Origin of the sequence: Shewanella zhuhaiensis (genome assembly GCF_022484835.1) — a bacterium.
GTDB lineage: Bacteria > Pseudomonadota > Gammaproteobacteria > Enterobacterales > Shewanellaceae > Shewanella > Shewanella khirikhana.
The window spans coordinates 806,215-863,885 of record NZ_JAKUDL010000001.1; the positions used below are offsets into that span (position 1 = coordinate 806,215).

General features: G+C 54.5%; 47 protein-coding genes (2 of these 47 only partly in view). 24 read left to right on the forward strand and 23 right to left on the reverse strand.

The window, feature by feature from the left end; translation table 11 throughout:
* Positions 1–114: the end of a purine-nucleoside phosphorylase gene (gene deoD / locus MJ923_RS03500; RefSeq protein ID WP_126166104.1), read on the forward strand. 597 nt of this gene lie to the left of the window's left edge; only the last 114 of its 711 coding nucleotides appear in the window; its start codon lies off the left edge, out of view; its stop codon occupies positions 112–114.
* A 100-nt stretch (positions 115–214) separates the two neighbouring features.
* On the opposite strand, the gene MJ923_RS03505 is transcribed toward deoD, so the two are convergent.
* On the reverse strand, positions 215–943 hold the full coding sequence (locus MJ923_RS03505; protein WP_240589913.1) for an AhpA/YtjB family protein: 729 nt from the start codon (positions 941–943) through the stop codon (positions 215–217).
* 77 nt (positions 944–1,020) lie between these two features.
* On the opposite strand from MJ923_RS03505, the gene serB reads away from it, so the two are divergent.
* Both serB and MJ923_RS03515 read left to right on the forward strand, forming a co-directional pair.
* The gene (gene serB, locus MJ923_RS03510) at positions 1,021–1,971 is read left to right on the forward strand and encodes a phosphoserine phosphatase SerB (RefSeq protein ID WP_240589914.1); all 951 of its coding nucleotides are present in this window, start codon (positions 1,021–1,023) and stop codon (positions 1,969–1,971) included.
* Positions 1,972–2,085: 114 nt separating this feature from the next.
* Complete coding sequence (locus tag MJ923_RS03515; protein ID WP_240589915.1) at positions 2,086–3,060, forward strand: alpha/beta fold hydrolase; 975 nt, start codon at positions 2,086–2,088, stop codon at positions 3,058–3,060.
* On the opposite strand, the gene MJ923_RS03520 is transcribed toward MJ923_RS03515, so the two are convergent.
* A complete protein-coding gene (locus MJ923_RS03520) occupies positions 3,043–5,433 on the reverse strand; it encodes a PilZ domain-containing protein (protein WP_240589916.1) in 2,391 nt (796 codons plus the stop codon). The two genes, MJ923_RS03515 and MJ923_RS03520, sit on opposite strands and share 18 nt — an antisense overlap.
* 104 nt (positions 5,434–5,537) lie before the next feature.
* Here MJ923_RS03520 and radA point away from each other — a divergent pair, with 104 nt between their 5' ends.
* On the forward strand, positions 5,538–6,902 hold the full coding sequence (gene radA, locus MJ923_RS03525) for a DNA repair protein RadA (protein WP_240589917.1): 1,365 nt from the start codon (positions 5,538–5,540) through the stop codon (positions 6,900–6,902).
* 52 nt (positions 6,903–6,954) lie between these two features.
* Here the strand turns inward: radA and MJ923_RS03530 are convergent, their stop codons facing one another.
* Positions 6,955–7,326, reverse strand: coding sequence for a PilZ domain-containing protein (locus MJ923_RS03530; protein WP_240589918.1), 372 nt, complete (start codon positions 7,324–7,326; stop codon positions 6,955–6,957).
* Positions 7,327–7,530: 204 nt separating this feature from the next.
* Between MJ923_RS03530 and torR the strand changes: the two genes are divergently transcribed.
* The gene (gene torR, locus MJ923_RS03535) at positions 7,531–8,241 is read left to right on the forward strand and encodes a two-component system response regulator TorR (protein ID WP_126166111.1); all 711 of its coding nucleotides are present in this window, start codon (positions 7,531–7,533) and stop codon (positions 8,239–8,241) included.
* Here the strand turns inward: torR and torT are convergent.
* Positions 8,231–9,268, reverse strand: a complete 1,038-nt coding sequence (gene torT, locus MJ923_RS03540; RefSeq protein ID WP_240589919.1) for a TMAO reductase system periplasmic protein TorT — start codon at positions 9,266–9,268, stop codon at positions 8,231–8,233. The genes torR and torT overlap by 11 nt on opposite strands.
* 55 nt (positions 9,269–9,323) lie before the next feature.
* Between torT and torS the strand changes: the two genes are divergently transcribed.
* Positions 9,324–12,245: a TMAO reductase system sensor histidine kinase/response regulator TorS gene (gene torS / locus MJ923_RS03545; RefSeq protein WP_240589920.1), complete on the forward strand. Its 2,922-nt coding sequence runs from the start codon at positions 9,324–9,326 to the stop codon at positions 12,243–12,245.
* Positions 12,246–12,378: 133 nt separating this feature from the next.
* Here the strand turns inward: torS and torD are convergent, their stop codons facing one another.
* From torD to MJ923_RS03595, 10 genes are all read right to left on the reverse strand, one after another.
* Complete coding sequence (gene torD / locus MJ923_RS03550; protein WP_240589921.1) at positions 12,379–13,065, reverse strand: molecular chaperone TorD; 687 nt, start codon at positions 13,063–13,065, stop codon at positions 12,379–12,381.
* Positions 13,065–15,551 carry a trimethylamine-N-oxide reductase TorA gene (torA, locus tag MJ923_RS03555; protein ID WP_240589922.1) on the reverse strand — a complete coding sequence of 829 codons (2,487 nt, stop codon included), beginning with the start codon at positions 15,549–15,551 and terminating at the stop codon, positions 13,065–13,067. Before torA ends, torD begins: the two co-directional genes overlap by 1 nt.
* Before the next feature lie 14 nt (positions 15,552–15,565).
* Complete coding sequence (torC, locus tag MJ923_RS03560; RefSeq protein WP_240589923.1) at positions 15,566–16,741, reverse strand: pentaheme c-type cytochrome TorC; 1,176 nt, start codon at positions 16,739–16,741, stop codon at positions 15,566–15,568.
* Between the two features lie 18 nt (positions 16,742–16,759).
* Entirely contained in the window at positions 16,760–16,924 is a 165-nt protein-coding gene (locus tag MJ923_RS03565) for a periplasmic nitrate reductase, NapE protein (protein WP_220077526.1), read from the reverse strand.
* 111 nt (positions 16,925–17,035) lie between these two features.
* A complete protein-coding gene (locus MJ923_RS03570; protein WP_126166117.1) occupies positions 17,036–17,458 on the reverse strand; it encodes a CBS domain-containing protein in 423 nt (140 codons plus the stop codon).
* A 60-nt stretch (positions 17,459–17,518) separates the two neighbouring features.
* On the reverse strand, positions 17,519–19,279 hold the full coding sequence (gene olsF, locus MJ923_RS03575) for a bifunctional ornithine lipid synthase OlsF (RefSeq protein WP_240589924.1): 1,761 nt from the start codon (positions 19,277–19,279) through the stop codon (positions 17,519–17,521).
* Between the two features lie 13 nt (positions 19,280–19,292).
* On the reverse strand, positions 19,293–20,381 hold the full coding sequence (locus MJ923_RS03580) for a UDP-2,3-diacylglucosamine diphosphatase (protein ID WP_240589925.1): 1,089 nt from the start codon (positions 20,379–20,381) through the stop codon (positions 19,293–19,295).
* A gap of 188 nt (positions 20,382–20,569) precedes the next feature.
* Positions 20,570–24,280, reverse strand: coding sequence for a two-component regulator propeller domain-containing protein (locus MJ923_RS03585; RefSeq protein ID WP_240589926.1), 3,711 nt, complete (start codon positions 24,278–24,280; stop codon positions 20,570–20,572).
* A gap of 110 nt (positions 24,281–24,390) precedes the next feature.
* Complete coding sequence (locus MJ923_RS03590) at positions 24,391–25,749, reverse strand: YjiH family protein (protein WP_240589927.1); 1,359 nt, start codon at positions 25,747–25,749, stop codon at positions 24,391–24,393.
* Between the two features lie 559 nt (positions 25,750–26,308).
* On the reverse strand, positions 26,309–27,853 hold the full coding sequence (locus MJ923_RS03595) for a methyl-accepting chemotaxis protein (protein WP_240589928.1): 1,545 nt from the start codon (positions 27,851–27,853) through the stop codon (positions 26,309–26,311).
* Positions 27,854–28,240: 387 nt separating this feature from the next.
* Here MJ923_RS03595 and MJ923_RS03600 point away from each other — a divergent pair, with 387 nt between their 5' ends.
* Positions 28,241–28,915, forward strand: coding sequence for a DUF998 domain-containing protein (locus MJ923_RS03600; RefSeq protein WP_240589929.1), 675 nt, complete (start codon positions 28,241–28,243; stop codon positions 28,913–28,915).
* A gap of 62 nt (positions 28,916–28,977) precedes the next feature.
* Here MJ923_RS03600 and MJ923_RS03605 read toward each other — a convergent pair whose 3' ends face one another.
* Together MJ923_RS03605 and ubiU are read right to left on the reverse strand one after the other, a co-directional pair.
* Positions 28,978–29,823: a U32 family peptidase gene (locus MJ923_RS03605; RefSeq protein ID WP_240589930.1), complete on the reverse strand. Its 846-nt coding sequence runs from the start codon at positions 29,821–29,823 to the stop codon at positions 28,978–28,980.
* Between the two features lie 24 nt (positions 29,824–29,847).
* On the reverse strand, positions 29,848–30,849 hold the full coding sequence (gene ubiU, locus MJ923_RS03610; RefSeq protein WP_240589931.1) for a ubiquinone anaerobic biosynthesis protein UbiU: 1,002 nt from the start codon (positions 30,847–30,849) through the stop codon (positions 29,848–29,850).
* Positions 30,850–31,012: 163 nt separating this feature from the next.
* Between ubiU and ubiT the strand changes: the two genes are divergently transcribed.
* From ubiT to MJ923_RS03625, 3 genes are all read left to right on the forward strand, one after another.
* Positions 31,013–31,582 (forward strand): ubiquinone anaerobic biosynthesis accessory factor UbiT, encoded by a 570-nt coding sequence (gene ubiT, locus MJ923_RS03615; protein ID WP_420854407.1) that lies wholly within the window; start codon positions 31,013–31,015, stop codon positions 31,580–31,582.
* Between the two features lie 275 nt (positions 31,583–31,857).
* Entirely contained in the window at positions 31,858–32,922 is a 1,065-nt protein-coding gene (locus tag MJ923_RS03620) for an HlyD family secretion protein (protein WP_240589932.1), read from the forward strand.
* 71 nt (positions 32,923–32,993) lie between these two features.
* Entirely contained in the window at positions 32,994–34,103 is a 1,110-nt protein-coding gene (locus MJ923_RS03625; protein WP_240589933.1) for a DUF2955 domain-containing protein, read from the forward strand.
* A gap of 106 nt (positions 34,104–34,209) precedes the next feature.
* On the opposite strand, the gene MJ923_RS03630 is transcribed toward MJ923_RS03625, so the two are convergent.
* A complete protein-coding gene (locus MJ923_RS03630; protein WP_011759118.1) occupies positions 34,210–34,461 on the reverse strand; it encodes a YfhL family 4Fe-4S dicluster ferredoxin in 252 nt (83 codons plus the stop codon).
* 446 nt (positions 34,462–34,907) lie between these two features.
* Here MJ923_RS03630 and MJ923_RS03635 point away from each other — a divergent pair, with 446 nt between their 5' ends.
* The 9 genes from MJ923_RS03635 (at position 34,908) to MJ923_RS03680 (ending at position 43,081) form a co-directional block, all read left to right on the forward strand.
* Entirely contained in the window at positions 34,908–35,318 is a 411-nt protein-coding gene (locus MJ923_RS03635) for a hypothetical protein (protein ID WP_240589934.1), read from the forward strand.
* Positions 35,319–36,353: 1,035 nt separating this feature from the next.
* Positions 36,354–36,935 (forward strand): hypothetical protein, encoded by a 582-nt coding sequence (locus MJ923_RS03640; RefSeq protein ID WP_240589935.1) that lies wholly within the window; start codon positions 36,354–36,356, stop codon positions 36,933–36,935.
* A gap of 140 nt (positions 36,936–37,075) precedes the next feature.
* Positions 37,076–38,086, forward strand: a complete 1,011-nt coding sequence (locus MJ923_RS03650; protein WP_240589936.1) for a DUF2971 domain-containing protein — start codon at positions 37,076–37,078, stop codon at positions 38,084–38,086.
* Between the two features lie 219 nt (positions 38,087–38,305).
* Positions 38,306–39,088: a nuclease-related domain-containing protein gene (locus MJ923_RS03655; protein ID WP_240589937.1), complete on the forward strand. Its 783-nt coding sequence runs from the start codon at positions 38,306–38,308 to the stop codon at positions 39,086–39,088.
* Positions 39,089–39,473: 385 nt separating this feature from the next.
* Positions 39,474–39,956: a hypothetical protein gene (locus tag MJ923_RS03660; RefSeq protein WP_240589938.1), complete on the forward strand. Its 483-nt coding sequence runs from the start codon at positions 39,474–39,476 to the stop codon at positions 39,954–39,956.
* A gap of 678 nt (positions 39,957–40,634) precedes the next feature.
* Positions 40,635–41,180 (forward strand): DUF805 domain-containing protein, encoded by a 546-nt coding sequence (locus tag MJ923_RS03665; protein ID WP_240589939.1) that lies wholly within the window; start codon positions 40,635–40,637, stop codon positions 41,178–41,180.
* A 116-nt stretch (positions 41,181–41,296) separates the two neighbouring features.
* A complete protein-coding gene (locus MJ923_RS03670) occupies positions 41,297–41,698 on the forward strand; it encodes a hypothetical protein (protein ID WP_240589940.1) in 402 nt (133 codons plus the stop codon).
* A gap of 52 nt (positions 41,699–41,750) precedes the next feature.
* Positions 41,751–42,254, forward strand: coding sequence for an opioid growth factor receptor-related protein (locus tag MJ923_RS03675; protein ID WP_240589941.1), 504 nt, complete (start codon positions 41,751–41,753; stop codon positions 42,252–42,254).
* A gap of 176 nt (positions 42,255–42,430) precedes the next feature.
* Positions 42,431–43,081: an ankyrin repeat domain-containing protein gene (locus MJ923_RS03680; RefSeq protein WP_240589942.1), complete on the forward strand. Its 651-nt coding sequence runs from the start codon at positions 42,431–42,433 to the stop codon at positions 43,079–43,081.
* Positions 43,082–43,199: 118 nt separating this feature from the next.
* Here MJ923_RS03680 and MJ923_RS03685 read toward each other — a convergent pair whose 3' ends face one another.
* Positions 43,200–44,825, reverse strand: a complete 1,626-nt coding sequence (locus MJ923_RS03685; protein WP_240589943.1) for an endonuclease — start codon at positions 44,823–44,825, stop codon at positions 43,200–43,202.
* A gap of 808 nt (positions 44,826–45,633) precedes the next feature.
* Here MJ923_RS03685 and MJ923_RS03690 point away from each other — a divergent pair.
* Positions 45,634–45,876: a hypothetical protein gene (locus tag MJ923_RS03690; protein WP_240589944.1), complete on the forward strand. Its 243-nt coding sequence runs from the start codon at positions 45,634–45,636 to the stop codon at positions 45,874–45,876.
* Between the two features lie 115 nt (positions 45,877–45,991).
* Here MJ923_RS03690 and trhP read toward each other — a convergent pair whose 3' ends face one another.
* Positions 45,992–47,389, reverse strand: coding sequence for a prephenate-dependent tRNA uridine(34) hydroxylase TrhP (trhP, locus tag MJ923_RS03695; RefSeq protein WP_126166137.1), 1,398 nt, complete (start codon positions 47,387–47,389; stop codon positions 45,992–45,994).
* A gap of 227 nt (positions 47,390–47,616) precedes the next feature.
* Here trhP and MJ923_RS03700 point away from each other — a divergent pair, with 227 nt between their 5' ends.
* Both MJ923_RS03700 and MJ923_RS03705 read left to right on the forward strand, forming a co-directional pair.
* Positions 47,617–48,459, forward strand: a complete 843-nt coding sequence (locus MJ923_RS03700) for an HDOD domain-containing protein (RefSeq protein WP_126166138.1) — start codon at positions 47,617–47,619, stop codon at positions 48,457–48,459.
* A gap of 92 nt (positions 48,460–48,551) precedes the next feature.
* Positions 48,552–50,036, forward strand: coding sequence for a putative bifunctional diguanylate cyclase/phosphodiesterase (locus MJ923_RS03705; RefSeq protein WP_240589945.1), 1,485 nt, complete (start codon positions 48,552–48,554; stop codon positions 50,034–50,036).
* A gap of 96 nt (positions 50,037–50,132) precedes the next feature.
* Here MJ923_RS03705 and MJ923_RS03710 read toward each other — a convergent pair whose 3' ends face one another.
* Positions 50,133–50,552 (reverse strand): thioesterase family protein, encoded by a 420-nt coding sequence (locus MJ923_RS03710; protein ID WP_240589946.1) that lies wholly within the window; start codon positions 50,550–50,552, stop codon positions 50,133–50,135.
* A gap of 64 nt (positions 50,553–50,616) precedes the next feature.
* Positions 50,617–51,387, reverse strand: a complete 771-nt coding sequence (locus MJ923_RS03715) for a substrate-binding periplasmic protein (RefSeq protein WP_240589947.1) — start codon at positions 51,385–51,387, stop codon at positions 50,617–50,619.
* A 493-nt stretch (positions 51,388–51,880) separates the two neighbouring features.
* On the opposite strand from MJ923_RS03715, the gene MJ923_RS03720 reads away from it, so the two are divergent.
* Both MJ923_RS03720 and MJ923_RS03725 read left to right on the forward strand, forming a co-directional pair.
* A complete protein-coding gene (locus MJ923_RS03720; RefSeq protein WP_240589948.1) occupies positions 51,881–55,453 on the forward strand; it encodes a pilus assembly protein in 3,573 nt (1,190 codons plus the stop codon).
* The gene (locus tag MJ923_RS03725) at positions 55,443–55,757 is read left to right on the forward strand and encodes a TapY2 family type IVa secretion system protein (protein ID WP_240589949.1); all 315 of its coding nucleotides are present in this window, start codon (positions 55,443–55,445) and stop codon (positions 55,755–55,757) included. Before MJ923_RS03720 ends, MJ923_RS03725 begins: the two co-directional genes overlap by 11 nt.
* Positions 55,758–55,776: 19 nt before the next feature.
* Here the strand turns inward: MJ923_RS03725 and MJ923_RS03730 are convergent, their stop codons facing one another.
* On the reverse strand, positions 55,777–56,508 hold the full coding sequence (locus tag MJ923_RS03730) for a substrate-binding periplasmic protein (RefSeq protein WP_240590244.1): 732 nt from the start codon (positions 56,506–56,508) through the stop codon (positions 55,777–55,779).
* A 71-nt stretch (positions 56,509–56,579) separates the two neighbouring features.
* Positions 56,580–57,671, reverse strand: partial view of a metallophosphoesterase gene (locus MJ923_RS03735; protein ID WP_240589950.1) — the 3' portion only. 54 nt of this gene lie beyond the right edge of the window; the window shows 1,092 of its 1,146 coding nt (coding positions 55–1,146); its start codon lies beyond the right edge, outside the window — the gene reads right to left on this strand; the stop codon is at positions 56,580–56,582.

The window sequence follows — 57,671 nt, forward strand, 5'->3', positions numbered from 1 at the left end:
GTGGTAACCGTATCTGATCACATCCGTACCGGTGAAAAGACTACCTCTGATGAGCGTCAGACCACCTTCAACGACATGATCATCATGACTCTGGATGCAGCTATCAATCTGTAATCCGGTACGCTGCGGCGGTTAAGCCGTGGTATTGAAAAAGGCTCCCTGGGGAGCCTTTTCTATTTTATGCACCCACAAGCGGTGCTAAGCCTGAGCCGGTTTATCCCTTTGCCTGCCGCGCGCTATCTTCATCCGCCGCGACATTATCCTGCTTATTATCAGACTCTGCACTTTTCTGCTGCGGTGAATCTTGCGCTGGCAGTTCGCCTGTCATGGTGGCCAGATGGCGCTTGGCCCGGAACTTACGGCGGTCAAAATGGGCTCGTTTGAAAGACATGGCGCGGGACAGCAACATGCCGATTAAGCCTGCTACCAGCAGCATGATTTGCTGCTGCTCCATATTGAGCTTGTGAACCTCTTCGATTTCCGCCAAAAACAATTTGGGATCGAGCCGCACTTCCACGTAACCCAGATTCTTATCGTCCTGAATAACAGGTTCCACAAAGGGTGGGTAGGGAGCAAGCAGGGCTTTAAGCTCGTCAGATTCAGGCTCCAGCCACTCTTCGGTCACGCTTTGGGCGAACGACAGCCGGGTACCTTGCTCGCCATAAATCGCGGCCGACATCACCTTGGGATCTTCCACCAAAGCAGTCGCCAGCCACTGCAATTGTTCATCGTTCTGCAGCAGCAACGCCGGTGCGGCGCCATAGGCCGTTTGCTGCACCAACAATCTGGCCATCTTTTCCGTTTGGGACTTCAGAAGCTGCTGGCCTTGTAGTAGGCTTGACTGCCATAACTGAACAAGGCCGGCAAGCAGCGCCAATGCGATGGCAATCTGCAGCAGTCGGCTGATTTTTTGGCTTTTCTTTAGCCCTTTAAGATACAACACCTTGACCCTTGTAGATGACCCTTTGCGCTAATCATAAAGGATATGGCTCAAAGCGGATAGCCGGAGAAACCAAACCCATGGAAAACACCCAAGCGAGCCTGCTGACTTCCCGCCTGCAAACCCTGGCCAGCAACAGCGAAGGCCGGATTGCACTGTATCAGGAGGCAGACCATACCGCCGGGCGGTGTGTGCGTTTGGTATGGCAGGATGCCGCACTAACCGACTCTGTGCTTGCCGCGATTGGCGGAAACTGTGTTTCCGTATGCACCCTCGAGCGCCAGAACGCGCTGTTTGGGCTAGAAATTATCGGTGACGACACAGATAAACTCACCGCGGTGTTTGCCGATATGCAGGGCGTTGAAAGCTTTGTGCTGCCACAGGCTTTGGCACGCCTCAATGTGCCTGGGCTGCTGGTAATGGATATGGATTCCACCGCCATCAAAATCGAGTGTATCGATGAGCTTGCTGCCATGGCAGGTGTGGGTGAAGCCGTGGCAGAAGTCACTGAGCGCGCCATGCAGGGCGAGCTTGATTTCGAGCAAAGCCTGCGTCAGCGGGTCGCTAAACTTGCCGGTGCCGATGCCGGAATTATCGATGATCTTTGTGCCCGACTGCCATTGATGGAAGGTCTGAGTGAGATGCTGACCGAGCTTAAGTCCCACGGTTGGCGTCTCGCCGTGGCTTCCGGCGGCTTTACCCCCTTTGTTGGCCATCTTAAACAGACTCTTGGGCTGGATGCTGCCTTTGCCAATGAGCTGGTGATTGTCGATGACAAGCTTGCGGGCGAGGTGACAGGCACTGTGGTTGATGCCAACTTCAAGGCCGATGTGGTCAGTCGCCTCAGTGCCGAATACGGTATTGGCGATGGGCAGCGCCTCGCCATTGGCGATGGTGCCAATGACATTCCCATGGTGCAGCGGGCCGATTTTGGTATTGCCTTCCATGCCAAACCCAAGTTGGCCGCCGCGGCCGATGCGGCCATCAAGGCGCTGGATTTACGGGTGCTGCCGTTCCTGCTCCGGGCCTGATGCCGTTGCCCGCGGCTTTTATAGTCGTGGGGTTTGAGTAATTACTCTTGAGTTTTGTCTGTGCTCTGGTTTAGCCTGATTGAATATTGGCCCAGGCACAGACCTTCTCACATCATGACAGAGCCCCAGATTACCCCTTCACCCAAGCCATTGCCGCAACAGGATATTGTGCAGCAATCGCTGTTTATTCCCTATCACGGTGGCCAGCTGCATCTGCGCCATATAGCGCCGGCTCAGGCTAATCCTTCGCGTTCTCCCGTGCTGATGCTGCACGGCGCCATGTCCAATGGCAGGGTGTTTTACAGCGACTCCGGCAGAGGCTTTGCCTGCTTTCTTGCCCGCAGCGGCTTTGAGGTTTACGTGCTCGATACGGCGGGTCGGGGCCTCAGTAGTCCCAAGCTGGCAAAGGGCGTTGATCCGGGGCAGGGGAAGGTGATCCGCGAGCAATTGCCACTGACGCAGCAGTTTATTTCAGAGCGTCATCCCGGCGCGCCGGGCGTGCACTGGTGTGGCCATTCCTGGGGCGGCGTACTGATGGCAAGCAGTCTGGTGCGCTATCCACAACTGGCAGCCGGAGTGCGGTCGCTGCTTACCTTTGGCAGCAAGCGCACTATCCGGGTCAGATCCTTTAAAAAATGGGCCATGGTGGACATGTTCTGGAATCGTCTGGCACCGGCCATCGCCAAGCATAAGGGCTTTCTGCCCGCCGATGCGCTGAAGTTGGGGATGGACAATGAAGGCCAGGCGTCACTGAATGAGAGCATCGATTGGGTGCGCGGCGCGTGGATAGATCATGATGACGGTTTTGACTATTCAAAGGCTGCCAAGGCCCATGGGATCCCCCCTGCCTGGTTTATTGCCGGAGCCCGGGATACTGTGCTTGGTAACCCCAGTGATGTAAAAGACATGATGGCCGAGTGCTGCGCGGCCGATGCGCGCTTTACCTTACTGTCGCGGGCCAACGGTTACCGGCATGACTACGACCATGCCGGAATGCTGACCCATATGGATGCCCCTTCAGACCATTTTGGCGCCGTGGCGGACTGGCTGCTGGGGTTTGATGTGGAAGGGTTACGGGGCGCTGTCTGAGCACAGCGATGGATATCTCAGGACCACTTCGTCGCTGACATCCAGCAGTTCACCCACGCCGACAATACGCCACAGCTGCTCTTCGAGGGCTTTGGCCTTGTGCTGCGCATGCACATGAATGTATTCCAGTTCACGGCGAATGGCGCTGTTATCGGGCTTTCCTGCCACGCCTCGGTACAGGCGCAGCGCCATAAACTTACCCAACTGATTGCTTTGCCTGATAAACGCCAGTTGCGCGTCTGTGTCACCCACCTCGGTGACCGGCACGCATTTCAGTAAAATGCCGCCTCGGGACTGACGGATCACCTGCACAAAGAGTTCAGTTGAGGTCATTTCATCGTTGGGGCGCATACCACGCATTGGCTCAAGAATGTCGCGCTTGAGTGCACCCTGGGCCAGCAGTGGCGCCAGGTTATAGCTGTGGGCCTCCTGGCTCAGGGCGGCAAACATATCGCTGATATCATTGCCCTGAACGCCGATCCCCAAGTGGCTGACCACCAGATTGCGGGCGGTCTTCTCGACAAAGAAGGGCACACCGTAGAGCCGCCTCATCACCAAATTCTTCATGCCGTCGGCAAGATCTTTGATTTCGCTGTTGTTCTCGCTTAAGTGCTCGAGCTTTTCCCGATTGTGCACTATGAGCTTATTCAGAAACTCAACCCCGGCATGAACTTCGTGGCCGACGATGGCGGCAAGGTGCAGCACCATACCCTCTTTGCGGTTGCGTACCAGCCGGTAGGCCAGACCATCGAGGCGGGTTTTGCCTGCGATGGATTGCAGCTTGGGCAACGACAGGGTAACCGGTTTGCCTTCTTCCAGTGCGGCTGGGTTATCCAGAATGACCTGCAGGCCACGGCTGGAAATGTCGTGGCTGATGCCTTCGACCTTGTGGCCGCCCTGCTGGATCTGCACCAAGGTCTTGAAGGCGTATCTGGCTTCGCGGCGCCGTTCGCTGAATTCCAGCGACACAGGCTTGATACCGCTTTGGGGCAGTTTCTTTTGTCCGTATACCTTAAGCGCATTGGCGTTGGCATTGTTGTACCAGCTGCGATACTGGCTTCTGGCCTCTTCCTGAGTTAAGTCCATTAATTGCAGTACATGGCTGAAGCCGCTCAGCTGCTGCTCGGTCAGGGCCGAGTAGTTTTCGGCATCCCCCGGGATCACCGAACACTTGTAGCGTTTGCCGTGATCAATGACTTCCATGCCAAGACGGAATACCCGCCAGCTTGGCTTACTGGCACCAAAACCCAAAAACAGCTCCCGCTCATTGCGGTGCTTCAGTTCGGCCAGGGTGGCGGAATAAAAATAGAGCTTGCCGTTGGCGTTGTGGGTGAAGGTAAACAGCATCCGGTGGTCGGCATCGTCCGGGTGCCTGAGCGCCATGGCCAGGCGGCCTGCGGTAAGCATCCCCTCGAGTTGATTGACGTCGTTCTCATCGAGGAAGTAATGCAAAATTCCCTGATTATCGGGGCTTAGCAGCATGTGGCTTAGTTTTGGCCGCTCGCCGCGTGAGTCGACAAACAGCGGCAGGTGCGGGAAGTGGGGCAGATAGTGACGTTCAAACCCCAGACCCGTTGCCGTCACCAGCACGTCGTTGATGTCTACCTTGTAACGGAACTTATAGCCGCGAATGAGGTTGGTGAGCATCTCGGTGAGGCCGTCGGAGCCGCCCACGCGCTTAAGCCGCATCCAGGTAAACTCACCGTTGCCCTCGGCATTGACGATTTGATATTCCACCCCGCGCTGCAGATCTTCGTAATAGAATTCCTGACTGAGTTCAGTGAGCTTTACCTTGAGCGGCAAATCCAGTGAAAACGGGTGCCGTGCGGGCAGACGAATTCGCGCGCCTCCCACCGAGAGATCGGCGGTGATCCCGGCCACTTCCTCTCTTCCGGGCTGAGATACCAGAATCTTCATGGCGTAGTTCATCCGCTCTTCGGTGCGGCTGAAGTAATTACCGAGCACCACGCCGGGCACACTGAATGGCTGGCTCTCGCTGTCGCTTGTCTGGTTGGGGGTTTCTCTGGCCTTCAGTCGGCGGCGCCTGTGGGCATCCATCACCTCTTCATACACACCCATGGTGTACTTGCCCTGATACAGGGCGAGGGACTGTTCGAAGGCATTTTTGGCCGGTTCATCGAGGAAATGGGTTTGTTTGCCTATGATAATTTCTTCACAGGGCAGTTCAGATTTGTCGCGTAAGTCGATGACTCGGGTGCAGTCGGCGCCGAGGCGGCTCAGCTCCATTTTCAGCAAAAAGCGGGTGGAATTGGATTCCCCCTCGGTGAGATGCTCAAACACCTGGGAAAAGTTCGGTTCCATCATCAGGGGCTTAAGCTGTTCTATCAGTGCTGAATGTTCGGTCAGGCTCATGGAGTTTTGTCTTTTTGCCGTGCCAACGGAGAAAGGAATTGCTAGTCTATTGTCGGCCGTTTTTCTGGGAGCTTTACCCAATTTTATACGAAATTTAGAGAGTTATGGCAAAGAATAAAACCGCATATGTGTGTAACGAGTGTGGCCAGGACTTCCCTCGCTGGCAGGGGCAGTGCAGCGCCTGCATGGAGTGGAACACTATTACCGAGGTGCGTCTGGGGGCTGCGACCCCGGCCCGTGGCGGTCGTTTCAGTGGTTACGCCGGTGCCGGGGCATCCGAGGTAAAAACGCTGGATCAGATTGATCTCAATGAGTTGCCGCGGATCCCGAGCTCTTTTAAAGAATTTGACCGGGTGCTCGGTGGCGGCATAGTGCCTGGCAGCGCCATTCTGATTGGCGGGCATCCGGGGGCGGGTAAGAGTACGCTGCTGTTGCAGACCCTGTGCCAGTTGGCGGAAGTCATGCCCGCGCTCTATGTCACAGGTGAAGAGTCCTTGCAGCAGGTGGCCATGCGCGCCCATCGCCTGGGGCTACCCACCTCACGGCTTAAAATGCTCTCTGAAACCAGCGTCGAAACCCTTTGCGATATCGCCCTTAAAGAACAACCCAAATTGATGGTGGTGGATTCGATTCAGGTGATGCACATGAGTGATGTGCAATCATCTCCGGGCAGTGTGGCCCAGGTGCGCGAGTCGGCATCGTTTCTCACCCGCTTTGCCAAACAGCACGGCATTGCGGTGATCATGGTTGGCCACGTGACCAAAGATGGCAGCCTCGCAGGTCCCAAGGTGCTCGAGCACTGCATCGACTGCTCGGTGATGTTTGAAGGCGACTCCGACAGCCGCTATCGCACCCTGCGCTCCCATAAAAACCGTTTCGGCGCCATTAACGAGCTTGGGGTGTTTGCCATGACCGAGCGGGGGCTCAAAGAAGTGGCCAACCCGTCGGCCATTTTCCTCTCCCGCGGCGAAGAAGCGTCCAGCGGCTCGCTGGTGATGGTGGTCTGGGAAGGTACCCGGCCGCTGCTGGTGGAATTGCAGGTGCTGGTTGACAACTCGGCCCTGTCGAACCCCCGCAGGGTTGCGGTGGGGATGGATGCCAACCGTCTGGCCATGTTACTGGCGGTCATGCATCGCCATGGCGGCCTGCAGATGTCGGATCAGGACGTATTCGTAAACGTGGTGGGCGGGGTGAAGGTGTCTGAAACCAGTGCCGACTTGACCTTGCTGCTGGCGATGGTGTCGAGCTTTCGCGGCGAAGTGCTGGCGCGGGATCTGGTGGTATTTGGTGAAGTGGGTCTGTCCGGTGAAATCCGCCCCGTGCCCAATGGGCAGGAGCGCTTGATTGAGGCGGCCAAGCACGGTTTTCGCCGCGCCATAGTGCCCAGAGCCAATGTGCCGAAAAAGCCGCCCGAAGGCATGGAAATTATCGGTGTGGGTAAGCTTACTGAGGCCCTGGCAGCGCTGTAAGCGCAGTGCTTACAGGCAAGTCTGCACCTGCGGGGCAAAAAGAAAGGGGACCTCAGTCCCCTTTTTCATGTGATTCGATAAAGTTTTCCAGCTCCCGGTTCAGCAAAGAGGCATCACCGAGGTTAAGCTCCACCATGCGCCGCAAATGGCTGATGCTCTCCACATCAATATGCTGGCAGGTCAGGCCTATCATTCCCGGTTTCTGATGGGCTATCAGCGCCTGCATCTGCACTTCTACATCCGAGTCGGGCAAGGTGAACGACAGCAGCAGGCTGTCACTGGCGGGGGCGAAGGCCGCTGGGGCTTCCAGCAGGGCGCCATTCAGGCTTAAGTCAAGAATACGGGTTTCCCATTGCATTCCATCACCGGACAAGGTGGCTTTGGTGTCAAACAGTATTCGCGAGAACTTGCGCCTCTCGTCCATAGTGGGTCCTTTCTACTGGCCGGGTAAACTTCCATAAGCATAAGTCATGCGGCTGCGGCTGTAAAAGAGTGCAACCGATTTTTCCGTATGTTATCCGCGATTTCGGGGCCAAGGTTGCTGTGCTGATCCCAGTTCTGCCCGGCAGATATGAAATATGAAAAAATATGAATATACTGATGCAGTCAAAGTTCCCGGAGGTATCCCATGGCTTACACAGTCTTGGTCGTCGATGATGAAGCGGTCATTCGCACCCGTCTGAAAGGCTATTTCAGCAAGGAAGGCTATCGGGTGCTGGAAGCGGCCAATGGCGATGACATGTGGCAGCAACTGGCGCTGACCCATGTGGACCTTATCATGCTGGATATCAATCTGCCCGGAACCGACGGTCTGTCGCTGACCCGGGAGCTGAGAAGTCGCTCTGAGGTGGGCATTATTCTGGTAAGTGGCCGCGATGAAGCTGTCGACAGAATAGTTGGTCTTGAGATGGGCGCCGACGACTACGTCACCAAACCTTTTGAACTGCGCGAACTGCTGGTGCGGGTAAAAAACCTGCTTTGGCGTATCTCTCTGGTAGCCAAGGCAAAACAGCAGGCAATGGCCGCCATGGACGAGGGTGATGACAGAATCGAGTTCGACGATTACGTGCTTGAACTTGGCAGCCGCAAGTTGTCCCGGGGTGAGGAGATAATTAAGCTCACCAAGGCGGAATTTGAATTGCTGGTGGCGTTTGCGCTGCACCCAAGGCAGGTGCTGTCGCGGGAGCGTTTAATGCAGCAAACCAGTCATCGCAGCGAAGATGCCAATGACCGCACCATAGATGTGATTATCCGTCGCCTGCGTGGCAAGCTGAATCCAGAGCTGTTTGTGACCGTCCACGGTGAAGGCTACCTGTTTGCCGCCAGCGTCAGGGATTGAACCGATAAACGGGGTAAAACTCGGCTGGCGGCAGTGAGTCCGCCAGCGCCGGCGCATCGCTGTTGTCCGGGGTTCTGACCACAATAGCCGGCCCTACATCGCCAAAAGCATCATCACCCTGCAGCTGCCTTACCGCCAAATCCACAGCAACCATGCCCTGTAATACCACCTTGTCGTCACAGGCCACCGCGATTTTGCCGCGCTGCAGCGCGCGGGCGATGGCGGGGGAAAAATAACTCGAGCCCAACACAATCGGATGGGACGGAGGCGTCTGGCCAAATTGATTCACCGCCACCTCAATGGCCACAGCGCTGCCCACAATGGCGTCGGGACGGCTGGCTTCAAGCAACTGCTGCAACTGCTCCCGCTGCAGATGACGGTTGTTGTCGGCATGGCGAATAGCACCAATGCTGAGCTTGCTGCCACTAAGGCTTTCGCTGATGCCCTGCTCAACCAGATCGGTGCCGCCAACAGACTCAGGCCCGGCGAGCAGCGCCAGGCTGGCGTTGGATGTAAACCGACTTTTAATGACATTTCCGATAAGGCTGCCCATTTGATACCAATTCACCCCAATGTGGGTGCCTACTCTGGCATCATCCAGCTTGTTCACCAGCGCCAGCACCGGCTTATTCAGCTCCCCCGGCAAACTTTTAAGCAAATGAGGGCTAACCGCGCCCAGCAGCACCGCATCAAACTCGCCGCTTAAACACTGGTCCAGCTGGGTCAGCTGGCGGTCGTGATTGGGATAGCCGCCGGCTTCGAACATCTCAAAACTGACGCCGAGTTTTTTTGCCTGAGTGGCAAGGCCATAGTTAATGCCAATCCAGTAGGCATCCTTTAAATGCGGTACCAGCACACACAGCTTCCATGGCTTTTGGGCGCTGCCAAGGGGCGTCAGACGCAGTGGCTTGGTTCGCTGCTCTATGGCGTTAAAGGGCGTTCGCTGCTCAAGCTGCCATGGGGCGGCCTCGGCGGTGGAAATTCCCAGCGCTATCAAGAGTAAAAGGATCCTGGGGCTTATGTTCACGGCAAGAGTTCCGTAAGATGGTCACAGCCGAAGTGTATCAGCTATAGGTGAGCCTGTGACCCCTCCTTCATTGTCCTTCTCCAGTCTGTCCGGACGCCTTATCCTGGCCTTTGTGCTGCTGGCCGCGTTGCTGCTGTTGCTGGTGAGTTTGGGTTCGGTGAGCCTGTACTGGGTCAAACAGGCCGACCACATGCTCTACGAGCGTTCTTTGCCCGCTTCCGATGCCGCCCGCGAGCTGGTGCAGTCAGCCTCAGCACTCACTGAAAACACCCAACTGCTCGCCCGGGTCAGTGAAGAAAATCAGCGGGAGTTTATTGGCCGTAAGCTGTCCATTGAGACGGCCAATCTGCTGAGCGCCGCCGAGAAGCTCAGAAGCCTGGGGGTCGATACTGCCAATACCCTGGGGCGGGACTCGGGCGATATCGTCTCGGGTCTGGCTGAGCTTGGTAATCGGGTAGGACGTAAGCTGGCGCTTTTGAATATGCTGAGCGAGCAGGCCAACAGTCTGGCCATTGCCAGCGCCCATGCCCGAGAACTGGTTCAGGCCGAGCTGGCGGTGGTGGATGCGGCTATTCTGGCGAAACTCAGTCAGGCGTATCCGCAGCAGGCCGGGCAGGGGCGCAGCGCCCGTTTACTCGATGACATCATAGAAACAGAGCTTGATATTCAAAGCCAGTTGCAGCGCGCTCTGTCACTTATCAACCGCATTGCGCTGGTGGCCGAGCTTGCCGATGAAGGCACAGACTCGGGGCTGCCCCTTGGCGATATTCTTGGAGAGGGAGCTGGGGATAGCACAGCTGATGGCGCGCTGGAAAGCGGTCTTTGGCCACTCAAGCGTGTTAGCCAGCTGGTGCGTGACCCTGGGCGTCAGGCCTCACTCGAACAAGAAACCCGGCGTTTGCTGGGGGTGGGGGAGATGCTGAAACTCAGAGCAGAGTTTCTTACCGCCAGCCGCTCGGCCAATTCATTGCAGCAACTGCTGCAGGATAAGCTGTTTGGTCTGAGCCAGCGCCTCGACCGGGCGCTGCAAACCCAGGGTGCCAAGGCGCTTGAGGCCCGCACCGATTATCTGCGCCAGTTATCCTGGGCGGGTGTGGGGCTGTGGGGCACCGGCTTTGCCATGTTGTTGCTTATTCTGCTGGTGTCGTACCGGGTGATTTACAAAGGCATTGCGGTGCGCCTCGGCGAAGCCACTGCCGCCATGCACAGTCTGGCGCGGGGCAATACCGATATCAGTCTCGACCCCCTCGGCGATGATGAGTTGACCGCCATGGCGGAGGCCATCGAGGCCTTTAAGGCCAAAACCATTCGCAATCAGGAGCTGTCTGACGAGCTCAAAGAAAGTGCCCGCGAGCTTGCCAGCCATAAGGCTGCGCTGGAAGTGAAGGTGATAGAGCGGACCGCCGAGCTTGCCAGTGCCCGGGAGGCTGCGGAAAACGCAAGTCAGGCCAAGAGCCGCTTCCTTGCCACCATGAGCCATGAAATTCGCACGCCGCTCAATGGGTTAATGGGCACCCTGGAGCTTCTTGATAAGGATAAAAGCCTCACCGAGCCCCAGCATCAGTTACTGGGGCTGTCACGCTACAGCGCCGTGCTCTTGCAGACTTTGTTATCAGACATTCTCGATTTTTCAAGGCTCGAAAAAGGCCAGCTCAAGTCACAACCCGCCCCTGTGGACTTGCCACGGCTGCTGGATGAAGTGATGAGTCTGATGCTGGCCGGTGCCAGCCTTGCCGGGCTCAGGCTTGAACTGCTGGCGCCCGATGTGCCGCAATACGTGAGCCTCGATGGCCCCAAACTCAGGCAGGTGCTGCTCAATCTGCTGGGCAATGCCATCAAATTTACTGAGCATGGCGCTGTGGTATTGCAGGTAAGTGTTGAGGGCCAACGACTTGTTTTCAGCGTGACCGACACCGGCGTGGGTATGGACGAGGCGACCCGGCGGCGACTCTTTATTCCCTATGAGACTGGCGATGTGCAGGGCAGGGCCCGTGGCACCGGCCTTGGACTTGCCATCAGTCGCGAGCTGGTGAGCCTGATGTCCGCAGCGGACCAGGAGCCTGGCAGCGGCAATGAGGGTGGCATTCGGGTTGAAAGTGAGCTGGGTGTTGGCAGTCGTTTCAGTTTCAGTCTGCCTTTGGTTCACAGCGCAGCCCCGGCCGAGGCGGTGGTTCAGTCCTTTGAGGCGGCATCGCCCAGGCGGATACTGCTGGTTGAAGATAACAAGGTGAATGCGCTGGTGGCTCGTGGCTATCTCGCTACCCTGGGCCATGAGGTGTCTTGGGCACGGGATTTGGCTGAGGCGCGGCTGCTGCTGGCCACAGAGCCATTCGATGCCCTGATGCTGGATATGCAGCTTCCGGACGGTGATGGTCGCAGCCTGTTGCCATCGCTGCCAGAGGGTATCTCGGTCGCGGCCTTTACCGCGCAGGTCGATATTGATGCGGTGGCGGACTATCAGCAGGCGGGCATAGAAACTGTGCTTGCCAAGCCGCTTAATTTGGCGGCTCTGGGGCAGTGGCTGGGAGATGCCTCTCAGACGCAAGCGTCACTGTCACAAATGAAACAGACACAAGTGCCACCCATCAGCCCGGCGCAAAGCGTTACCAGCGGCCCAGAGCCTTCACGCTTCGATTTGTTAAATACCGAACAGCTTGAGCTCGATTTGGATATTCTCGGCCGTGAGACCCTTGATGAGATGGCGCAGCAGTTTAGCTCCTCCAGCAAGGCGCAGTTTGCGGCCTTTGAACGGGGCGTGGCTTTGCATGAGCGCCAAACACGTCTGCATGCGCTAAAAGGCGCCAGTGCCAGCATGGGGTTGGCGACACTGGCACAGACAGCGGCTGAGCTGGAAAAGGCGCTGCAGCGCAGCGAGATAACACAAACCCAGTGGCAAGAAAAACGCCTGCCAGAACTCAAAGCGCTGTGGCAGTCGTCGTTGCAGGCGTTGGCCGATTGGCTTAATGCAATCGATTGATTAAGCTCAATGAATGATTAAGCCCAATGATTGAACCAGCCCGGCTTCTGGGCTGGTTCAATGGTCGGCGACTGGCTAAGTGATCTGCGGCAGACCAGCGACAGACCAGCGCGACAGAACAGAGAAATGCGGTTCAGCCACGCAAAATCTCAGCATCGAGCTTTGCCCAGGCAAGGGTAAAGTCGCCAAGGGCACCGTAGAGCGGGCTTTCAAGCTTAAGCTTACCAAGCCTTGCATTGAACTCAGGCAGCCAGCTTAAAATGGCGCTTTCAAGAAACGCCCGCTGACTCTCAACACTTGCCGATGTGCACAGGTGGGCCATCAGCGCGAGAATAACCGCCAGATGATCGCTGGGCTCACGAAACTCCGTTGCCAGCCCAAGGCCCGCCGAGCGCAGGTAATCACTCATCAGCTGATGTTTTTCACCATACAGACCTTTGGCCTGAGCCTTGTCTTCGTCCTGCTCATCCCCAATATCCTCACCCAGGTACAGGCTCGCGTAGGGCGCGGCGCAGTGCTCGGCATTTTGCAAAAAGGTGCTGCAAAAGTCGGCAGCAAGCTCCAGACGGGCATTGTCGCTATGAGCTAGGCTGGCTTCAATCAGCGCATTCTGGATTTGCGCCGCAGCAACCTCAAGCTCAGCTTCCTGAGTGAATGCCTGCCAAAAGTCGGCCGCGGCGGCAAGCTCGGCAATGCGCTCAGTGCTTAGCTCTTTGGCAAAGAGTGAGCTCAGGAGCTGCCATACCGAGGCGCGCACGGCATTCATTTCGTTAACGGCCATAACGTCTGTTTCAGCCATTGGGGAATGAGATCTGGTCATTACAGTGTTACCTCCACAGGGCCTGTGAATGAGCTGACTTGGGGCAGTTTGCCCTCAAACTTCTCAAAGTCCACCAGACAGGTGTAGGCCGCACAGGCCTGCGCCAGTTTGGAGGTGCCAATGTCCATGGTCAGGGTGTTTGGGTCACCAAAAGAGCAAAGGGCGCCGATTTCGCTGCCGCCTTCTTTGCTGCCATCCTTGCCCACAGGGCCATACCAGGCGCCTTCGTGGATACGGATAACGCCTTTGGGGAAGCGTTTGGAAATCACAGCGCCGGCGAGCAGTTGGCCGCGGTCATTGAATACCCGCACTATATCACCGTCTTTTACGCCACGGGCCCTGGCATCCTCGGGGCTGATATACACAGGCTCGCGACCCTTAACTGTGTAAGTGGCGCGGTACTCTTCGCTTTCGCACATCTGTGAGTGCAGGCGTTTGTCCGGGTGACAGGATTGCAGCCACAGCGGGTGCTTGTCGCTGCCGGGGCCACCGTGGCTGCGCTCCTTTTTCTCCATCCACATGGGGTGGCCGGGGCAGTCATCGTAGTTAAAGGCGGCAATCTTGCGGCTGAAAATCTCAATCAGGCCCGATGGGGTGCCAAGCGGGTTGATTTCCGGGTCGGCGCGGAAATCCGCGTGACGGGTCCACTCTTCACCTTCACCAAAGTGCACATAACCCTCTTTCCAGAAGGTGGCGAAATCCGGCATTGGGTACTTGGCCTTGTTGGCCTCACGGCACTCGTTGTACAGGTGCTCAATCCACTGCATTTCGTTCATGCCGCGGGTGTATTCCTGCTCGCGGCCGAGGATGGCGGCGAAGCGAGTGAAAATTTCAAAGTCGGACAGACTGTCGAACAGCGGCTCCACCATCTTGTGCATCGCCAGAATGCCGCGGCTCGCGTAGCTGCCGTAGACGTCGATATCGTTGCGCTCAAGCGTGGTGCAGGCGGGCAGCACTATATCGCTGAAGCGGGCGGTGGCGGTCCAGTTCACATCTATGGTGACCACGGCTTCCAGTTTCTGGAACGCCTGCTTCATGCGGTTTCTGTCCTGATGGTGGTTCCAGGGGTTGTTGCCCGAGAACACCATCATCTTGATATCGGGGTAAGTCACCCGGCTGCCGTTGGCGTCGATGGTTTTGCCGGGCTCAAGGATGGCATCCACCCAGCGCGCCACCGGAATGGTGCTGCTGGCGCCTTTGAAGTCGTTGCTGTCAAACAGCGGCTTTTTGCCTTCATCGAGGTTACGGGGGAAGGCGCCGGGGGCTGCCGCCGAGGTGGCAGGCACGCCGATGCTGGAGTAGTGGTGACCATAGCTGATGCCACCGCCCGGCAGACCAATCTGACCTATCATGGTGGCCAGCACCGCCGCCATCCAGTATGGCTGCTCGCCATGCTGCTGGCGCTGGATACACCAGCCCATCATGATTTGGGTGCGGTCTTTCACCATCACCCTGGCGAGGTCGCGAATGGTTGCCGCGCTTACGCCGCAAATGGCTTCGGCCCACTCAGGCGTCTTGGGAGTGTTGTCGGTTTTGCCAAGCAGATAAGGCAAAAAGTCCTCAAATCCCAGGCTGTAGCTCTTCACAAACTCGGCGTCGTACAGCTTTTGCTGATACAGCTCGTAAGCGATGGCGAGCATCATGGCCACGTCGGTCTGGGGGTTGATATATAGCCGCTCGCAGCCAAGGTAAGCCTGAGTCTTGGTTTCCACCGGATCGATGCTGATAACCCGAATTTCCCCTTTGGCGACTTTTTCTTTCAGCTCAGCAAGATAGCCAAAGGACTCGTGGGTCTCGGCGTTCCAGCCCACCTGCAGGTTTTTCACCGGATCGTTTGACCACAAAATCAGGGTCTTGGTGTTTTTAAGGATAAGCGGCCAGGAAGTGCCCTGGGCATACACCTCGGTGGAGCCCAGCACATAGGGCAGAATAGTCTGACCTGCGCCGGTGGAGTAGTCTCCGATTTTCTTCACGAAGTTACCATGCATGCTTACCGCGCGCTGCATATGGCTGGTGGACGAGTGCAGCTGGCCGGTGGCGCGCCAGCCGGTTTGACCGGCATGCAGGCCGCTCGGGCCGTATTTGGTCTGGATTTCGTCCAGCGACGCTTTGAAAAGCTCAAGTGCTTCATCCCAGGTCACCCGCACAAAGCGGAAGTCGCCCCGCTCGGCGGTATTGCTCTTGTGGCCGTTCTTGTAAAAGTCGAGCCTGACCATGGGATAGCGAATACGGGAAGGGTTGTACACCAAGCCCTTGATGCCGTTAATCATATCCGTTGGATACTTGTCCAGCTCGAAGGGTTTAACCTCGGCAATCACGCCGTTTTTACGGCGAATTTTAAAGGCGCCGAAGTGACTGCCGGTGGTAAGCCACTCGTCACGGCCGCGGGGCGCGGCCAGTGCGTTCAATGGGCTCAGCAGGCTGGTGGAGCCTATGGCCATACAGGAGGCTGACATCAGGCCTTTTAAAAAATCACGTCTTTTCATCTGACTGTCTCCCCTTAGTGGGCATCTTTGTTAAAGGTGGCTGAGTGTTCCTGCAGGTACTTCTGTACCAGCGCCTGGGTGTCCTGATCCATGTTGACGAAGGCCAACATGCCCTGGAACATGCCCGGCCAGGTGTTGGCATCGAAGTGTGCTTCTTCCGGCTGGGTGTGGCACACGCTGCAACTGCTGCTGTAGGTCGACTTGGCGTAGCTCCACAGCGGGGCTATGTCGCCAAGCAGGTAGTCGGCGTCGGTCCAGATATCGGCTTCAACACGTTCCCACATCAGGCCTGTCATGGGGTCCTGCTTTTCTTCAAAGGTGCGGATGAGGTTAGGCGTTTTGGCACTGTCCAGCGACAGCTGGGCCGAGAGGATATTCACCCCAAAGTCGAAGTAAATCACCCGGCCTGCGCCCACGCGCTTGCGCCAGCCTTCAATCGCCACTTTTACGCGCTTGCCGCTGGTTTCCAGTACCTTGACCTTGGTGGCCACGTTCAGGGTGCCCGCTTCTTCGGCGCTGGTGGCATCAAGATACAAAGGCTTGGTCAGGGCGCTGAAGTAGCTCTCGCCCACACTTGGGGTTACGCCGCTGCCCACTTCGGCAATCAGCTCAGGCGCACGGGCGGTGCCCATATCAGGCAGCTTGTGGGCAATACCCTTGTGACAATCGATACAGGACTGGTCGATTTCAGCGGCGCGTTTCATTTGCTTTTGCGCCAGTGGTGACATGGTGTCCCACTTCATCGACTTGTAATCGTGACAGTTTTTACAGGCAAGGCTGTTGTCTCTGTCGAAACGTTTCCACTCGCGGCTGGCCATCTCAAGACGCTTGGCCTCAAACTTTTCGTCGGTGTTGACGGTCTGGAACAACCAGCCCCACACATCGTGGGAGGCTTCCATCTTGCGGGCGATTTTACGGCTCCAGTCGTGGGGCACGTGGCAGTCGGGGCAGGTTGCACGCACGCCAGAGTGATTTGACCAATGCACAGTTTGCTGCAGCTCCTGATACGGCTTGCTTTCCATGCTGTGGCAGCTGATACAAAACTCTTCGGTATTGGTGGCTTCCAGCGCGGTGTTAAAGCCGCCCCAGAACACTATGCCCATGATGAAGGCGCTGATGGCAATAAAGCCCAGACTCAGGGTGAGTGCGGGCTTACCGAGGGTTTGCCATAAAGAAGTGAACCATTTCATATGCAATATCCTCGAAAATCAGTGGGGCGCAACGCCGGTGACGGCCTGGTAAATCCAGAGCGCCAAACCGTAGAGGCTGATAAAGGTGACGGTAAGTGCCGGAAAAAGCAGAAAAACAATAAAGCCTAAGCCCTTAAGCTCCCGGCTTCTGCTCTCCTTGGGGGATTGAGTGGGGTGTGACATGGACGCATCTCCGTTTCTTTGATGCGTCCACTATAAAAAAAGGTTGTGAATGGCCTTGCGGGCGGGCGTGAATGGCTTTTGATAAATTATGTAAAAATATGAACAGAAGCCTCAGGGGCGGCGGCCAAGGTGGCTGTAGGCCCTGAGCAAATCTTTCCAGGTGATAATACCGACCAGCTTGCCGTCTTCCAGTACCGGCAGTGAGCCAATGCTGTATTCGAGCATCAATAAACTGGCGTCATCCAATGACTTGTGCGGCGCTATGGTCACAGGATCGCGGGTCATCACCTGATGCACCCGCTTTTGCAGGGTTTCCTGATCGCGATTGGTCTCACCGATGGCGCCTATGTGCGGACTGATGGCGCGCAGCAGATCCCGCTCCGATAGCATGCCGCTGAGGCTGCCGTCTTCATCCACCACCGGCAGGTGATGAAAACTCGCCTGATCAAAGATTTCCTTTGCCAGCACCAGGCGGTCGTCCATTTCGATGGTCACCAAGCGGGTGATCATGATATCGGCGATATTCAGTTCCATAACCCATTCCTGAGAAATCCCGTTTCTCTAGGTATATCAGACTCCTTGCGCATGCGCGAGTCAGACTTGGGTAGTTTGCAACCTGTCAGGCTCCTGCTGCCCCTGCCGATGAACCCCAATATATCGCTCATGCTTCTTCGGCTTCAGCCTGGTTAAATCTACCCGCACCAGTCCGTCGATACAGTGATTAAAGTCGGGGTCGACACCGAAATCGGCGAAGCTCACGCCGCCTTCGCTGCACAGGTCACTGTACTGCTTGTACAGGGTTGGTACTGCCACTCCCATGCCCGACAGCGTGTGCTTAAGGCGCTTGAAAGCCTCATCTTCGCTGAGCCCCTGATAGAGACTATCCAGGGTTTCACGTCGTTCCCGCGAGATACGAAACGGCTGTTTGGCACGGGCCATGGGCTCGGCGGCGCCATAAAAGTGCTGATAGAAGTGCACCAGCATCTCCCTTGCCGCCAGCGGCATCTGGCCACTTATCGACACAGGGCCAAACAGGTAGCGATACTGCGGGTTGCGGGCAATAAAGGCACCGATGCCAAACCAGAGATAATCCAGGCTGCGCTTGCCCCAGTATTTGGGCTGCACAAAGCTGCGGCCAAGTTCCAGGCCCTGGGCAAAGCTGGGGGAAAAGGCGTCGGTGTAATCAAACAGGCTTTGGCTGTAAAGGCTTTGCGGTCCGTTGGCCTGATGCAATGAGGCGGCGCAGGCGAAGCGGTAAGCGCCTACTATCTCCAGCGCTCCGCCATCCCAGAGCACCAGATGAAAATAGTGGCTGTCGAAGGCATCGATATCGCGGCGCTTGCCGGTGCCTTCGCCAACGGCTCTGAATGCCACTTCCCGCAGACGGCCAATCTCGCGCATGATGGGGCTGGCCCCTTTGTGGCGGTAGAGGTAAATGCCTTTGCCATCGGCGGTTTCACCAAGACGCTCGCATTCATCCAGCGACGCTTTCAGCTCGGCGCGGCACTCGGGTCTGGCGATGGGGCTTTGGGTGCGAAACAGCGGTGGGCGGTTTTTACCGATGCGGTACAAATGGTTTTTCAGCAGGCCCACCATGGTGGTGCGGTCAAAGTCGTTGGCTCTCAGGGTATCGAGCGCAATCAGCTCACCAATGCGGATAGGCATAGTTCGCTGCTTCTGCCGGAACATTTCTTTGACCAGCAGCAACGTAGAAAGCGGCTTGTAAATCATAGAGGTACCGTAGAAGGTGGCGGAGTTGCGCGCATCGGCGAACATCGGCAGCAGCGGTGCATCGCAGGCCTGGGCTATTTTCAGAAAACCGGACTGCCAGCGGGTGTCGCGCACCCCATTGGGACGCAGACGCGACACTTCCCCGGCGGGGAATATCAGCAGTGCGCCTTCGTTTTGCAAATGACGGTGAATGGCTTCCAAATGCTGTTTGGGCGTGCCGCCACCCATGTTGCGTACCGGCAGCAAAATCGGGTGCAGCGGTTCTATGGCCATCAGGATTTCATTGGCCACGACCTTGATATCCGGGCGGATTTCACCAATGAGCTTGATCATCGCCAGCGCATCCAAAGAGCCGATGGGATGGTTGGCAAAAATCACTACCCGGCCTTCGCGGGGGATATTGTCGATATCGGCATCGGGCACGCTGAAGCTGAAATTCAGCGCTTCCAGGACGGCACCGGCAAAGTCGACGCCGCGCAGAAAGCCAAATTCCGAGGCGATACGGTTACATTCTTCTTCATGGAGCAGGTATTTGAGGGCGGCGCTGACCGAACGCTTAAGCCAGGTTTTGCCCGAGAGTTGGGGCAGGTGGCTGTCTATCAGATTATCGACGGTAAATATCATGGCTGTTCCCGTATCAGGCGACCCGGCGGCGGGCCTTGGTGGCGAGCAAGATTTCCTGTTCCAGCTCCAGGCGATGGGCACCGTGGTTCCACCGCAGCAGCTGGAAATTGCCCTGGGGCGTTTCGGCGATAAGGGTGGTGTTTTCGACCCAGTCACCTGTGTTGGCGTAAATGCGCTGGCTGCTTTCATCCAGTGCGGGCTGGTGAATATGACCGCACACCACCATGTTGCAGCCTTCGGCGGCGCCGTAACGCAGTGCGGCATCGCGGTATTTGCCAATGGCTGCCTGGGCTTTGCTCACCCGCGATTTGATGTAACCGGCCAGTGACCAATAAGGCAGTCCAAGGCGTTTACGGGCGCTGTGCAGGGCGCGGTTAAGCCACAGCAGCAGGTCATACAGGTTGTCGCCCAGCCGGGCATGGAAGCGGCCGATGGCGATGTCGGCATCAAATTGATCGCCATGGATTACCCGCACTTTGAGCCCCTGACGACTCAGGTGGTCGTGGAACGCACTGATGCGAATACCGCGGAACAGGCCGCCCTCAAAGCGGCGGAACCACTCATCGTGGTTGCCGGGAACATAAACTATTTCCACGCCCTGCTCGGCCAGCGCCAATAGCAATTCCAGCACTTTTTTATGGCTTTCAGGCCAGTAGCTGCGCCGTTTCAGCGCCCAGAGGTCCACAATATCGCCCGCCAGTACCAGCTTGTCGTAATGGTAGGACGACAGCAGGCTCAGCAGCGCTTCGGCTTTGCAGTCCGGGGTGCCAAGGTGCACATCGGAAATCCACAGGCAGTGGAAGCTGCCAAGGGCGCCGCCGTGACGTTTGCCTGGGGATTCTTGTGTTGGCGATCTGGGTGTTGATGATGCGGGCGTTGATAATAGTGGCGTAGCGGATGAATCGTTGGCGCTGAGCTTGGGGCTGATGTTGTCGTTGCTACTGATCTTGATGCCGCTGCTGATATTGTTACCAGTAGTTGGGGCAATTTTAGTGTCAGTATTAGGGTTACTTTTAGCGTTACTGTCAGTATTACAGCTGTCAGTAGTGCAGGAAGAAGTGGCGGACTGGGCCGCCGTCAATGATGGCGTGTTGGTGTCCATAGCGACTCCGGGCGTTTGCAATAGCTGCAGTCTAGGACGAGGGAATGACGCTGACATGACGGCCAAATGACGCGGATATGACAATTATCGCCTGGTGCTTTGGAAGGTTAGGGGGGACTTGGCGATGCAGCGCAGATGAGTTTTAGCGGGTGGCGTCTGCCGAGTTTCAGCAATGGCGAGCTACTGACTCAGGCGAGCCTTTTCACCAGAATGGTTTCCGGCAGGGTGATAACAAAGTGGGCACCTTCGCCTGGGGCTGTTTCCAGGGTGATTTCACCGCCAAGCACTTGATGGACAAGGTTATACACTATGTTCATCCCCAGACCACTGCCGCCTTTGCCGCGCTTGGTGGTGAAGAAGGGGGTAAAAATGTGGCTTTGCACTTCTTCGCTCATGCCGCAGCCATCATCGCGGTAATCAATCAGTATGCCGTTTTCATGGTGGCTGATATTCAGGGTTAGATGGCCGGAGCCACCTTCGGGGAAGGCGTGGATAATTGAGTTGTTAAACAGGTTACTGATGATTTGATAGAAGATGCCGGGGTTACTGTTGATGTACATCTGTGGATCGCACTGGTAGCTGTAGTGGTGGCCGGAGCGCGACAGTAATGGATTGAGCGATAAAAAGATTTCATCAACATACTGGCATAAGTCGAACTCGCGCAGCTCCTCGTGGGACTGATCGACCGACACCTTCTTAAAGCTGCTGATAAGCTTGGCCGCCCGCTCGAGGTTAGTGCGCATTAACTTACAGCAGTCGTTTACCTCGTTCTGGTATTGCATAAAGTCGTCTTCATCCACCTCACCGTTCTGAAAGGCGGCGGTAAACTCGCGCACTCTGTCCTGCAGGTGAGAGGCGGCGGTGACAGAGATACCTATGGGGGTATTCACTTCGTGGGTAATGGACGCTACCAGACCGCCCAGGGTGGCCATTTTTTCTTTGTCTATCAGTTCATCCCTTGCCTGACTGAGCTCTTCCAGAGTTTCGTTCAGCTCTTCATTTTTTTGCGACAACTCACGGGTGCGGTCAAGCACCCTGTGTTCCAGCTCGGCATTGAGGCTGCGAAGTGCTTCTTCGGCTTCCTTGAGTCGCTGGATGTTTTTGATGGTGCCCATGATACGGTTGGGGCGGCCCTTCTCATCACGGGAAATCACCCGCCCATGGTTGAGCACCCACAGCCAGCTGTCTTCGCCGGTGCGGCCGCGGTAGCTCACTTCAAATTCATCCTCACCGTGGTAGAGGGTGCTTTCCATGGTTTGCATCACCAGCGGCTGGTCGTCGGGATGGATCACCGCCGTCAGGGTGCTTTCCAGGCTGGTTTCATTTTCCGGATACAGCATAAAGGTGTTGGAGCGGGTCAGGCGTTTATTGGCGATTTCCCAATCCCAGAACTCATCGCCGCTGCTCCACAGCGCCTGCTGCAAGCGCTGTTCACTGACGGCGATTTTGCCAAGCAGCGCCATCTTGGCACGGTATTTCGACATGCTCATATAGAGGATGATGCCAAGCACAGATGCCATCATCAGTATGTACAGGCTGTATGCCCACCAGGTCTGCCAGGGCGCCGGGAAAATATGAATATCCAGCGCGGTGACCGGACTCAGGGCTCCATCGATATTTCTCGCCCTGACCTCAAAGCGATAGTTACCCGGGCTCAAGCCGGTAAAGCTTGCCTGATGGCCGTTTAAGTCTCTGAACCAGTTATCGTCCAGCCCCAGCATACGGTAGTCGTAATTAAGCTGATTGCCGTCAATCAGTGCAGGTGATTGATAGCTAAATGAAAACAGGGTATCGCGGTAGCTGATATCAAGGCGCGGCGCCGCATCATCGCGTCTTGCCGTGGGTAAGGCGGCTGGCTTATTCATCAGCAAAAAGCTGTGGATCACCGGCGCCCTGGGAGTGGGTCTGGGGCTGAGCTTGTCGGGTCTAATGTGGTTAAAGCCATTGATGCCGCCAAGGTACAGGCTGCCGTCGTTATCGACAAAGGCGGCGCCGAAATTGAATTCATTGTCCTGCAGGCCATCGGCCCGGGTGAAGTTGCGGATATGGCCGCTGGTGGTATCTATGATGCTCAGCCCGGTGGAAGTCCCTGCCCACAGTCGCTGTGCTTTATCGAGAATCGACAGGTATACCACATTGCCCACCAGGCCACTGTCCTGGTTGAAGTGCTGCAGGATCATGCTTTGGGTATCCAGCGAGAACTCACCATTGTCAGATGCAATCCACAGCCGACTGTGGTTATCCATATAGATAGAAAACAAATGGTTGCTGGGCAGTGCCGGGTTAGAAGCGGTATTGAAATGGGTGGCGCTGCCGTCTTTGGCAAGCCTTGCCAGGCCGCCGCCATAGGTCGATACCCACAGGTTGCCGGCGGCATCTTCGGCCATGCCGGTGACCTGATCTTCTGGCAGAATATTACTGCCAAAACGGTCGATGGACTCAAATTGGCCTGTGGTTCTGTCCATACGGCTGATGCCGCCATCGAGGGTGGTTATCCAGTAGTTGTGATTACTGTCGTGAAACAGGCTGTAGAGGGTGTTGCTTGGCAAGCCGCCGCTGACCCCCGGCTGGTAGCTGAAGTGCTCCACAGATTGACGATCGGCGCTGGCGATAATCAGCCCTAGCCCGCGGGTGCCAATCCACAGCCGTCCTTCGTCATCTTCATTGATAAAACTGATAAAGGCCTGATCGAGGCCATCGAATGGCAAATTGTGGGCTAAAAAGCCGGAGACTTCGCCCTTGTCTTCCATGGCGCGCATTAAGCCACCGGTCGAGCCAACCCACAGCTGGCCATGCCTGTCTCGGAAGATACTGCGAATATCGGTGCTGCGCAGGTTGTGGTCGGCAAAACTTAACCCATGCACATGGCCAAAGGCGGCCGCCGCCAGCGACAAACGGGACACGCCTGCACTGCGGGTGCCTATCCACAGCAGGTTGTTGTCGTCAGCCCACAGACGGGTGAGGGTTTGGCTGGTCAGGCTCAGGTAGTCGCTGGGGGAGTGGGCATAAAGGGAAATCTTGTTCTGTTTGGGAACAAGCTTGGCCAGGCCACTGCCGGAGGTGGCTATCCAGAGTGAGCCTTCACGGTCGAGGCGTAAATCGGTAATGGTATTGGGGGACATTTCCGGCGGAAAGTGCTGATGGAAGCTCTCCAGCATGTCTTCTTCGATCTGATAGCTGAACAGCCCCATGCTGTTGGTGCCAAGCCAGAGGGTGCCTGCGCTGTCGGCGGTGATAGCACTGACCCCAAGGCCTTTGAGAGCATCCGGGCTAACCTCCTTGCCGCTGGCGCCAAGATGAGACACCCCCGATTGGCTGATAAGCCAGAAACCGCCGCGACCATCGGCGGTTATCCCCTGCAGATGGTTATCGGCAAGGGCGGGGCTTGACTGATTATTGAGGCGTTTTATCACCTTGCCTTCAGCGGGGGAGAACACCAGCAGCCCTTGTTTGTCGGTGGCAAGCCAGAGGTTGCCCAAATGGTCTTCGGCGATGCCGGTAAAGGCCACATCGGGAATACCGGCATCGGTGCCAAACACCTCAAAGTCGTCACTTTGGTGGCGATAATGGTTTAGACCGGCATTTTCGGTCAGCAGCCACAGCTCGCCCGGGGTATCACCGGACTGGGTGACATATACAAAGCTGATGTCGTTGGCCGAGGGGCCTTTGCTGGTTTGGTTGTGGGTATAAACTTTGAAGGATTGACCATCGTAGCGGTTCAGGCCAGCCTGGGTGGCGACCCATAGATAGCCTCTGTCGTCAGTGACCAGATCGTTCACCGTGTTCATCGACAGGCCGTGTTCAGCCTCCAACGTTTGGAACGCCGGCGTGTAACCGTATGCCTGGACGCAAAACAAGGCGCCACAAAAAATCAGCAGAGCGGAAATGGTCAGCTTCACGTAAAGAACCCTTTGAATAAGTAGTTAAAGTGTAGAAGCTGAATGAAAAGATGCGAGTCGGAGGCAATAAAAAACCGGCGTCAGGCGCCGGTTTTTCATGGGATTTTCGATTAGAAAATCAGGTGGGCAATACCGGCGATTACCGGCAGTGTAACCAGGGTACGGAGAATAAAGATCACAAACAGTTCCGGCAGATTCACCGGAATGCGTGAGCCAATCAGCAGGGCACCCACTTCGCTCATGTAGATAAGCTGAGTCACTGACAGCGCCGCAATCACGAAGCGGGTCATGTCAGACTCGATACCGGCCGCCAGAATGGAGGGGATAAACATATCGGCAAAGCCCACCACAATGGTTTTGGACGCCTCGGTGGCCTCAGGGACTTGCAGCAGTTCAAGCAGCGGAATAAAAGGCATGCCCAGGTAGTCAAATATCGGGGTGTACTCGGCCACAATCAGCGCCATGGTGCCTATTGCCATCACCACAGGCAGAATGCCAAACACCATATCGGCTACGTTTTTCACGCCTTCGGTGAGGGTTTCTTTCACCCCGCCACTGGCGGCGGCTTTGGCGAGAGCGCGGTCATAACCCCATGACAGGGTGCTGTGGCCTTCAGGGATCACTTCATCGTCAGGGTGGCGCGGGCTGCCATCGATGTAGTTGTCTTTCTTCCAGCACAGAGGTGGTAGTTTGGGCACCACAATCGCCGCCACAATACCGGCCAGACACACGGTAAGGTAGAAAGGCACAAACAGGGCTTCAAGCTTCACCTGGGAAATCACCACCAGCGAGAAGGTAATGGACACCGCTGAGAAGGTGGTACCAATCACCGCCGCTTCACGGGCGGTATAGAAACGGCCTTCGTATTGTTTGCTGGTAAGCAGAATGCCCACGCTGCCATCGCCGAGCCAGGACGCCATACAGTCGATGGCGCAGCGGCCGGGCAAATTGAACACAGGGCGCATGATTTTGGTAAGCAGTGCGCCAAAAAGCTCAAGCAAACCAAAGTTCAGCAGCAGCGGCAGCAGCATACCGGCAAAAATAAACACACTCAGCAGCACTGGCAGCAGGTCGTTCAGCACCAGTCCGCCGGTATTGCCGGAGGTAATGGCTTCAGGGCCTAAGCCGCCAAAGGTCATCACAATAAATACGGCACCCAGAATGCGGATGATAAACCACATGGGGCTGACATTGAGCAGGCCGCTGAGGAAGCTGCTCTGGGTAACAAACTTGGGCTTGAATACCTTGGTCAGAATCGAGGCCAAGGTGGTCATCACCACCACAGCCGTTACCACGGCGGTGGCCGAATCACTCAGGGCGTTTTGCAGCGCCTTGGAGATAATGGCGATAGGAATGGTAATGGCATCCTGATAGCTGACCGGAGTCATAAACAGCAGAAGGCCAATAAGAGACGGCACGATAAAGGTCAGGATCGTCCGAATGTTGTGATTTTGTTTTTCTGTAGCCACGGTGAAAGCACCTTAACCTGTTGCGAGTGAGCTTTAAAAACCCGGTTCCTGGGGCTGGGGCTCTGCCATATACGCAGCGCCAATTGCATGTCCATGCAGGCCGAAAATCGGCAAGGGGGCAAGATTACTCCCAATGGGCGGCGCTGTAAAACGATTCACGGACGATATTGCTCAAGTTTGAGCTTGAGCATAGTTATTGACCGCGAATGACTGGATATAGCTTACCTTTGCACTGGCGAAACATCACGAAATAAATTCATGATAATCATGGTGTTGTTTGTGTGTGACTTGATTGTTGCAGTCTGTCTGGGCTGTTGTTATGCAGACTGTTGTGGCCCCTGCTGTGAAGGCTGTTGTCTGGTTTGGGTGAGCTGATTGACCGCTAAGTGAAGTCTGGCTGAAACCGGGCGGTAAACGGCTGCAAGGGGGCAAAAGGGGGAGCATAGGGACGTTGGAAGGCAAGTGGCCATTAAGTAAAAAAGGCGAGCACTGGGGCTCGCCTTTTTATTTATCAACTGCTTATTGACCGACGCTACTGCTTATTGACCGAAGGTACTGCTTATTGGCCGAATGTGCTGCGCAGTGAACTTGCCTTGTCGGCACTCGCCTGCAGCTCGCCGGCGGCGCGGGCCACCTGGCTCATGGCGCTTAGGTTCTCGTTGGCAGCATGGGCGATTTCCTGCAGATTGTGGTTAATTTCATGCACCACAGTGCCTTGCTGGCTGGCCGCCACCGCGTTTTGACGGGCAAAATCGTGCACGTCGCTTATCTGGCGGTGAATTGCTGATATGTCTTCCACGCTGGCGGCAATGGCCTGGGCACAGGCCTCGGCCTCCTGCTGGCTGCGGCCCATCTCTTCGGCCCAGTTCCCCAGCATGCTGAACATCTGCTCCACGCTGCGGGAAATACTCTGGGTTGACTGCTGGGTGCGCGCCGACAATGCCCGTACTTCATCGGCCACTACCGCAAAGCCGCGCCCTTGCTCGCCGGCTCGGGCGGCTTCAATGGCAGCATTCAGTGCCAGCAGGTTGGTTTGCTCGGCAATGGCATCAATCTCACCCATGGCGCTGGCCACCCGTTCGGCTTCGCGATTGAGCAGCTCGGCATTACTGGCGGCGGTCGCCACAGCGTCTGCCAGATTGGTGATCCGCTGACGGTTGCGGGACATGGCCTGCTCGCCCTGACGGCAAAGCTGGTGGGCATCTTCGATATTGGCCGAGGTTTGTTGGCTGTTGGAAGCGACCTCGGAGATGGTGGCGCTCATCTCTTCCATTGCGCAGGACAGCTGCTCCAGCTGGCGGCGCTGCATATCCAGACCCGTCTGGGTCTGGCCGGTGGCTACTACCAGAGATTCGGCGATCTGCTGCAATTGCAGCGCCTGATCCTGGCTGCGACCCAGTACACCGTGCATGCGTGCCTGTTGCAGCAGTAACTGAAACTCCAGCACCGATGACGTGTCGTGGCCAGCATACACGTAGCGGCTTACCGAGTCGTAGCTGGCCTTGAGCGCCATCAAGCGGGCGGGTACCCGAAAGGCTTCATCGTAAAAAATCGCCAGATTCAGTGCCATCAGCGCGGCACCTGCCACCATCACACCCGGCCCCCATAACCAGGCGCAGCCCAGCAGACCGCTGCCCGCCACTATGGCCGACAGCACCCGCTTTTGCGCCAGTGACAGATGACGGGGGATGCCCTTGCCATCACGCAGGCGGCGATAAAGCACCTCGGCGCGGCGTACCCAGTTTGCTTCCGGCGCCCGGCGCACCGACTGATAACCTATGACCTTACCGGCCTCAAACATCGGGGTAACGAAGGCGTCCACCCAATAAAAGCCGCCGTCTTTACAACGATTTTTTACCACGCCGCGCCAGGACTTGCCCTTTTTCAGCATGGTCCACATTTCGGCAAAGGCAGCGGCAGGCATATCGGGGTGACGCACCAGATTGTGGGAGTGCCCCAGGAGCCCTGACTCTGTATAACCCGAAATTTCAATAAAACGTGGATTCACATAGGTGATGACACCACGTAAATCTGTGGTGGAAATCAGTTCATCATCCCTGCGCAGCGGGACTTCGCGATTATTAACTGGACGGTTTTTGGACATTTTCTAATACGAAAGTTGATGTTGGTCGAATAACTTGAAAATTTGCGAACAATGTAGCAGTTTTTAACCTTGTTTGATGCAGGGGTTTACACTTTTTTATTGATGTAAATTAGTTGCTTGTTCCGCATAACCATAAGTTTTGTAAGGTGTAGATAAATTCAAGGCTAAGTCGGTCAATTTTGGTGGTTTATCTCGAAATCTGTTTTTCTGGCCGCTTAAAAAAATGTCATACGGTCATACTGCAAAGGACATTAATTATCTGTATGGTAAAAAAGCAATTTTTTAAGTTTCTCGCTAAGCCCCGGCACGGATGACGCTCCCTTGGGAGTATCCGAAGCGGGTCAAAGGCAACAGCCAGGTCGCAGTTAACAGGGGACGCTCAGGGCAATGCAACTGAACACCAGAGGGCACAGGGTTCTCAGGCTCGCAAGACAGATGTTTGCGGTGGGCGCCTTTTTGATTTGCGTCAGTCTGCTCAGTGCTGCCCTGGGTTACCACCCGGCTGAGGGGGAGCATTTCAGCCCGTTCAATCACAGCCTGTCGGAGCTTGGCACCTATGGTCTGTCTGCGCTGGCGGTGCTGGCCAATGGCGGGGTGTTCTTTGGCGGCTTGCTGCTGACACTGGCGAGCCTGCAAGGCATGAGAAGCGTCTCCGGGCTTGGGATCCTGGTGTGGCTCACCCTTGCGGCGAGCTGGCTGGCACTGGCGCTGTCTGGCCTGTTTCCGTCCAACGTCTATCACCTGCACACGGTGGCGCTGAAGTGGTATTTCTATTTTGGGCTTGCGGCAACCCTTGGGTATTTGCTGTGGCTGGCGCTCAGAACTGAGCGGCCGAGCAGCCCTCTGGCATTGGGGCTTTGCTCAGTCAGTTTACTGTTTGTCAGCGCCTTTTTGGTGCTGCCCCATCTGGCGCTGGAGTCACTGCCGTTTAACCGCCCCTTTTATGAAGAAGCCTATTCGCCATTCCCCCGCCCAAGCCTGTGGTGGCCTGCGGTGCTGGAATGGGGCAGTTTGCTGGCCATGCTGCTGTGGCAGGCTGAAATGATGCGCCGCCCCGAATAGCTGCACTTCCTTGTGCGATGCTCTCTCCCTGCTCTTAAGCGGTACACGCCCCAGCTGCCAGGTTAGCCTGTGGTGCGGCTAAAGCCTGCTTCGCCAAACCAATAACCATTGCACTCATCCGCCGTAACTGGTGTTTGGATATCAAGCGTTGGCAGGGTTGCAGAGGCCGGGGAGATCCTAAACCAATCCACCCCCATGGCCTGCATTTCGGCCCATTGTCCGGCCAGATTAACGCAGGCCGCCGACTGGGTCTGAATACCATTTAAGCGCAGCAGTGGCTGCGACTCCTGGGTTTGCACCAACAATCCCTTGCTGTGCTCGCGGCAGATGGTTTGGCAGCCATCTTTGGCAAGCCCCTTGTGACGGGCGGTAAAGCAGCGGGCCGAATGCGCCAGCGGCAGATGGCCGTGGCCGAGCACTTCCACCTCGGGGCGCTGCGGTTTGCCGCCAAGCTGCTCAAGCACCTTGGCAAGCCAGTCTTTTGAGAGCTCTATCGGCATCACAAAGCGCTGCATGCCCCAGTCGGCAAGCTTTTGAATACTGGCGGCATTATAGAGATTGATATGGGGGCCACACACGAAGGGCACACCGGCCTCGCGGGCATAACCTACCGCCGCCATGTCGTTGGCTTCAATCATAAACTCGCCGTTGTTCACCTGCTTTTTAAGCTCACTGAGCTCGCCGGCGGCTTCAATCAGCGCCAGCGTCGACAGCACCACCTGCTTGCCGCTGCTTTTGAGCATTCTGGCAAGCTCAAGATAGTCGCTGCTTTTTAGCTCACGCCTGCGGCTGCATACGGCTTCGCCGAGGTATACAAGTTCAATGTCGCTTTGGGCGACATGCTGATAAAAGTCGCTGACTTTGTCCTTTTCCCAGCAGTACAGCAGGGGGCCTAAACTGGTTTTCATGGTATTTGTTCCTGCTTTTATCGCTTACTGCCAACGGCGTTCATAGGCGCCAAGGGTGGTGACTTGCCCCTCAGACACCTTGCCCAGGGCTCGGTCCCAATCGCTTTGCACCTGATAGGCATCCGGGTTGCGCAGATAGGTGTCGATGGCAGCGCGCCACACCCGGGTGACCTGCTCCACATAGGCCGGGCTTCGCTGCCTGCCTTCAATTTTGAGCGACACAATGCCAGCGCGGGCGAGCTCCGGCAGCAGGCTTAAGGTATTCAGGCTGGTGGGGGATTCCAGCAGATACTCGGGGGTATGGCTGTCTTCGGCAATAAAGCGGCCCTTGCACACCACCGGATAGCCCATCTGTTCGTTGGCGGAAGATTTATCGATAAGCACTTCATTGAGGCGGGTCAGCCGGTCTGGTCCCTGTTCCTGCCAGCGTACGTGTTTGGCAGGCGAGCAGGAGCCGCCGGTATTGGGCGACTGCCCGGTAACATAGGACGACAGATGGCAGCGGCCTTCGGCCATGATGCACAGGCTGCCAAAGGCAAACACTTCCAAATCCACCGGGGTGTCGGCGGCAAGGTCGCGCACCTGTTTCATCGACAGCACCCGGGGCAGCACCACCCGCTCCACATTAAAGGCATCTTTATACAGACTCAGGGCGGCAAGGTTGGTGGCACTGGCCTGTACCGACAGATGCAGCGGCAGCTCGGGGTAACGGCTATGGGCATAATCGAGCAGCGACACATCGGCGACAATCAAGGCATCGGCGCCAATTTTTGCCGCCATGTCGACCGCTGAATACCAACGCGCTTCTTCGCCGGGCTTGGGGAACGTATTTAAGGTAAGAAACAGCTTTTTACCTGCGGCGCGGGTTAGGGCGCGCGCCTCGTTAAGCCGCTCAGGAGTGAAATTCAGCCCGGCAAAGGAGCGGGCGTTGGTGTCATCTTTCAGCCCAAGGTAAATGGCATCGGCCCCGGCATTCAGCGCCACCTTGAGCGAGGCCAGATTACCGGCCGGACACAGGAGTTCCATAGTGTGACTCTCTTCAATAAACGCTTCAAAAGTGTGTTAAGAAATGCAAAACGCCCGCAGTGTACCCATGTTTACCCCACCGGGAATTGATGTAAGACAAATGGCCGGAATTAAAAGCAAGTTAGACTCGCCGGATGTTTGTTCGCCGTACTGAGGACCTCTTATGCCTTTCCCCTTTGCCGCCCGTCTTGCCAAAGACGTGCTCGACATCGCCCCTGCACTGGTGCGCCTGCCGCTGTCCCGTGTGCCCTTTGCTGCCAAAGCGGCGGTGCTGCGCCCCGGGCTGAATTTGCTGCTCGCAAGGGAAGTGAAGGATGGAGAGCTCGACTTCCTCGAAGGTCGCTGGGTGGGCATTGAAGTGACCGATCTGGGGCTTAAGTTTGAAGTCAGCTTCGAGGTGGAAGAGAGCGCGCGAAGCGCAGGCCGCCTGTGCGTGCGTGAAGCCGCGTTTAACCGCCATATTAATGAAGCCAATGGGCAAGCGGCGGAAGTTCGTTTCAGTGCCGACTCCAAAGAGCTTTTGCTGATTGCAGCCGGTAAAGAAGACCCTGACACCCTGTTCTTCCAGCGTAAACTCACCATTGAAGGCGATACCGAGCTTGGGCTGATGGTGAAAAACCTGCTGCTGGCAATCGACTTAGATCGCTTGCCATCGCCTGTGACAACGACATTGTCGCAGCTCGCCCGCGCCCTGCAGGCGCTGGAGCGTCAGGCCGAGCCCGCCTGGGCCTGACGTTGAGACTGAGCCAGGGATTGAGCCTGAGCCAGTCAGCAGCTGAGATGATTGCACCAAACAGCCCGCGTTTGCGGGCTTTTTTTTACTCCCCCCCCCCCTCCGTGAACGCCGCCAAATAACGGCAGGCTGCGCCCTTTGCCAAATCGCTCGCCGTTTGGCGGCCTTATTGTCACGACTTGAGCTTTGCACTGCCTCACAAATGCACAGCCAGCGGTGGCGAACTTTTACCCATAGCGCTAGCATGGAACCATTAAGGATCAGGGAGATACCCCATGACTGAGTCTGCAAAGGCGTCTAAAAAAATCAGTAGCTATTTGTTTCTGGCGGTGCTTGCTATTTGGCTCTATAGCCTGTGGGCCGACCGTGTTACCCCCATGACCACCCAGGCCTATGTGCATGCCTATCTGGTGCGCATTACCCCCGAGGTGGCGGGCAGCATTACCCGGGTGGAAGTGAAAAACGATCAGGTAGTGGATGCCGGTGATTTGCTGTTTGAAATCGACAGCCGACAATATGATATCGCCCTGGCCAAGGCGCGGGCCGATTTGGAGCGGGTAGGTCAAAGCCTTGGTGCCAACACGGCGGCGGTGGAAGTGGCTCAGGCCAAAGTGGGTGATGCCAAAGCGGCACTGTCCAATGCGTCGACCCAGGCCAAGCGGGTGGCAGCGCTCGCCAGTCGCGGCGTGCTGAGTCAGGCAGAGCTCGACAACGCCCGCGAAGCCGAAGACAGATCCAAGGCGTCGCTGGCGGCAGCTGAGGCCTCGCTTATTCAGGCGCAACAAAATCTGGGGCCGGTGGGTGAAAACAACCCTGAGCTTAAAGCAGCCATGGCGGCGCTGGCCAAGGCCGAGCTTGACCTCAAGCGGACCCTGGTGAGTGCGCCTTCCCGCGGACTGGTGACCAATGTGCAGCTGACCACCGGCCAATATATGGCCCCCGGACAAGCGGCGCTGACCTTTATCGACCCCCGCGAAGTATGGATTTCGGCCATGGTGCGGGAAAACTCCCTCGAACATATCCAGACCGGTGGCAAAGTCGCCATTGTGTTTGATGCGCTGCCGGGACGGGTATTCGAAGGGCAAGTGGAAAGCATTGGATGGGGCAGTGGTGGCGCCAACAATATCGACCAGAGCACCGGCTTTGAATCGGCTCAGTCCGGCAAGCAGCAGGCGCGGCGCTTCCCGGTGCATATTCGCTTTGATACCAACGGCATCGAGCGGGAGCTGAGGTTCGGCTCTCAGGCCACAGTGGCCTTCTACACCGGCGAGAGCAGCATTGGCGATATGCTTGCCAGTCTGTGGATGTGGTGTTGGAGCAAGCTGACATATGTTTCATGAAATCTGTTGTGAAGCGTTTCGAGAAATTTGTCCTGACTGTGTGAAAAGCGACCCAGGAGCGGAGCCTTACCATGGCTGAGCAAGAGACCACAGCGGCTGCAGAACCCAGCGCCAATAGCGCAGACAGTGCCAGTAGCAGTACCAGCGCCAGTACCCGCAAACGCCCAGCTTTCGCGGCGGCCAACCCGCTGCTGCGGGTCGCGGTGGGCACCCTGGTGCCGCTGTTTTTGCTGCAATACTTTGAAGTGCCACTGCCGATGCTGGTGTCTGTGTTTACCGTGGTAATGCTGACCCTGATGCCCGGCAAGCCATCGGTTTCGGTATTGTTGCAGCTTACCGCCGTGGTGGTAGTGGCGGCACTGGTGCAAAGTGGCGCGGGCAATCTGCTTGGCGGTACAGGAACCGGTACCTGGCTGTTTTTGTTCGCGGTGCTGTTTTACAGCCTGTCGCGCATTCACTTGAATCCCAAAGACGTTGTCGGGCTGATGATGATGATCCTCGGCATAGTGGTAACTGTGCTGCATTTTCAGTACGCGATGACGCTCACCAATCTGCCCTGGCTGCTGGCGCTGGCTTTTATCAGTGCCATTGGGGTGATTTATCTGATGTTTTGGCTGTTTCCGGGCGGCGAGCTGGAAGTCAGCGCCGATATCAGTTGGGAGGTGACCCCCAGCCATTGGCTTAAGGTGCTGGCCAAGGCACTGTTTATCATGCTGATCATCTTTTTGCTGATGGACGCCGACAGCAGTCAGGCGCTGCTTATCGTTATCACCCTCACCAGCCTGATCAAAGACCCCAATCCCCTTGCCGGCAGCCACAATGCCCGCCAGCGGCTGTGGACCACCTGGCTTGCGGTCGTCTACAGCCTGCCGCTGCTTATCGCATTTTGGCTCGATATGGCCTGGTGGCTGCAAATGCTGCTGGCCGTGGCGCTTGCGCTCTGGCTTGGGGCTGCCGCAACCGCCCGCAAGGTATCGATGGCTGAATATCAGTTGCTGATGAGTGGCTTTGTGATGCTGGTGTATCAGGTGATAAGCCATCAGGGCGCCGCGTCGCTTACTTCGTCATTGATGCGCCTGGGCTCTGTGATAGTAGCGGTGTTGCTGGGGATGCTGCTATTGTCGCTGCTCTCCGAGCTGGGCTCGCAAAAGTCTGACCGGACAAAGGCTGCGAGCGATTAGCCACATATGACTAAGAAAACGAAGCGGCATAAAGTAAAAAGGCGCTGATAATCAGCGCCTTTTTCGTATTCGGGTGCGGCCTTTGGCTTAGAGCCTGCCTTTTTAGTTAGAGCTTGCCGGTGAGACGGGCGTACTTAATCAGCAGCTCGTCCTGGCTTTCAGGGTGGGCCGGGTCGGGGTCGATGCAGTTAATCGGGCAGACAGACACACAGGTAGGCTTGTCGTAGTGGCCCACACATTCGGTGCAGCGATCCGGATCGATTTCATAAATCTCAGCGCCCATGGCAATCGCCTGATTGGGACACTCGGGTTCACACATATCGCAGTTGATGCAGCTGTCGTCAATTATTAAGGCCATGGCCTTGAAAAACCTCGAAAATATTACCGCCACAGGCGGTGGTAACCTGATAAAACCGCTGGGCTTGCTGTCAGTTGGGCTTAACGTATAGCGCCGTGACCTTAACGTATAGCGCCATGCTGCCATGACATGAATAGATAAGAGCTTAGCCCCAGGGGCGGGGAGTATACCACTGATCGATTGAGCCTGCCCATCGAATGCTGGAGCCTGTCTGCTGTCACAGCCGACATTGTGCACATTAAAACGGATGCCCGATGTACGTGCTGTTGCAATGAATATCAGCCTGCAAATGTCCAAACTGTTAACTTGGTTAAGTAAAGGTGAATTGCAGCTGGGGCACAATAAAGCCATGGGAACATTAGCGAATGACAGCTGGCTGTGCGTCGATGTGATTGCCTTAGCTTGTCTTTAACCCTGATGCCTGCGTGGGCTTGGTGAGGTGATAGATGAAACTCTTGATTGGCATGTTCTGCGCTACTCTTGTCAGCCTGTCCTGGGCCGTAACCGCAGGTTCCCCTGAAGAAGTGGATAGGCTTAAGGTCAAAGTTTATGAACTGGAGTTAAAGACTCTGCGGGCAGAGGAGGAATATTTGGCGGCCAGGGCCAGGTATATGGCTGCCAAGGCAGAACTGGATAAATTAACTGAGTCCAAAAAACCGACCAGCCGGAAAATTGGTGCTAAAACCGATGAGTTGCCATCCCCATTGGTGTTTAACAATAAACGGGTATGGAATCCGGAAAAAATCCTGTGGAACAACAAGTTTTTCAAGTGTGGGAAATACCTTGATGATGGCAGCTGTGAATTTGTCAGGGAGATGACTCAGGCTGAATTGAATAAATTAAGTGGCACGCGCTAGCTCAAGGTTGCCAGTCACAGAAGACATGCTCCCATCAGTACCTGTAACGGCGGATATGGGGGCTTAGTTGCCCACAGTGCGCATGGCTTATGAAGGGCTATTGCGGAGTGCCATTGCAGCTGTTTGGATGTATCCCATTGCCATGAAGGTTAAGTTCAGATTTTGTGGTGTGCCGATAGCGTTTTTCGCTATTTATGTCATTGAATTAGCGTGTTGTTTTGTTTTGGCTTTTGGCAAACCAGTCCCCTTGTCTTAGCAGTGGGATTGGGATAAATTGGCTCAGGCAATAACAAACAATGGATTGCATACAATGCGCAAAAACAGGCGCATTGGTAGTGCTGGCGGTTAGCTCAATGTCGAATTCTCTGGTGAGTTAGCTATAGGCATTCGAGCATTAGCCACTGGCAGCAATTTCAGCAGGGATGCGCCGGTCTTTCGACCCCCATCACAGACCCACAATCCCTCCTGCGATAGCTTTGCATATGGCTATGTACATAGAATAGTCTGGCTAACACATTGTTAGTACTTGGATTTCTATGAGTTAGAACGGACAAAATCAGGTATCAAGTGCTGTTTGGTAGCTAGTGCCACGGGCGGTAGCTTACCCCGTAGATGTTATGGCGATGCCCAAAGTTGTGCCAGGTACAAAAGCCAAAGCGGCTTCAAAGGTGGAATTACAGGTGGAGCTTCAAATTGAATGTAGTGCCTGTACTGACCTGTTTTTACTGAAGTGTTATTGAAAATGGCCAAAAGCCAAGTACGGTTTACTCCGTTTATTGGCACGATTTGCTCAGGTGGGAAGCCATGAATTTATATAAATCAAAGCATTACGTGAGGGCTGGGTTTAGATAACAGGCCGTAAAATGGCGCAAAGTGTGCCAGCACACTTTGCTTGTTAATTGATATGGACAAAATCCGCTAACCCGAAGAATAGTCGGGAAATCTCCGGCACGCTTTTCACTGGTCCGAGGTGATAAACATGCCGGCTCGTTATACAAATGTTAGCTTACAAATCGAAATTTTATAGGACCTTTTATGGATTGGATGGTATTTATTACAAATTTGAGTGGTCAACTAGCATGGCCAATAACAACAATTACCTTAGTTGTTTTACTCAAGAAAAACATAGAGCAGATTTTTCCTCGGATTGAATCCTTTAAGCACAACAAAACAGAAATTAACTTTGCGAAAATAGTCAATGAAGTCGTCGATAAAGCCAAAAATGTAGAAGATGAAGGAAATCCTTTGCCTGTTGATCTTCAAGCTGAAGAGTCTCGTTTGCTATCAAAGATATACTTAGCTCCTCACGCTATAATGCATCAAGCATATGCGGTTTTAGATAGAGAGTTACTTGAACTATTTGATTTACACCTTCCTGAAGAGAAACGTACTCGAATCAATGTCAGAAGCGGTAACCAATTACTTTCTTCTCTTGGATTCGATGATGAACTACTTGGAAACATCACTAAGCTAAGAAGAATTAGGCAAAATGTCATGACTAGTAATGAGCAACAGAAAGGTCAGCTTACTGAGGAACAGGTAAAATCATATATAGAGCTTGCATTAGATTGCGCCGCAAAAGCTAGAACGTTCATATCTGGTGGTGTTGCAAGCTAACAAACTGTTTAAGAGGGATTCGCAACGCGTAGCATTTTCACTATGCGTTGGTTTTAGTGTTTAAGGTGGTATGCGGTGGCATCGGTATTGCGTTGCTCCCCCCTTAACAGAGCGTTAGTTTTCAGAAGTAGAGTTCAAATATGGGACGTATTGGCAAAAAAATTAAAATGAAAAGGTTGAAGCTAGCCTTAAGCAGTATCTCTCATAATTCAACGAGTAAAGAGTTAGGTAATATGGATAAGATCTATAAATATTTTAGTTTTGATGTATTAGATTTGGTTTTTGCTAGAGAGGGGTTTTGTGGTGTTAAATGTTCACTACCTAAAGACTACAATGATCCATATGAGCTTTTCTTAGGAATGGACTTGTCCATCCCACCGGAACATCTGGCGTTCTATCACGATGTAGTCAGTGGCATTCCTCAGAACCCGACAACTTGCTTTTCTTATTCGCCTATCGTATCGCCGATGTGGGCTCACTATGCTAACAATCACTCAGGCTTTGTACTTGAGTTTGACCTAGATGGTTTACAGAAACACTTTGAGGGAAACCCGATTTGGGAGGTATCTTACCGTGAAGCTCCTTTGGAGAGCTTAAAAGGAATACTTGCGAGAGCAGCGGGAACGTTAAAACCACGTCATTCTTATGCATTACAGGAGGCTGTTTTTGTTGAATCATATTTCTCAAAATATGATCAATGGGCATACGAGCAAGAGTGTCGATTTGTCGATATGACAAGCGTAACTGAAAATGTTGCAGGTAATGATATTTTGTTCATACCGCTAGAATTTGTGACTGCCTTCATTGCAGGACCAAAGTTCCCTGCTGATTTGGCTCAGCGTTCAAACGATATAGCATCTGCAGCGGGTATGAAGTGGTATGAGCTTGTCATTGGTAAAAGCCATCCTAAGCCTTACATTAGAGCCCAGAATAGCGAAGTTTATATCTTTGAAGATAGCCAAATAGTTCAATCTAGACAAAATTGTAATATGTGCTCAGAGCCCTTGGTCAATGACAATGAACTTTGTCCATGGTGTACAATTACTGAAACTCATAGAGAAGTCGCTGCTAAGAGAAACCCTTTTAGAATGATAAGTGCTATGGGGCGTCTGGACGAATATATGGAAGCTATGGGCAAGATCGGACGGTAGGTGAAAAGAAAACTAACAAGTGACTGTGGCATTCCGCCAATACCAATTATTCTCTGACAAAGATAGGACAGGCACAACATTCAACTTAAAGGTTGCACGATCTTAACCCCTTCGAAGCCCCGGGACTTTAGGCTGATTACCAAGCGACTTCACATCAAGGGGTGATGAATTGCCACGTCAGTCATCCAATGAGTTTTTGCAAGCAAACAAGGAGGTTTTGTGGATTTTGGGGCGCTTTTTTCAGGTGCATTTGCGCAGGTCTGGTACATCTTTCCGCTTGTCGCCGTTGCGCTGATCTTTAAGAATCGCTGGTTTAAAGGAGTCTTCGGCGAGTTTTTGGTCAACAGACAACTATCTGGATTGGCTCAAGCATCTGACGGTGACTATACGCTGGTAAAGGATGTGACCCTGCCGACCGAGGATGGCACCACCCAGATTGACCATGTTCTGGTATCCAGGTTCGGGGTGTTTGTGTTGGAAACCAAGAACATGAAGGGCTGGATTTATGGCTCTGCAAACCAGCGGCAATGGACACAGAAAATCTATCGCCACTCCTCCAGGTTTCAGAATCCGCTGCATCAAAACTATAAACATGTGAAAACGCTGGAGTCACTGTTAGGCATCGGCATTGAGAAACTGCATTCTGTGATTGTGTTCATCGGTGACAGCACCTTTAAGACCGAGATGCCGGATAACGTGACCTATGCCAGTGGCTGCGTGCGATACATCAAAACCTTCGAGCAGGTCGTATTTTCTGATGATGAGTACCATAGCCTCATTGCACGGATTGAAGAGATTAAGTTAAAGCGTGGCCTTGTCACCGATTTCAAACACAGACAGCATGTGAAGGCGCTGGTAGGCTCCAAAAGCCAGAACAAGCAGTGTGTTCGCTGTGGCTCAGAAATGGTGATGCGGGAGTCCAAGCGCGGCGACAACAAAGGCAAGCGATTTTGGGGATGCTCTTCGTACCCTAAATGCAGGGCTATTGAAGAACTGAGTTGATCGTGTTTCGCCACTCAGACGATGTTGTCACAAACATAGAGACTGGCATATGAATAGCGGCGACAGGGCTAACATTTTGCAGACCAGCCATTAAACATAACTTACACGCTGCTGGTTTAAAGGAGCTGTGCCAGCGCTTGATGACAGAGTGCGTGCCGCATCATCCAACTTATCAGAAATCCAGACCACATCCGTGGTCTCCTAGTGCACGTCCAAACCGATAAAAAGTGTGTTAGCTTTCGACATGTTACCTCCTGTGATTGTTTGCCTTTCCTGATAGAGAAAGTTCATCAAACAGTGTGGCTCTGGTTTCACTAACCCACGAGAAAACACGGAGGCCGACACCTGCACAGGGAATCATTATGTCTAGCTGTCGAAAGGTGCTATGAACAAAGTAACAGAATATTTCGAGAAATATAGAGAGGCATCAAGGCATCTTCGAAACATATATTATGTCCCTAAAGATGAAGATGTATGGGATGTATTGGATGATTACGAGGAGCTTAGTGTATTGCTCTTTAAGCACTTAGTATGTGCGCCGCTGAATATAGATTATGAGAAACATGATTGGCTTAATGAACCAATTTCATGTTTCGAATTGCAGGCGCAAGGTTCACGGCTGCCAATCATGATAAATCGAAAGGCAAATGTAAATCACGGGTACTGGGATCACGATATAAAAGCAGTAGACCCAAACGATTTGAGCCTTAATTTTATCTGCTACTTTGACTGGAATCCACAAGGCGTTATCGATAATCGTTACATTATGTGCAAAATAAGCAATGCCAAAGAATCAAAAGAAGTCATTGGGCATATTGCTCTGGTCGAATCGCACTATGTCGAAATCTATTATGCAAACCACAGCTAACAAGTGACTGTTGTATTCCGTCAATATTTAGTACACCAAGTGTGGGGACTTTTCGCCCTGTAAAAGAGTCAGCACACCCAAAACACTTTGGTTGAGGGTTGCACCAATTCCGCTTGAAGCGGCCGCTGGGCATTGGCGATCGTTGCGTGGCCTCGGGATGGATGCCGTGGCAGCGTCAGTCGAATCAGGGATGAGCGTCTGACGCGCTAGCATAAGAGCGGCAATGCACAAGGGGTTGTCCGCTTCGTTGCGGGCGGCAGGGGAGATCCAAGAGGGGATTGCTGTAGATCCCCTTTTGGTCGGGTGTGGGGTGAAGCTCCACGAGGTTATGTCGCTTGCAAAGCGACTTCTCATCAAGGGGTGATAAACTGCCCCGTCAGTGAACACAAGTCAGGACTGGCATACCACGGCTATCGTTTACGACAACGCGGGGATGTTCCTCGTACCCCAAATGTAGGGCTATTGAAGAACAGACTTGATTGCATTTCAGTTGCTGCCGATGCCAAGTACACTGACTGCTACCCATGTTCTTTGGGCCAATTGCTCTGCTGTTAACACAGGGCCGAAAGTGCGAAGTCGGGCTTATGTCGTGCTGGTGCCGTGCTTATTTCGTCACGCTATAGCGCCGTTTGTACGAATAATTGCTGCTGACAGAGCCTTTATGGAGAAGCCTTTATCATGTACGTGAACAGTACCCGACTTAGGGAGCTGCGCCTTGCCCGGCAGTGGTCGCAGGAGCAATTGGCCAGTGTCAGCGGTTTGAACCTGCGTACCATTCAACGCCTGGAGTCAGGGGCGAAAATATCGACAGAGTCATTGCGGGCACTGGCAGCCAGTCTTGAGGTGCCAGCCGAGAGTTTGTTGGTTGGCAGCTCTGAGACTAAGCCCGGGCAAACGGCCCTCAAGGCGATGCGTGAAGGTGTTATTGCTGGCCTGGAATTTACTGGCATTACGCCGCGAGCCGACTTCTGGTGGTTTGCGCTCGGTGTGGTCATATTTTTGGCTTTCGCAAAGCTGCTCAGCGAAGTTCTTGGAACGCTGCCGTTGCAGATTGCTTCACTGGCAGTGTTACTGCCGTGGCTGGCGGCCTGCACCCGCCGTTTGCGTGATGCCGGACTAAGCCCCTGGTGGCAGCTTATCAGCTTGGTTCCGGTGGCAGGCATTCTTGTGCTGCTGTATTTGCTGACATATCCAACAAAAGCGGTTGGTTCGGTTGATGTGTAGCAGCACAGTGAATTTGGCCACGACAGTCAAGTTCGTCATGCCGTCTAACCTTGCCCCCGGGGCGTTAAAAGCCTCGCCTTTTTCGCCCTTAACTCAGGCATTAAATAGCAAAGCAGATGCATACCACACTGAATAAATGGCTCGAAGAGTTGGAAGACGAAACCCGGCTCTATGTGCTCGATGAAGTTAATCAGGAGGCACAATCAAATATGGTTGCCTTTGGTTTTAATGAAGCGCTACTGAATGAATGGGGTAAAGAGTCAGTCACTGCGTTCTTGAATGCTTGCGCTAAGCTTTATCATCGAAAAGGCGGAGGTCATAATTTCGTCTTTTATTCGTGGCTGGATGAGCAAGCGGCCCAAATTCGAATATCAGCAGTCAGTCAGACACACGAAAAATTGCCATTTTCATGTAAACTGAACCCCACCAATCTGGGTCAAGTCGTTGATGGTATTTATTGCGGCGACTCAGGCTTATTTACAAAAGGCGCACTCGATCTTTGGTGCCAGCATATTTAACAAAAGACAGTGGCCGGTTTTACCTGGCCACAGGTGTTGAGCTGAATGGTTTATGAGCAAAATTGCCAGCTTCTTTCTGGGCGAGACGCCCGACGCCTTTGGGCGCTATTTCGACAGCTTTCTGGAATACAGCCCTTTCTGGCTTGAACATGACCACAAGTATATTCAGTTGTTGTTCCCCATCGACAGCGGCACCAAGTTTAACCGTCATGCACCCCTGGTAACCGATGAAGACAGGGCGCAGTTTGCTGGGTCGGCAACACTTCAAAAGCGGCATTTACAGGCGCTGGATCTGCTGCTTGGCTTCTGGGGCCTCATTCGGCATGGCGAGCAGGTAAGTTCAAATAAGCCGCTTAGTCCTGCAGACCATGTTTGGCTGAAGCGCCAGGATCATAATCAGCTGCGGATCACCCGCGCTATTCGCAGCCTGAGTTTGCTTGGCAATCATGCCGTGGCCACAAGCCTGGCAGAATGTGTGATTGCCGCAGGGCTGCAATTTGATTCTGTGTCCGATACTACCCTCGAGTTTTGGCGCTCGGCTCTGCTTACAGATTGAAAAGCCTTTAGAGCAGACTATTTTCCGGCGCGCTTATGAGCTGGCGGGTTGAGATGGATTTCGCCCGGCGTTAAAAGTGTATTGTTGTTTCAGTTTTCTGTGTTATTAAAAGATGGTTGCAGGGGCCGCTTTGCAACCACCTGAGTAATAGGGATTTTTTTAAAATAGGGATAGCTATGAGAATAACGACATTGGCTGCTGGGCTTTTGCTGGCTGGTATGGGGTTTTCGTCTGTTGCTGCTGAAGCAGTTGCCGTGGATAAGGCGGCGCTGGTGGGTGACTGGTGCTTTTACGAGCAGGAAGGTTTTGGCTCTAAACTGCCTGAAAAAATTGATATTAATCTTGCAGCAGACGGAAATTACACCTGGGTTGAGAGTGCTTTTAAGCAGACCGGCGAATGGGAGCTGGACACCGATGGCTTGTATCTGGCCAAGGTGGGTAATCATAAGCTGCTGAGCCTGAATGCGGACCTGTTGGAATTAAAGCGCGGCTCTGTGATGCGCTTTAAAAAAGGCGTTTGTGGCGACGATATGTTTTCGAGCCAGGATATTACCGAGTTCCATAATGGTGCTGCCATGGGCAAACTGGCACCACTGGAAGAGTTCGTGAATAAGGGTATCGATATCAATATTCAGGACTGGAATAAAATGGACACGGCATTAATTCAGGCCGCCAAGTTTTGCCAAACTGAGGCGGGCAAATATTTGCTGGCCCAGGGCGCCGATAAGTCGATTAAAAATGGCGATGAAAAAGTTGCGCTGGATTATGCCAAAGCCAGCTCATTCCATAATGGCTGCGATGAGATGGTCAGCCTGCTGGCCGACTGAGCCGCCGCAGATAAAAAAGGCCCCGCCGGGGCCTTTTTTGTGTCTGTTTACCGAGGCTGTTATTGCTCAGGTTACAGCTTTTACAACATCAGCCGTTGTCACAGCGGTGGCTGCCACATCAGTTGCTGCAACGACTGCCAAACAGGGCGTTTGCCCAGGCAGGGTTGTCGATAAAGGGATTGCGGTTGTGTTGCCACTCGTACACCCGGTTGTTACGGCGACGCTCCCAGCTGCTGACCGGGTCCTGATTGTGCCAGGCCAGCAGGGTGCACAGATCGCCAAGCTTGGGCTCGGTGGCTGTGGTGCCTGATACCAGCATCAGATCCGGGGTGGCGCTGGCACTGTCGCCATCGTAACGCACATCCATATACATCAGCATCCGTGCCACATCGCCTTTGACTGCATCGGCAGGCTCGAAGCTGTCACTGTCGGTGCTGTTGGCCGGAGCCTCGTCCAATGGCGTGCCGCCCATGGCGAAGTCTTTGTTGCTGCGGCTGCTGTTAACGGTAACATCGGCCGGGCGCAGGTGGTGCAGGTCGGTGTAGGCGTGGCTGCTGCTGTCGGGGAAGCCATGGCTTTTGGCCCAAACGTGCTCGCGGTTCCAGGCGTCGAGGGAGTTACTCATGCCGGCACGGTTGGTTTTGGGCTCCGAGCGACCTGTGTAGAGCAGAATAACGTTGTTGGAGTTGGCGGGATCTTCATCTGTGTAGTTGAGGCCATCCCACACCTGGCTGTAGCTGTAGCGGGTGTGGCCGCGAATGATAAGATTCAGCGCCGATTTAAGCTCAGTGCCACTTTTGCCGATGGCCTGGGCGTAGTAGCTGTCGTAGCTGTATCCGGGCGGTGTTGGCTCGCCGCCTGAACCACCGCCTGAGCCACCGCCGTTGCCACCATCATTTTGCTGATAATCCAGCGACAGGGATGCGCCGCTGAAGCTGCTGTAAGCCTGCACCAGAATGTACCAGCGACCGGCTGTGGGGCTGGCGAACTCACATTGCTCGTTATTGCCACTGAGGTACGGGGCGCAGTCATACAGGCTGCTGGAAGGCTCAGCGCCCTGACGCAGGTAAAGGTCGGCATCGCCACTGCCACCGGCAAGTGTGACCACCAGATTGCTGGCGCCATCGGGAATATCGGCAATGAACGACAGGCCCTGGCCGGAGGCGGCGCTCAGGTTGCTGCGCACTTTCCCCTTGGTTAACTGGTTGTTCGGTGCGGGTGTGGAGCTGCAGGCTGCCAGCTCGCCGCTGCCCGGTGTGCCTGCCGAGCTTGCGGCTGTCCAATCGGCCTGCGACTGGGTGTTCAGCACAGTGGTGCGCTCCAGGGCGATGTCCCTGACATTCAGGCTCCAGCCGCTGAGGCCGCCTTCCCAGGCGACGACATCCATCAATTCACTGCCGCGGGTCAGTTTCACAAAATCGCCTGAGTTACCGAGGCTGAAGGGCAGGGGCGCATAGTCTGGGGTTTTGCCAAACAGGTTACTGAAGCCAGCGGCATTAATGGCCAGGGTGTAATACTGCCCGGCGGCCAGGGTGCCGCTGAGGCTAAGACTTGCGTTATTGTCACTCAGTTGGTATTGGCTCAGATCGATTGACTCACAACCTGAGTTATACAGTTCAATAAATTCCTCAACGCTGTCGTTATTCGGGGCATCGTAAAGGACTTCACTTATCAGCAGCGCGCCTTGGGCGTGAACGCTGAGGCCGGCCAGTAACAGCGCGGTCAGGGTAGTTTTCATTTTCATCCTAGTTGGTCTCGCAATTATTGTTATTGGCATCCTGCCTTGTGCGTGCAAGTCCCTTTGAGGTGCTTTCGCGGCGCGAGTATGCCACAGGGATGACGGATGTTAATGCGCTGTTTATATGAAACTTTTGTGTAAATTTTTCGATAATAATCGGTGTTTTTATGGCTTGAGCGCCTGATTTTGTAGCCGGTTTTTCAACCCTTGCTATGGGTTGTGGTGCCTTTGTGGTCTACCGCAGTTTCTGCTTGCATAAACAGCACGGTGGCAGGGTAAATTTGGCTGATTTGATTCATCTTTAATGGTTTGCTGTGATTTTGTGTTGCTTGTAAATGCTGATTGCTTGCATAAGCAGTCGTTTTGGGTTGGGCGAATTTGTAAAAATATACCTTTGCCTTCAATTGCGACTTTCTCGGCGCATAATCGAATCTTTACTCTAAAGCGCGGACTGATCGTTTGATTGTTTTTTGTTCGCCTCTGCGCAGCAAGGTAAGAGCACAGCAAGGTAAGAGCACAGCAAGGTAAGAGCACAGCAAGGTAAGAGCGCTGCAAGGTAAGAGCGCTGCAAGGTAAGAGCGCAGCAAGCTAAGGGCGCAGCAAGCTAAGGGCGCAGCAAGCTAAGGGCGCGGCAAGCTAAGGGCGCGGCTTATCAGGGCGCCTGTTCATACTGGCGCTGCATACAAAGTGTCATGTTCATGTGCTACATTTTTAACCAATGTCTGTTTCATTGGGCGGCCCACGGGTTTTACGCAGCAGCCCGGGCCACTGAGCAGCATTAATCAGTCACCGGCAGCGGCAAAGGAGATATGCCATGGTGCTCGAATGGATAGCCACAGATAAGGGAAATCAGGTGCTTGAAAGCCTCAAGGCAGAAGGATGGCGGGTAAAGGCCCAGTACAGCCCCTTCGCCTTCGATAAAGGCATCGACTACGACAGCTACGAGCTGGTGCGTGCCGGGGATACGTTAAAGTTGGAGTGGGATAACTGGCTCGAGTGGCGCCTGTCTGGCGCTGAGCCACTGCTGCAATCGCTGAAGCACAGATTCGCGCTTTGACGGCTAAGGCTGAGAAGTTCAGCGTTAAGCCGGGCGAAAGCAAACTGAATATTATCAGGGCATTAAACAAAAAGGCTGCATTGAATGCAGCCTTTTTTATGGAAAACCAGTGAGATTACTCGGCTTTGGTGGGGATCACTTCAGCGTCGCCGTGTGGGTTACGGGTGTTGTTACCGTTTGGCAGGTTGCGCAGCAGTACGCCCATGTTCACATCCACCTCGGCAGGCACCGGCAGATACACCATGTGGCCTGAACCCAGACCGGCTTCAACAGCCTCGCCCTTGCGGTTGTAGAGGGTGTCTACAGTCAGGTTTATGTTGCCCTGGGGGGTCATCAGCTCAACGCTGTCGCCCACGATAAACTTGTTCTTCACATCGATTTCGGCAAGGCCCGCTTCGTTGCGTTTACCGGTAAACTCGCCCACAAACTGCTGGCTGTCGCTGATGGAGTAGCCATAGTCGTAGTTCTGGTACTCGTCGTGCACGTGGCGACGCAGGAAGCCCTCGGTGTAACCGCGGTGGGCCAGACCTTCGAGACGGGTCATCAGGTGAGGGTCGAAACCACGGCCAGCCACGGCATCTTCAATGGCCTGACGGTACAGCTGAGCGGTACGGGCCACGTAGTAGAACGACTTGGTACGGCCTTCAATTTTCAATGAATCCACGCCAATTTTGGCCAGGCGCTCCACGTGCTGGATGGCGCGCAGATCTTTGGAGTTCATGATGTAGGTGCCGTGCTCATCTTCAAAGGCAGGCATGTATTCGCCGGGACGGTTTTCTTCCTGCAGCAGGAAGATTTTGTCTGTGGCAGGGCCATTGCCGAGCGTTGGGGTTTCCAGTTGCACAGCGCTTTCTGGCGTGTGAATGGCGACCACGTCACCGGCTTCGTTTTCGGTGGCTTCGTGGGCGTCATACTTCCAGCGGCAGGCGTTGGTGCAGGTGCCCTGGTTGGGATCGCGCTTGTTGATGTAGCCAGACAGCAGGCAGCGGCCGGAGTAGGCCATGCACAGGGCGCCGTGCACGAACACTTCCAGTTCGATGTCCGGGCAGCGCTGACGGATTTCTTCAATTTCATCCAGCGACAGTTCGCGGGACAGAATAACCCGCTTTATGCCCACAGACTGCCAGAACTTCACCGAGGCCCAGTTGATGGCGTTGGCCTGTACCGACAGGTGTACCACCTGATCAGGGAAGGCTTCGCGCACCATCATGATCAGACCCGGGTCAGACATGATGAGGGCGTCCGGGTTCATGGCAACCACAGGGGCCATGTCATCGAGGTAGGTTTTCAGCTTGGCGTTGTGGGGGGCAATGTTGCTCACCACGTACAGCTTCTTGCCAAGGCTGTGGGCCTCTTCGATGCCGGTCTTCAGGTTTTCCAGTTTAAAGTCATTGTTACGTACCCGCAGGCTGTATCTGGGCTGGCCTGCGTAAACGGCGTCTGCACCGTAAGCAAAGGCGTAGCGCATGTTTTTCAGTGTGCCTGCCGGCGACAGAAGCTCAGGTTTGAACATAGTAATTCCCGAAGAAAATAGTTAACGAGTCGCGGATCGCGGGGGCGCATTTTACTCAATCCTGACCCCAATGTGCAAATCTGAGTGATCCAGTAGGGAATTATGGACCAATACGCTAAAATGTTGCCGGTATGTCACTGCATGGTGATATTTTGAACTTCGTCTGCGTCTTCAGACTGATATACTGCAATGATAATCAGAATAACTTTTTTCAGATGGGAGCCAAGATGTCGAACGAGCACCAGCTATTGGTCGGATTGCTTAAGAAGCTGAAGGATGATGCCCTGGTACTGCCGACGTTGCCTGAAGTGGCCATGCGGGTTCAGGAAGTGGTGGGTCGCCCCGACTCAAGCCTTAAGCAAGTAGCTGAAATTATAGGGCAGGATGCCGCTATCTCGGCACGTATTATTAAAGTTGCCAACAGTGCCCTGTACAGCCGCGGTGTACCGGCCGAGAACATTAACGCTGCGGTAACCCGTATCGGTCTGACCCAAATCAAGTCTATCGCCACCTCGGTTGCCATGGAGCAGCTGTTTATCTCCACCAACGAAATGGTGTGGGAAGTGATGGATGAAGCCTGGCGCACCTCTATCGATGTAACGGCATCGGCCTGTGCTTTGCTGCAGATTTACAATAAAAAGCATCCGGGCAGTAGTCTGAACTACGATACCCTGACTCTGGCAGGCCTGGTGCACAACATCGGCGCCTTGCCGGTGCTGACTGAAGCGGAAGCCCATCCTGAACTCTTTACCACCATCGAGCACCTGCGCTCACTGGTGCGCAAGATGCAGGGCCCCATCGGCCGTGCGGTTCTCAAGAGCTGGGACTTTGCACCTGAAGTGATGGAAGTGGTGGAACGTTGGGCTGATCTACCTTATTTGCCCGAAAAAGTGACCTACCTCGATTTTATCCGCGCAGCCGCCTTCTACACTGGTGAACTGCGCGCCGGCAGCGAGCTTGAGCAACGTCTCGAAGTGTTTGCTGCCCGAGGTCTGCCGGTGACCCCGGACGATCTGGCCGGTGACGCCTTCCTTGACAGCTATCATTCCATCAAGGCAAGTTACGAGTAATCTTTGCCCTCGGCAGGGGAGTTTCCCCTGCCATGGAAGTGGGCGCGTCCTTTAACAATCTGCGAGGGAGACTCAGTGGTAAGGTTCAGCCCATGGTTTATCTAGCGGCATTTCTCGGTGCCTGCATCACACTGCTGGGGTGGCTTTGGTATCGCCAATCCCGTCGCATCGAGTTATTCCTGCATCATCTTACCCGTGAACTGGCCAGCAAGGTTGAGCAGCGCCAGCCCCTGAATCTGCCTTATATTCCCGAAGCTTTTTACCCGCTGTATCAAGCGATTCAGCATTTGCTGCTGTATGCCCCAAGCCACAGTGGCAAGGATAAGCTGACAGGTTTACCCAACAGGGTTGGTTTTAAACGGGCCATGACCCACGCCATGCCGGTGACCGCCGGTACTCTGGTACTGATTGATTTATATCGCTTTCGTTATGTAAACGACCTGTTCGGCTTCGTGTTTGGCGACAAATTGCTGCACGCCTTTGCCGACCGTTTGCGGCTGATGCCGAAAAAGCCAAGGCAAATTGCCCGCATGAACGGCGATGAGTTTTTACTGTTTTTCGACCAGCCGCTGGATGATAAGGCGCTGCTGGAGATGAAACAGCTGTTACAGCAGCCGTTCAGCATTCAGGAAACTCCGGTGTCGGTCAGGCTGCAAATGGGTTATGTGCAGCTGGATGAACACCATGCCGATGTGAGTCAGATGCTCAGGCGGGTGGATTTGGCGCTCAAACGCGCCCGCAATCAAAAAGAAATGCTGGCCGCCTACGAGCTGGATGATGACATCAGTCAGCGCCGCGAGCTCTCCATCATCAACTGCCTGCCCAAGGCGCTGGCACAGCATCAACTGTATCTGGTGTATCAGCCCAAGGAATCACTGCATCAGGGCGGCTGCGAGCAGGTTGAGGCGCTGATGCGCTGGGAGCACCCGGAGCTTGGCCTCATCTCCCCCGGTGAGTTTATTCCGCTGGCTGAGTACGCCGGCATGATAGATTTGGTCAGCGCCTGGGCGCTGGAGCAGGTGCTCAAGCAGCAGGTGCAGTGGCGCTCGGAAGGAATTCATGTTCGGGTGGCGGTGAATCTGTCGGTTGAAGATTTGCAGGAGGGCAGTTTGCCATCTGTGGTGGCGAGTGCGCTGGCGCGCTATCAACTGCCCGGCGATGTGCTGGCGCTGGAAATTACTGAAAGCACCCTGATGTCCAACCCCGCCAAGGCCACCGACAATATCCACAAGCTGCGAAGCCTGGGAGTGAAGGTGGCCATTGATGACTTTGGCACCGGTCACTCTTCACTGGCTTATTTGAAAGATTTGCCCGCCGATGAAGTGAAAATCGACAAGGCCTTCCTTGAGGGGATCCTCACCGAACCGAGAAATCGCAGCATAATGGCAACCAGCATCCAGCTGGCCAAAGGGCTGGGGTTTGAGGTGACAGTGGAAGGGATTGAAACCGAGGCCATGCGCGCCATGGTGCGGGAGCTTGGCGCTGATAACATTCAGGGGGATTTTTTTGCCAAACCTATGCGGGCGCTGGAGCTGGAAATGGATCTGCGCCGACTGGGAATTGCCAAAGAGGCCTGAGTGCCTCTTTATCCGTTTGCCTCTTCATCAGCTTGTCTCTTATCGGCTCCTTTGAGCTGACATGCTCAAAAGGAGCGACGCTTAAATCAGCAAGGCTCAGCCCTGTAAGCTTTCGATAAGGCTTGCCGGCATAGGCGTAAGCTGGCGCGCCTGATTCAGGCACACCATCTCGATATAGCCGCTGACCGCCGGACGGCTGCTGCCCTTGCGCCAGATCTCCTGTTGCCACAGGGTGCGGTATTTGCTCTCAATCACCACCTTGCTGCGCACTTCCACCACGTCGGCAAATTCCACCCCTTCGTTGCAGACCATGTCGCAGCGATACACGGCAAAGCCTATACCCTGTTCCTGCCACAGCTGCCTGAGGGCCCCGGCGCCTATCACGTGCTCGCGGGCGCGTTCGAAGTATTTGATGAAATTGGCATGATAGACCACGCCGGAAAAGTCGGTGTCTTCGTAGTAAATCTGAACCGCGAACTGATGTTCAGCGGCGATGGCAAAGCCCGGATGTGACATGGGGTTCTCGATTAAGGTGCTATAAGGTCGATGGAGGCCAAGTTTAGCGGCGACGGTAAAATTCTCAATCCCTGCGGCTGGTACTGCCGATATCGGCCAGCAGCTTTTGGTACTCACCGGATTGTTTCAAGCGCTTCAGGCCTCTATCCAGCGCCTGTGCCAGCGCCGCCGATTCTGCCGCACCCTTGTCGAAGGCGAGAAATAGCTCGCTGGTGTGGTTGCTGAACACGGGATACACCTCGGTTGCTACACCTGTAGTGTGTAAAAATTCGCCCGCCACCTTGTCGTACATCACTACCGCATCCAGTTTGTGGGTAAGCAGCAGATTCAGCAGCTGATATTGGTTGTCCGCCACCTTGAGCTCGATATTGGGCAGACGGTCAAACTCATCACCGTACTCGTAGCCGCGCACTATCCCAATGCGGCTGCCGGGTGGCAGCGACCATTTGTCGGCTGCGATGGGAGGTTTGTCTTTGAGCTGATAGAAAGAAGCCGATGCCAGAAACAGTGGCTCTGAGCCAAATAAAAAGCGGGTTTCGGTGCTTTGCTGGCGGGCTACATTGAATACGGCATTCACCTTGCCCTGCTCGGTGAGGATCAGGCCTCGATTATAAGGCACCACCAGGGATTCGACCTCGATGGATTCGCTGGCAAAGGCACGCTGCACCAGACGGTGTGACAGACCCATGCCCTGTGCATCTGCAAAAGGTGGCCAACTGTCTTCGGCTGCCAGTCGTATTTTTTGGGGGAGTTCAGAAGGGTGCGCCAACGGCGACAATAAGGCTCCGATACCAAAACAACCCATGATGAGCAGTAAATACAGCAATCGACTCATTGAATGTCCTTTTACTCCAAACTCCTTGTTTTGCCGGTCATTGTACTTTAACCCGTCCGTGAACGACAGCGCCTTGGCATCCAACCTCTTGGGGGGTGGATAGAGGGTGTTTGAAATTGCATACAAAATATCCCCCGTCAAATCAATCACCGAGATCTGTACCGACACTATACGGTTTTGCGTGCTGAAAAGTGCGTAAATAAGATGTTGGATAATTCTTTGTATGCTATTCCGTAAAACAAAATCAATGGTTTCCTAACCTCATGTAATCTATAGATATAAATTTATCATATGATAAAAAGTTGTGCTGGTTGATACTTTTGTTGGACACTCGTTCTGATTGTTGTGTTGTCGGTTGAAAATCATCCGGAATCGCATTTTTGTAGAGAAGAAAACTTCTAATATCAAACGCTCTACTCAATGCGCCTGATGTCGGACCACGTTGGATGTCTGTGGTTTGTTTTTTCTTTTGGTTTAAACATCGGAAATTGTCATGAGTAACGAGTTTTCGAAGCGGTTTGATTCACACTTATTGCCAGCAGCCAGGCCTCGGTTTGCTGGTTTTGGTTCTTTACAAAAGCTGTCAAAGCAACTGGGGGGATTTACTCTGGCGCTCTGTGCCGGCCTGTCATCCGGGTTGCTGAGAGCTGATGATACCTCCTTGTATGTTTATGAGTCCTCAGGCCGAAACGATCAGCGGCCTCAGGTTTTGGTGATCTTCGATAACTCCGGCAGTATGGATACCGAGGTAAGAAACGCCAATCCATCATTTACTGATTCCAACAATAGCGTTGGCAGTTCAGAGCGACTTTATTACACACTGGATGCCTCGGAAACCCCGCCTAATCCCAATGATGCCAACGAGAAACGCTATTTCACAAACAATAAGAACGCTTGTGCTAAGTCCTATGATTTTCTTAAAGAATACGGCGTTTTCACCGGCTTTTGGCGCACCTACGCCTACAGTGGCCAAACCGGCAGCTGGGTTGAGTTTCCTCAGGGAGACGGCACGACTATTCGTACCGTGGATTGCTACGAAGACATTCAGGAGAAGGTTTACAATAACCGTGGCGTACACGGTCAGGGCTTGCCGGTAGATGGGGAAGGTAACCGCAAGGGGGCTCAGTTATATTCCTGGGTGGACAGCGGCAGTAGCCAAACAAAAAAAGACCAAGCCTATGCAAAGGCCCTGAAAACCGGTTTTGGTACCGGGCAGGTTGTTACCGTTTACACCAAGGAATATCTCGACTGGTACCATGGCTCCAAGACCAAGGTCACCCGTACCCGAATCGATATCGCCAAAGAGGCGGTAACCAACGTATTGCTGACTACCCCCGGGGTGGATTTCGGCCTGGCAATCTTTAATCGAAACAATACTAACACTGGGCGCGAAGGTGGCCGTATTGTCGCTGGGATTAAACCGACCCCGTCGACTGTGACCACCAAAAAGGATCTCATCCGAACCATACCCACCAGCGGAACAACCTGGACGCCCTTATGTGAAACCCTTTATGAAGCTTACCGATACTTTGGTGGGTTATCGGTGGAATTTGGTGATGACGATCCGACTCAGTCGCCGGGAAGGGATACCAGTATCATTAAACCAAATGGTACCTACAGCTCACCTTTTAAAAAATGCCAAAATCGGGCTTACATTGTTTATGTTACCGACGGTGAACCGACCCGCGATGCTGCAGCAGATGAGGAGATCCAGAAGCTGACAGGTGGCGTTGATAAATATACTTCATGGCCTGTGAGTTACCTGAGTTCGCTCTCCTCCTGGATGAATACCCACGACGTGAATCCCAGCATGGATGGCGTGCAGAGTGTCTCCACCTACACAGTGGGCTTTAGTCAGGGGGCGGCAGCGGCCGCAGAGCTGCTGCGTAAGACGGCTGAAAAAGGTGGCGGAAAATACTATGACGCTACCGATGTGGACGACCTGCAAAAATCCCTGATGCAGGTGTTTAAGAACATTCTTGAAAAGAACGCCAGTTTTACCGCGCCTTCGGTCGCAAGTAACAACTTTAACCGCATCCAGACCTTTGATTCGGTTTACTATTCTATGTTCCTGCCCAATCGTGGGCCGCGCTGGTCAGGTAACCTGAAAAAGTTCAAGGTGACCAGCAGCGGCGATATTGTCGATGCCAACAATAACAAGGTGATAGACAGCGACGGCAATATCAAAAAAGGTGCCTGTTCCCATTGGAGCAACGCCACCGACTGCAGCCAGGGTGATGGTAATGACGTACGTATTGGCGGCGCCGCCGGTATGCTGCAGCGTATGGACTCCAGCAAACGGAACCTGATTTCCAATCTCAATGGCATGAAGCCACTCAATGTCACCAATGCCCGCAGTAAGGCCGGTGGCAACAGTGAGCTCGCTGCACACCTTGGGGTGGTCGAAGGCGAAGTGGAAAACCTGCTTAATTGGGCCAAGGGCGTGGATGTTGACGATGATGATGACGACAACAAGCTCACCGAAATGCGCGCCGACATCATGGGCGATCCGCTCCACTCCAAGCCGCTGGCAATTAACTTTGGCACCAACTCAAAGGCCGATATCCGGGTCATAGTGGGCACCAACCATGGCGTGCTGCACATGTTCAAGGATGAAGACTCCAAGGTATCTGAATCCTGGGCCTTTATGCCGTGGGAAATGTTGCCCAAACTGGCTACCCTGCGGGAAAACCAGGCCTCGGGCGTGCACTCCATCTATGGCATTGACGGCTCGCCGGTGGCTTGGGTGAAAACCAACAGCAGCGGCGTTGAACGTGCCTGGCTGTTCTTTGGCTTGCGCCGCGGCGGCAATGCCTACTATGGCATGGACATCACAGATCCGGATTCCCCCAGCCTGATGTGGCGTATTGATGGCGCCAGCACCGGCATGGATTTGATGGGCCAGAGCTGGTCCAAGCCCGTGGTGACCTTTATTCCCGGCCGTGAAACCTCGCCGGTGCTTATCTTCGGCGCGGGCTACTCTCCATCCAACAAAGATGTAACCGAAGTGGGTACGGCGGACAGCCTCGGCACCGGAGTCTTTATTGTTGATGCAGCAACAGGCAGTTTGGTACACGCCTTTGGCCCCAACAACAGCGGCAATATGACGGTGATGCCGGGCATTCGCGACAGCATTCCCAACGAAGTCGCCATCCTCGATGCGAACAACGATGGTTTGACCGACCGCATCTATGCCACCGACACCGGCGGTAACGTCTGGCGTATGGATTTGCCCGGCGCCGACCCCAAGGCCAGCAACAAGCGCTGGACAGCCTTCAAGTTTGCGGCGCTTGGCGGCGCCACAGAGGTGACCGACCGACGTTTCTTTGCCGGGCCTGTAGTGGCGCAGACGGCATTTAACAGCACGGTAGAGTACAGCACCACAGAAAACGGCAGCACTTCAACGGTGACCAGCACCCAGCTGGTTCCTTATGATGCGGTTGTGGTGGGCAGTGGTCTGCGTCCGGCTCCTCAGGATACCAAGCGTGAAGACATGTTCTTTACCCTGCAGGACAGAAACATAGGCGTGCGCTCGTTCGATAGCTCATCCCGTGACAGAACACCGCCGCAGCCGCTGCAGATCACGGATTTGTATGATGTGACCTCGGCACCGCCCGAGACCAAGGCTCAACACACCGCCTTTGGTCGTAAGCGTGGTTGGTACTACAACTTTACCCGAAAAGGTGAGAAGACCCTGGCGTCGGCCTCCATCGTGAAAGGACGGGTGTTTTTTACCTCTTACGTACCGGGCGAAGCGACGGCAGCCAACACCAATCAATGTCTGGTATCGGGTAAGGGCTACCTCTATGGCTTTGATTTACATAAGGGGATCCGCTCCTATACCCAAACCTTCATTGAGATGGGTGAGAGTGTTCCCGACACCCCGCAGCTGGTGGTGCCCGAAGGCGATGCCATGTACCTGATAGGTATTGGCAAGGCACCTGAACTTATGATTAAGACCCGCTGTGAAGACAATAACGAGCATTGTGATGGCTGCCCCCCCGGTGATGAAAAGTGCATCGGTGGCGGCATGGTGACTGAGAAGATTTACTACTATGCGAACTAATATACTGCCATTGGCGCTGCTTGGCGCCATCAGCCTGGGCGCGGGGGCTGAAACCACTGCTGAGGTAGCAACCTTCAAGTGCTTTCTGGACACCAACGCCGGCCAGGGGGTCTACAGCTTTACCTGGCCGGAGGCCGACACTCAAAGAGAGATGCTGGCACTTGCCGGCAGCCCCTTGGTAAACAGTGCCATGGCCGCAATGGGTGTGCGGGTGTATGCCAAAAAGGTGTTTGAGTGTGTACCGGAGCATGGCAGCTTTGCCTCGCCCAAGGCGCGTAAGCTGGATGAAGAGCGACCACGCTGATCTCAGCTCAGGCCTGCGTTTAATTGAGTTCAGTGGTTAATTTGGAAAGGATGGCTGTCATCGAGCCATCCTTTTGCATTTCTTCAATGGCCTGATTGAAGTCTTTAACCAACTGCTTTGGCGCATCGCGATTTTTGGCTACCCCCAAATGAAACACTTCGGTGGCGAGCACATCGCCCACAAACTCAAACTGACCCCGGTATTCGGCGGAGCCGTGCTCAATCAGATAAGTCGCCACATGGCGGCTGATAACTATCATGTCCACCCGCCCCAGCAGTAATTTGCGCAGATTGGTTTCATCCGAGTCTGCCTCTTCGGTGCGAAGACCGTTGGCGGCGATGGCGGGCGGGTTGGCATAGCCGCGGCTGATCCCAATCAATCTGCCTTTCAGTTCGCCAAGCTCGGCAAAGGCGATTTGGGCATCTTTTCTGGCAAGAAAGCCAATTTCAACCGACTGCAACGGGGCTGAGTATTCCGCCCATGCCTCCCGCTCGCGCCGATACCACAGACCAATAATGGCATCGGCTTTCCCTGCTTTAATGAGTGCGGTGGCGCGGATAAAGGGATAGAACTTCAGCTCCACCCTGTAGCCGCGCCGTGCCAGCGCCTGCATAACCAGGTGGGCTACCGGACCTTTGTCGACCAGGGTGTCGGAATAGAAGGGGGGCAGGTCGGTGGCGACCAGAGTCAGGGTTCTGCCATACTCTCCCTGCCCGCTCAGGGGCAGGAAAAGCAGCGCAAACAATAGCACTATTCTCAATGGCATAACTCAGATTGGCTTGGTCAGTTTCTCTGAATTATAGACGTGGTTTTAAAAAGCTATCAGTCGCTGACAAGCTCGCTGCGGCTGCCATCAAACTTGCCCCGCAGCAGCTTGCCGTCTTCCACCCACAAAAGTTCACCGGACTTACCCAGTTTGATGGATGAATCTATGGCAATGATGCGGTTGTCATACAGCCCAAGCACCCGCTCCTGTGAGGTGTGACCCACCACTATGTGCTTGACGCCAAAATGTTTCAGCAGGGCGTCAATCTGCGCCGAACTCAGTTCATCTTTGAAGTAGCCGCGATACCAGGTGGGGCCGCCTTTGAAAAACAAAAAGTTAAGCAGTGGATTGGCTTTCAGATCGGCGCGCTCATCGTCGATGTGCTTACGGTACAGGTCGTTGGCCTGGCTGATGGTCAGGCCGCGCTCCAGCCACTCGGGGCTGATGCCGCCGTGCATAAACAGCATGTCGTTGACTATGGCGACGGTGTTTTTGCTGCGAAGCCATTTGCCGATTTCTGTGTCCTGGCCATAAAGCGCATCGTAGCTGCGGCCAATCAGCTCGCTGCTTAGCTGATAGCGTGCGTTCACATAGCGCAAGTCGCCCTGCAGTACCATTTGCTCATGGTTGCCCATCAGCAGGTGCATCATGCCCCCGGCATCGCGGGCCTGCTTATCCAGACCGTACATAAACCACAGCACTTCATTTATCTGATGACCACGGTCAAACATATCGCCGGTCATCACCAGATGGCCTTCTCCCAGTGCCCAGCGATTGTGCTCGTCAATCACCTTATGGGCCCGAAGCAGGCTAATCAACACGTCGAACTGGCCATGCACATCACTCAGGGCGACCAGGGTGTTGACCTTGCCGTACTTGTCCGGGTCGATGGCATAGGGCGCATGTATAAACGGCTGGGGTAAATCGCCACAGTGGCTGGGGCGTGTCAGTTGGCCTGTGCCCGCGGTCTTTTTCAGCTCGCGCTGACAAATCCACAGTGCATCGGCACTGCCGCTGGCATTATCGATAACATAGGGGCCGTCGTTGAACGGGCTGTTATCTGCAAAGGTTGGTGCCGTCTTGTTCTGGGGCTCAACCTTAACCTGAGCGTAGGCAGGCACACAGAGCAAGGGAGCGCCAAGCGCTAA

Bases quoted from the DNA above. Each gene is read 5' to 3' on its own strand.
- MJ923_RS03600 (WP_240589929.1), top strand. From the start codon at position 28,241: ATGCAACTGAACACCAGAGGGCACAGGGTTCTCAGGCTCGCAAGACAG.
- MJ923_RS03515 (WP_240589915.1), top strand. From the start codon at position 2,086: ATGACAGAGCCCCAGATTACCCCTTCACCCAAGCCATTGCCGCAACAG.
- MJ923_RS03595 (WP_240589928.1), bottom strand. From the start codon at position 27,853: ATGTCCAAAAACCGTCCAGTTAATAATCGCGAAGTCCCGCTGCGCAGG.
- MJ923_RS03580 (WP_240589925.1), bottom strand. From the start codon at position 20,381: ATGGACACCAACACGCCATCATTGACGGCGGCCCAGTCCGCCACTTCT.
- MJ923_RS03660 (WP_240589938.1), top strand. From the start codon at position 39,474: ATGAACAAAGTAACAGAATATTTCGAGAAATATAGAGAGGCATCAAGG.
- torC (WP_240589923.1), bottom strand. From the start codon at position 16,741: ATGAAATGGTTCACTTCTTTATGGCAAACCCTCGGTAAGCCCGCACTC.
- MJ923_RS03665 (WP_240589939.1), top strand. From the start codon at position 40,635: ATGTACGTGAACAGTACCCGACTTAGGGAGCTGCGCCTTGCCCGGCAG.
- MJ923_RS03700 (WP_126166138.1), top strand. From the start codon at position 47,617: ATGTCGAACGAGCACCAGCTATTGGTCGGATTGCTTAAGAAGCTGAAG.
- radA (WP_240589917.1), top strand. From the start codon at position 5,538: ATGGCAAAGAATAAAACCGCATATGTGTGTAACGAGTGTGGCCAGGAC.
- trhP (WP_126166137.1), bottom strand. From the start codon at position 47,389: ATGTTCAAACCTGAGCTTCTGTCGCCGGCAGGCACACTGAAAAACATG.
- MJ923_RS03635 (WP_240589934.1), top strand. From the start codon at position 34,908: ATGAAACTCTTGATTGGCATGTTCTGCGCTACTCTTGTCAGCCTGTCC.
- torD (WP_240589921.1), bottom strand. From the start codon at position 13,065: ATGACCAGATCTCATTCCCCAATGGCTGAAACAGACGTTATGGCCGTT.
- ubiT (WP_420854407.1), top strand. From the start codon at position 31,013: ATGCCTTTCCCCTTTGCCGCCCGTCTTGCCAAAGACGTGCTCGACATC.
- MJ923_RS03605 (WP_240589930.1), bottom strand. From the start codon at position 29,823: ATGAAAACCAGTTTAGGCCCCCTGCTGTACTGCTGGGAAAAGGACAAA.
- MJ923_RS03520 (WP_240589916.1), bottom strand. From the start codon at position 5,433: ATGAGCCTGACCGAACATTCAGCACTGATAGAACAGCTTAAGCCCCTG.
- MJ923_RS03570 (WP_126166117.1), bottom strand. From the start codon at position 17,458: ATGGAACTGAATATCGCCGATATCATGATCACCCGCTTGGTGACCATC.
- MJ923_RS03720 (WP_240589948.1), top strand. From the start codon at position 51,881: ATGAGTAACGAGTTTTCGAAGCGGTTTGATTCACACTTATTGCCAGCA.
- MJ923_RS03565 (WP_220077526.1), bottom strand. From the start codon at position 16,924: ATGTCACACCCCACTCAATCCCCCAAGGAGAGCAGAAGCCGGGAGCTT.
- ubiU (WP_240589931.1), bottom strand. From the start codon at position 30,849: ATGGAACTCCTGTGTCCGGCCGGTAATCTGGCCTCGCTCAAGGTGGCG.
- MJ923_RS03680 (WP_240589942.1), top strand. From the start codon at position 42,431: ATGAGAATAACGACATTGGCTGCTGGGCTTTTGCTGGCTGGTATGGGG.
- torR (WP_126166111.1), top strand. From the start codon at position 7,531: ATGGCTTACACAGTCTTGGTCGTCGATGATGAAGCGGTCATTCGCACC.
- MJ923_RS03725 (WP_240589949.1), top strand. From the start codon at position 55,443: ATGCGAACTAATATACTGCCATTGGCGCTGCTTGGCGCCATCAGCCTG.
- serB (WP_240589914.1), top strand. From the start codon at position 1,021: ATGGAAAACACCCAAGCGAGCCTGCTGACTTCCCGCCTGCAAACCCTG.
- MJ923_RS03625 (WP_240589933.1), top strand. From the start codon at position 32,994: ATGGCTGAGCAAGAGACCACAGCGGCTGCAGAACCCAGCGCCAATAGC.
- MJ923_RS03705 (WP_240589945.1), top strand. From the start codon at position 48,552: ATGGTTTATCTAGCGGCATTTCTCGGTGCCTGCATCACACTGCTGGGG.
- MJ923_RS03530 (WP_240589918.1), bottom strand. From the start codon at position 7,326: ATGGACGAGAGGCGCAAGTTCTCGCGAATACTGTTTGACACCAAAGCC.
- MJ923_RS03640 (WP_240589935.1), top strand. From the start codon at position 36,354: ATGGATTGGATGGTATTTATTACAAATTTGAGTGGTCAACTAGCATGG.
- MJ923_RS03630 (WP_011759118.1), bottom strand. From the start codon at position 34,461: ATGGCCTTAATAATTGACGACAGCTGCATCAACTGCGATATGTGTGAA.
- MJ923_RS03685 (WP_240589943.1), bottom strand. From the start codon at position 44,825: ATGAAAATGAAAACTACCCTGACCGCGCTGTTACTGGCCGGCCTCAGC.
- MJ923_RS03650 (WP_240589936.1), top strand. From the start codon at position 37,076: ATGGGACGTATTGGCAAAAAAATTAAAATGAAAAGGTTGAAGCTAGCC.
- MJ923_RS03710 (WP_240589946.1), bottom strand. From the start codon at position 50,552: ATGTCACATCCGGGCTTTGCCATCGCCGCTGAACATCAGTTCGCGGTT.
- olsF (WP_240589924.1), bottom strand. From the start codon at position 19,279: ATGATATTTACCGTCGATAATCTGATAGACAGCCACCTGCCCCAACTC.
- MJ923_RS03675 (WP_240589941.1), top strand. From the start codon at position 41,751: ATGAGCAAAATTGCCAGCTTCTTTCTGGGCGAGACGCCCGACGCCTTT.
- MJ923_RS03690 (WP_240589944.1), top strand. From the start codon at position 45,634: ATGGTGCTCGAATGGATAGCCACAGATAAGGGAAATCAGGTGCTTGAA.
- MJ923_RS03715 (WP_240589947.1), bottom strand. From the start codon at position 51,387: ATGAGTCGATTGCTGTATTTACTGCTCATCATGGGTTGTTTTGGTATC.
- torA (WP_240589922.1), bottom strand. From the start codon at position 15,551: ATGAAAAGACGTGATTTTTTAAAAGGCCTGATGTCAGCCTCCTGTATG.
- MJ923_RS03620 (WP_240589932.1), top strand. From the start codon at position 31,858: ATGACTGAGTCTGCAAAGGCGTCTAAAAAAATCAGTAGCTATTTGTTT.
- MJ923_RS03670 (WP_240589940.1), top strand. From the start codon at position 41,297: ATGCATACCACACTGAATAAATGGCTCGAAGAGTTGGAAGACGAAACC.